This window comes from Phormidesmis priestleyi BC1401 (genome assembly GCF_001650195.1).
GTDB classification, from domain to species: Bacteria; Cyanobacteriota; Cyanobacteriia; order Leptolyngbyales; family Leptolyngbyaceae; genus Phormidesmis_A; species Phormidesmis_A priestleyi_B.
In genome coordinates this window covers 1-47,065 of the sequence record NZ_LXYR01000041.1, presented here as the reverse complement: position 1 = coordinate 47,065, position 47,065 = coordinate 1, and the positions used below count along the sequence as shown (strand labels likewise).

At 49.1% G+C, this 47,065-nt stretch carries 43 protein-coding genes and 1 pseudogene; 28 read left to right on the top strand and 16 right to left on the bottom strand.

Translation table 11 applies throughout. The features are described from left to right. The first annotated feature begins 549 nt into the window (after positions 1 to 549). From A8707_RS18835 to A8707_RS18810, 5 genes are all read left to right on the top strand, one after another. On the top strand, positions 550 to 1,116 hold the full coding sequence (locus A8707_RS18835; RefSeq protein ID WP_068818745.1) for a photosystem I assembly protein Ycf4: 567 nt from the start codon (positions 550 to 552) through the stop codon (positions 1,114 to 1,116). A 407-nt stretch (positions 1,117 to 1,523) separates the two neighbouring features. After that, positions 1,524 to 2,261 (top strand): peptidylprolyl isomerase, encoded by a 738-nt coding sequence (locus tag A8707_RS18825; RefSeq protein WP_068818743.1) that lies wholly within the window; start codon positions 1,524 to 1,526, stop codon positions 2,259 to 2,261. 58 nt (positions 2,262 to 2,319) lie between these two features. Continuing rightward, positions 2,320 to 3,456 (top strand): beta-ketoacyl-ACP synthase, encoded by a 1,137-nt coding sequence (locus tag A8707_RS18820; protein WP_068818742.1) that lies wholly within the window; start codon positions 2,320 to 2,322, stop codon positions 3,454 to 3,456. A gap of 39 nt (positions 3,457 to 3,495) precedes the next feature. Beyond that, on the top strand, positions 3,496 to 5,037 hold the full coding sequence (locus tag A8707_RS18815; RefSeq protein ID WP_068818741.1) for an NAD(P)/FAD-dependent oxidoreductase: 1,542 nt from the start codon (positions 3,496 to 3,498) through the stop codon (positions 5,035 to 5,037). 27 nt (positions 5,038 to 5,064) lie between these two features. Then, complete coding sequence (locus tag A8707_RS18810) at positions 5,065 to 5,889, top strand: SirB1 family protein (protein ID WP_068818740.1); 825 nt, start codon at positions 5,065 to 5,067, stop codon at positions 5,887 to 5,889. A gap of 2 nt (positions 5,890 to 5,891) precedes the next feature. On the opposite strand, the gene A8707_RS18805 is transcribed toward A8707_RS18810, so the two are convergent. Continuing rightward, the gene (locus A8707_RS18805; RefSeq protein ID WP_068818739.1) at positions 5,892 to 6,347 is read right to left on the bottom strand and encodes an SRPBCC family protein; all 456 of its coding nucleotides are present in this window, start codon (positions 6,345 to 6,347) and stop codon (positions 5,892 to 5,894) included. 452 nt (positions 6,348 to 6,799) lie between these two features. Here A8707_RS18805 and A8707_RS18800 point away from each other — a divergent pair, with 452 nt between their 5' ends. Beyond that, positions 6,800 to 8,476 carry a mechanosensitive ion channel gene (locus tag A8707_RS18800; RefSeq protein ID WP_068818738.1) on the top strand — a complete coding sequence of 559 codons (1,677 nt, stop codon included), beginning with the start codon at positions 6,800 to 6,802 and terminating at the stop codon, positions 8,474 to 8,476. 357 nt (positions 8,477 to 8,833) lie between these two features. Here the strand turns inward: A8707_RS18800 and A8707_RS18795 are convergent, their stop codons facing one another. From A8707_RS18795 to A8707_RS18780, 4 genes are all read right to left on the bottom strand, one after another. Then, positions 8,834 to 10,333 carry a GTP-binding protein gene (locus A8707_RS18795; protein ID WP_068818737.1) on the bottom strand — a complete coding sequence of 500 codons (1,500 nt, stop codon included), beginning with the start codon at positions 10,331 to 10,333 and terminating at the stop codon, positions 8,834 to 8,836. Between the two features lie 71 nt (positions 10,334 to 10,404). Next, complete coding sequence (rpsU, locus tag A8707_RS18790) at positions 10,405 to 10,611, bottom strand: 30S ribosomal protein S21 (protein ID WP_462686398.1); 207 nt, start codon at positions 10,609 to 10,611, stop codon at positions 10,405 to 10,407. A gap of 259 nt (positions 10,612 to 10,870) precedes the next feature. Next, positions 10,871 to 12,178, bottom strand: coding sequence for a hypothetical protein (locus A8707_RS18785; protein ID WP_068818736.1), 1,308 nt, complete (start codon positions 12,176 to 12,178; stop codon positions 10,871 to 10,873). A 508-nt stretch (positions 12,179 to 12,686) separates the two neighbouring features. Beyond that, on the bottom strand, positions 12,687 to 14,957 hold the full coding sequence (locus A8707_RS18780; RefSeq protein ID WP_068818735.1) for a RelA/SpoT family protein: 2,271 nt from the start codon (positions 14,955 to 14,957) through the stop codon (positions 12,687 to 12,689). 448 nt (positions 14,958 to 15,405) lie between these two features. Between A8707_RS18780 and A8707_RS18775 the strand changes: the two genes are divergently transcribed. Together A8707_RS18775 and A8707_RS28380 are read left to right on the top strand one after the other, a co-directional pair. Then, complete coding sequence (locus A8707_RS18775) at positions 15,406 to 16,053, top strand: acetoacetate decarboxylase family protein (RefSeq protein WP_068818734.1); 648 nt, start codon at positions 15,406 to 15,408, stop codon at positions 16,051 to 16,053. Positions 16,054 to 16,295: 242 nt separating this feature from the next. After that, positions 16,296 to 16,472 (top strand): hypothetical protein, encoded by a 177-nt coding sequence (locus A8707_RS28380; RefSeq protein ID WP_156518717.1) that lies wholly within the window; start codon positions 16,296 to 16,298, stop codon positions 16,470 to 16,472. Positions 16,473 to 16,481: 9 nt separating this feature from the next. On the opposite strand, the gene A8707_RS18770 is transcribed toward A8707_RS28380, so the two are convergent. The 4 genes from A8707_RS18770 to A8707_RS18755 all read right to left on the bottom strand — a co-directional run bounded on the left by A8707_RS18770 (position 16,482) and on the right by A8707_RS18755 (position 20,448). Next, positions 16,482 to 16,736, bottom strand: a complete 255-nt coding sequence (locus tag A8707_RS18770; RefSeq protein ID WP_082906429.1) for a DUF2584 family protein — start codon at positions 16,734 to 16,736, stop codon at positions 16,482 to 16,484. A 231-nt stretch (positions 16,737 to 16,967) separates the two neighbouring features. Beyond that, a complete protein-coding gene (locus tag A8707_RS18765; protein WP_068818732.1) occupies positions 16,968 to 17,879 on the bottom strand; it encodes a succinate--CoA ligase subunit alpha in 912 nt (303 codons plus the stop codon). Positions 17,880 to 18,252: 373 nt separating this feature from the next. Next, positions 18,253 to 19,482, bottom strand: a complete 1,230-nt coding sequence (locus A8707_RS18760; RefSeq protein ID WP_068818731.1) for a succinate--CoA ligase subunit beta — start codon at positions 19,480 to 19,482, stop codon at positions 18,253 to 18,255. A 54-nt stretch (positions 19,483 to 19,536) separates the two neighbouring features. Then, positions 19,537 to 20,448 (bottom strand): SDR family NAD(P)-dependent oxidoreductase, encoded by a 912-nt coding sequence (locus A8707_RS18755; protein ID WP_068818730.1) that lies wholly within the window; start codon positions 20,446 to 20,448, stop codon positions 19,537 to 19,539. A gap of 309 nt (positions 20,449 to 20,757) precedes the next feature. On the opposite strand from A8707_RS18755, the gene A8707_RS18750 reads away from it, so the two are divergent. The 11 genes from A8707_RS18750 (at position 20,758) to A8707_RS18700 (ending at position 31,400) form a co-directional block, all read left to right on the top strand. Continuing rightward, positions 20,758 to 21,354 (top strand): sigma-70 family RNA polymerase sigma factor, encoded by a 597-nt coding sequence (locus A8707_RS18750; RefSeq protein WP_331711729.1) that lies wholly within the window; start codon positions 20,758 to 20,760, stop codon positions 21,352 to 21,354. After that, on the top strand, positions 21,351 to 21,686 hold the full coding sequence (locus A8707_RS18745; protein WP_068818729.1) for a hypothetical protein: 336 nt from the start codon (positions 21,351 to 21,353) through the stop codon (positions 21,684 to 21,686). The genes A8707_RS18750 and A8707_RS18745 overlap by 4 nt, the downstream gene beginning before the upstream one ends. After that, positions 21,679 to 22,287 (top strand): Spy/CpxP family protein refolding chaperone, encoded by a 609-nt coding sequence (locus A8707_RS28370; RefSeq protein WP_068818728.1) that lies wholly within the window; start codon positions 21,679 to 21,681, stop codon positions 22,285 to 22,287. Before A8707_RS18745 ends, A8707_RS28370 begins: the two co-directional genes overlap by 8 nt. A gap of 143 nt (positions 22,288 to 22,430) precedes the next feature. Further along, a complete protein-coding gene (locus tag A8707_RS18735) occupies positions 22,431 to 23,063 on the top strand; it encodes a YqiA/YcfP family alpha/beta fold hydrolase (protein WP_068818727.1) in 633 nt (210 codons plus the stop codon). A gap of 386 nt (positions 23,064 to 23,449) precedes the next feature. Next, the gene (locus A8707_RS18730) at positions 23,450 to 23,899 is read left to right on the top strand and encodes a CAAD domain-containing protein (RefSeq protein WP_068818726.1); all 450 of its coding nucleotides are present in this window, start codon (positions 23,450 to 23,452) and stop codon (positions 23,897 to 23,899) included. Positions 23,900 to 24,175: 276 nt separating this feature from the next. Further along, positions 24,176 to 24,841, top strand: coding sequence for an HAD-IA family hydrolase (locus A8707_RS18725; RefSeq protein ID WP_068818725.1), 666 nt, complete (start codon positions 24,176 to 24,178; stop codon positions 24,839 to 24,841). A 309-nt stretch (positions 24,842 to 25,150) separates the two neighbouring features. Then, positions 25,151 to 26,302: a transaldolase gene (gene tal / locus A8707_RS18720; RefSeq protein ID WP_068818724.1), complete on the top strand. Its 1,152-nt coding sequence runs from the start codon at positions 25,151 to 25,153 to the stop codon at positions 26,300 to 26,302. A gap of 71 nt (positions 26,303 to 26,373) precedes the next feature. Further along, positions 26,374 to 27,903, top strand: coding sequence for a glucose-6-phosphate dehydrogenase (zwf, locus tag A8707_RS18715; RefSeq protein WP_068818723.1), 1,530 nt, complete (start codon positions 26,374 to 26,376; stop codon positions 27,901 to 27,903). 25 nt (positions 27,904 to 27,928) lie between these two features. Continuing rightward, entirely contained in the window at positions 27,929 to 29,308 is a 1,380-nt protein-coding gene (gene opcA / locus A8707_RS18710; protein WP_068818747.1) for a glucose-6-phosphate dehydrogenase assembly protein OpcA, read from the top strand. Between the two features lie 38 nt (positions 29,309 to 29,346). Then, the gene (locus tag A8707_RS18705) at positions 29,347 to 30,402 is read left to right on the top strand and encodes a hypothetical protein (RefSeq protein ID WP_156518713.1); all 1,056 of its coding nucleotides are present in this window, start codon (positions 29,347 to 29,349) and stop codon (positions 30,400 to 30,402) included. Positions 30,403 to 30,485: 83 nt separating this feature from the next. Beyond that, entirely contained in the window at positions 30,486 to 31,400 is a 915-nt protein-coding gene (locus A8707_RS18700; RefSeq protein ID WP_156518711.1) for a TIGR04168 family protein, read from the top strand. Positions 31,401 to 31,566: 166 nt separating this feature from the next. On the opposite strand, the gene A8707_RS18695 is transcribed toward A8707_RS18700, so the two are convergent. From A8707_RS18695 to A8707_RS18675, 5 genes are all read right to left on the bottom strand, one after another. Continuing rightward, entirely contained in the window at positions 31,567 to 32,295 is a 729-nt protein-coding gene (locus A8707_RS18695) for a phycocyanobilin:ferredoxin oxidoreductase (protein ID WP_068818721.1), read from the bottom strand. Positions 32,296 to 32,528: 233 nt separating this feature from the next. Continuing rightward, positions 32,529 to 33,596 (bottom strand): dipeptide epimerase, encoded by a 1,068-nt coding sequence (locus A8707_RS18690; protein ID WP_068818720.1) that lies wholly within the window; start codon positions 33,594 to 33,596, stop codon positions 32,529 to 32,531. A gap of 152 nt (positions 33,597 to 33,748) precedes the next feature. After that, complete coding sequence (locus tag A8707_RS18685; RefSeq protein ID WP_068818719.1) at positions 33,749 to 34,477, bottom strand: Bax inhibitor-1/YccA family protein; 729 nt, start codon at positions 34,475 to 34,477, stop codon at positions 33,749 to 33,751. Between the two features lie 118 nt (positions 34,478 to 34,595). Further along, the gene (gene hisA, locus A8707_RS18680; protein WP_068818718.1) at positions 34,596 to 35,369 is read right to left on the bottom strand and encodes a 1-(5-phosphoribosyl)-5-[(5-phosphoribosylamino)methylideneamino]imidazole-4-carboxamide isomerase; all 774 of its coding nucleotides are present in this window, start codon (positions 35,367 to 35,369) and stop codon (positions 34,596 to 34,598) included. 151 nt (positions 35,370 to 35,520) lie between these two features. Then, positions 35,521 to 35,727: a DUF2283 domain-containing protein gene (locus A8707_RS18675; protein ID WP_068818717.1), complete on the bottom strand. Its 207-nt coding sequence runs from the start codon at positions 35,725 to 35,727 to the stop codon at positions 35,521 to 35,523. A 394-nt stretch (positions 35,728 to 36,121) separates the two neighbouring features. Between A8707_RS18675 and A8707_RS18670 the strand changes: the two genes are divergently transcribed. From A8707_RS18670 to A8707_RS28365, 5 genes and pseudogenes are all read left to right on the top strand, one after another. Further along, positions 36,122 to 37,207: a DUF1611 domain-containing protein gene (locus A8707_RS18670; RefSeq protein ID WP_068818716.1), complete on the top strand. Its 1,086-nt coding sequence runs from the start codon at positions 36,122 to 36,124 to the stop codon at positions 37,205 to 37,207. A gap of 42 nt (positions 37,208 to 37,249) precedes the next feature. Beyond that, positions 37,250 to 38,382, top strand: a pseudogene (locus A8707_RS18665) (ISAs1 family transposase). 296 nt (positions 38,383 to 38,678) lie between these two features. Beyond that, positions 38,679 to 39,293: a hypothetical protein gene (locus A8707_RS18660; RefSeq protein WP_068818715.1), complete on the top strand. Its 615-nt coding sequence runs from the start codon at positions 38,679 to 38,681 to the stop codon at positions 39,291 to 39,293. 107 nt (positions 39,294 to 39,400) lie between these two features. After that, positions 39,401 to 39,787, top strand: coding sequence for a hypothetical protein (locus A8707_RS18655; protein ID WP_068818714.1), 387 nt, complete (start codon positions 39,401 to 39,403; stop codon positions 39,785 to 39,787). Between the two features lie 152 nt (positions 39,788 to 39,939). Continuing rightward, positions 39,940 to 40,146 carry a hypothetical protein gene (locus A8707_RS28365; RefSeq protein ID WP_156518709.1) on the top strand — a complete coding sequence of 69 codons (207 nt, stop codon included), beginning with the start codon at positions 39,940 to 39,942 and terminating at the stop codon, positions 40,144 to 40,146. Between the two features lie 115 nt (positions 40,147 to 40,261). Here A8707_RS28365 and A8707_RS18645 read toward each other — a convergent pair whose 3' ends face one another. Next, positions 40,262 to 41,203: an alpha/beta fold hydrolase gene (locus A8707_RS18645; protein WP_068818712.1), complete on the bottom strand. Its 942-nt coding sequence runs from the start codon at positions 41,201 to 41,203 to the stop codon at positions 40,262 to 40,264. Between the two features lie 311 nt (positions 41,204 to 41,514). Between A8707_RS18645 and infC the strand changes: the two genes are divergently transcribed. After that, the gene (gene infC, locus A8707_RS18640; RefSeq protein ID WP_068818711.1) at positions 41,515 to 42,051 is read left to right on the top strand and encodes a translation initiation factor IF-3; all 537 of its coding nucleotides are present in this window, start codon (positions 41,515 to 41,517) and stop codon (positions 42,049 to 42,051) included. Between the two features lie 91 nt (positions 42,052 to 42,142). Here infC and A8707_RS18635 read toward each other — a convergent pair whose 3' ends face one another. Next, positions 42,143 to 42,544 (bottom strand): hypothetical protein, encoded by a 402-nt coding sequence (locus A8707_RS18635; RefSeq protein ID WP_156518707.1) that lies wholly within the window; start codon positions 42,542 to 42,544, stop codon positions 42,143 to 42,145. Between the two features lie 363 nt (positions 42,545 to 42,907). Here A8707_RS18635 and A8707_RS18630 point away from each other — a divergent pair, with 363 nt between their 5' ends. From A8707_RS18630 to A8707_RS27010, 3 genes are all read left to right on the top strand, one after another. Further along, positions 42,908 to 45,952 carry a HEAT repeat domain-containing protein gene (locus tag A8707_RS18630; protein ID WP_068818709.1) on the top strand — a complete coding sequence of 1,015 codons (3,045 nt, stop codon included), beginning with the start codon at positions 42,908 to 42,910 and terminating at the stop codon, positions 45,950 to 45,952. A gap of 100 nt (positions 45,953 to 46,052) precedes the next feature. Further along, on the top strand, positions 46,053 to 46,553 hold the full coding sequence (locus A8707_RS18625) for a cyclic nucleotide-binding domain-containing protein (RefSeq protein WP_068818708.1): 501 nt from the start codon (positions 46,053 to 46,055) through the stop codon (positions 46,551 to 46,553). A 47-nt stretch (positions 46,554 to 46,600) separates the two neighbouring features. Then, the gene (locus tag A8707_RS27010) at positions 46,601 to 47,026 is read left to right on the top strand and encodes a competence protein CoiA (protein ID WP_074382529.1); all 426 of its coding nucleotides are present in this window, start codon (positions 46,601 to 46,603) and stop codon (positions 47,024 to 47,026) included. Positions 47,027 to 47,065: the final 39 nt, after the last annotated feature.

Sequence of the window (47,065 nt, the reverse complement as noted above, 5' to 3'; positions counted from 1 at the left end):
GCCCAGACCAGCCGATAAAGACGAAGCGATCGCGTTTCAACCAGTCATCGAGAGCGTCAAATACGCCTCTCGTGGGTTGAGCGCGTCCAACTGCAATGGTCATAAGTTAAACCCTTCAGATTTACTAAAAGTGCAGGTTCTCTAGAGTGAACGTGTTTATATGTCTATTTATAATATGAGAAATTAGAATTTTTACAAAGCGAAACGTACCGTCTCAGCTAACTTTTTATAGATTTTTGGCAAATTCTCTGGACCCAGCATAGATTTCGTCGTTTATGAGGAAATTATGCGTTTCTGAGATTTCTTTTTTCTACTGAGTAGTTTTGCTTACCAAACGTCATAAAGCGTCACTTAAGGTCACGATCGGGCAAAGTGTCGTTTAGTAACACCCCTGCTAATAGACAACCGAGGAACGTAATATATTAGTCTAGGGTTGATTGGGCACAATTTAAGATTTCTGACGTTCTGGTTTCTAGACGCGCTGCTTGAAGTTTGCTAGGTTTGTCGATCGAGTTCCTACATTGTAATTTCTTAGGGTCTGGTGATTTCATGACTGCACAGACAGCCTCCATCGATAGTCTTATTCTGCGCCAGCAGATTTTAGGATCGAGACGGTTTAGCAATTATTGGTGGGCGAGTGTGGTCTCGATCGGGGGGACAGGGTTTTTGCTGGCATCGATTTCTAGCTATACCAAGACCAATTTTCTCCCGTTTGCCGATCCAACAAAGCTGATTTTTGTCCCTCAAGGGTTGGTGATGGGGTTTTATGGCGTTGCAGCGCTGCTGTTAGCCACTTATCTTTGGCTTAGCGTTGTGTGGGATTTAGGCGGCGGATACAACGAGTTTAATAAGCAGACGGGTCAGATGAAGATTTTTCGCTGGGGATTTCCTGGTAAGAATCGCAAGATCGAGTTGGACTGTCAATTGAGTGATGTTCAGGCGGTCAAAGCGATTTTGAGAGAAGGAGTTAACCCGCGGCGATCGCTCTATCTGCGAGTCAAGGGAATGCGGGATATTCCTCTAACGCGGGTGGGTCAGCCCTTATCGCTATCCGAGCTAGAGAATGAGGCAGCATCACTCGCCAGGTTTTTGAGTGTACCTCTAGAGGGGCTGTAGTCAGTCTGAGCGTTCAACGGTTCTGTGAAGACGTGATTCTAAAGTTCGACTGACGAAACTTAGAATTGCGTCTTTTTCACTGAGAAAGCATTAGACCTCTTGCAAAAGTCCCTGCCCTCACCCTAAATCCCTCTCCCACAATTGGGAAAGGGACTTTGAAATCTGGCTCCCCTTTTCCCAAGCTTTGGAGAAGGGGTTGGGGGATGAGGGAATCTTCAGACTTTTGCAAGAAATTTAATACATTTTGTGTCACTTTCCTTAAGTGAGATAGGCGTTCAAACTTATGGGACTGCCAAAAAGTGAGTTGTGCAGGAATTGGTTCTGCGATTTGTCGGATCTCGAAGCCGTCCATTTGAGCCGAAGGTGCGTAAGATATTAGGTGGCTTTGTTGAAATGGGTAACTAAAAATGCAGACAAAAATCCGAAACTGGCTTCTATCGACATTGGCTGTCGCCATGTTCGCGATCGTGGGGTGTAATCCTCAGCAGGCAGGGTCGGCTCCTACTGCTTCCCCATCTGCTACGGCTTCTGCGTCTGCGACTCCGAGTTCTCAAGCTGCGAATTTGCCTCGGTTAGAGGGCAAAGCGACGGTTGTGATGACGGTGAAGGGTGCTCCGATTACGATCGAGGCCAACGGCACCGATGCCCCCGTTACGTCAGGCAATTTTGTGGATCTGGTTGATCGTAAAGTCTATGACGGCTTGGTGTTTCATCGGGTTGTGCGAGAGCCGCAGCCCTTTGTCGTGCAGGGCGGCGACCCCCAAGGGAAAAATCCTAACTTTCCATTAGAGCAGTTGGGAACGGGTGGTTTCATCGATCCGGCAACGAATCAGATTCGCAATATTCCTTTAGAAATTAAGCCTGACAAAGCAAGTGATTCGATCGTCTATGGCAAAACTTTAGAGGCGAAAAATCCAAAGCTCAAGCACACCCGTGGTGCAGTGGCGATGGCGCGATCGGGGTCTCCTGATTCTGCTTCCTCGCAGTTTTATATTGTTTTGGCTGACCAGCAATCTTTAGACGGCGACTATGCTGTATTTGGCTATGTGACTCAAGGGATGGAAGTTGTCGATAAAATTCAGCAGGGCGATCGGATTGAGTCTGCTAAAGTCACTCAAGGAATTGAAAATCTCAAAAAAGGGTAGGAAGATTTTAGGTTGAGTTTTCAACCGGGAATAAGACTCGAAATTAAACGTTTCAGACATGGCGGTTGTGGTAACGGGCGTTGGACTAGCTTCAGCGCTAGGCAACTTAGAAGATAGCTGGAATAGGTTGGTAGAACAGCGATCGGGCATTCGACTCTACCAACCTTTTTTGGATTTAAAGACAACTCCTTTAGCGCTCATCAATGACCAACCTGCGGAACTGGTGTCACTGACTCAGCGAGTCGTGCTGGAGGCAATTCAAGATGCGGGGCTTTCGCTGCCTTTGCCTGACTGCGGGGTAGTGGTTGGGTCGAGTCGAGGCAATCAGGCTGAGTGGGAAAAGCTGTCTCGACGGTATCGTGAGAATGAGTTAACCTCGTTAAAAAGCTGGTTAGAGACACTGCCAAATCGAGCGGCGATCGCGGCAGCTCACCTTCTTCAAACACAGGCTGCGGTTTTGTCTCCGATGGCAGCGTGCGCGACGGGAATTTGGGCGATCGCCCAAGGCTATGAATTGATTCAAACGGGGCACTGCGAACGGGTGATTGTGGGAGCCATAGAAGCGGCGATCACACCCCTGACGCTGATTGGATTCGATCGGATGGGCGCGTTAGCCAAGACGGGCTGTTATCCATTCGATCGCGATCGTGAAGGATTAGTGCTCGGTGAGGGAGGAGCCATTTTAGTCTTGGAATCCGCAAGGCTGGCAACTCATCGAGGCGCTAAGATCTATGGTCAGATTTTAGGATTTGGATTGACCGCAGATGGTTATCACGTCAGCGCACCGGAGCCAGAGAGTCGAGCCGCGATCTCTGCTGTCCGGCACTGTCTCAAACAAAGCGGACTTTCACCTCAAGACATTGACTACATTCATGCTCACGGAACCTCGACGCAGTTAAACGATCGCAATGAGGCTCACTTAATTCAGCAGTTATTTCCATCTGGTGTGCCTGTGAGTTCAACGAAGGGGGCGACAGGTCACACGATCGGAGCGTCAGGAACGTTGGGTGCCGCGTTTTGTTTGATGGCTTTGCGACATCAAATCTTGCCGCCTTGTGTCGGGCTAAACCAATCAGACTTTGATTTAGATTTTGTAGATAGCCCTCGATCTGCGTCTGTGCAAAACGTTCTCAATTTTAGTTTTGGGTTTGGAGGACAGAACGCCGTAGTTTGCTTCGGTCTGCGAGAGCATTAACAGGGTTAAGCTGGCTAGGAGGATTATCACAAAACTGGCATGACTTTAACCGAACAAATCCTTTCTCAACTTCCGGGCGATGCGCTGGGTGGGTTGCGTCGAACCGATGACCTGTGGCGATCGCTGCGAGAAGACACGTTACCTGTTGCTACGATCGTCCGAGAAAGTGATGGGTGGTTAGAAACCGTTGAGTGGGATGTCGTGATTTGTGGCGGCACATTGGGGATTTTGATCGGCACCGCATTGGTTCAGAAGGGATGGCGCATCGCCTTGCTAGAAAGCAAAACTTTGAAAGGACGGGAGCAAGAGTGGAATATCTCGCGCAAAGAGTTGCAGGTATTTGTTGAGTTAAAGTTGCTGACTGAAGACGAGTTAGAAAAGGCAATCTCTACTGAATTCAATCCGGTTCGCGTCAGCTTTTTGGGCGGCTCTGATGTATTCGCAAAAGATGTTCTCAACATTGGGGTTGACCCCGTTTTTTTGTTAGAAATACTAAAGCAGAAGTTTCTTAAAACGGGTGGCGAGCTATTTGAAGAAACACCATTTGAAGAAGTGACTATTCATCCCAATGGGGTGTGTCTTCAAGGAAGATTTACAGCGCGAATCATGTTGGATGCGATGGGTCACTTTTCGCCTGTGGTGCGACAAGCGAGACACGGACAAAAACCAGATGCAGTTTGTCTAGTTGTGGGCAGTTGTGCAACAGGGTTTCCGGCAAATAATTCTGGTGATTTGATTGTTTCATTTACGCCGTTGCAGCATCAGTGTCAATATTTTTGGGAAGCATTTCCGGCACGAGACGGCAGGACAACCTATCTGTTTACTTATTTGGATGCTCACCCCGATCGCTTTACCTTAGAAACTCTATTTGAAGAGTATTTGCGATTGCTTCCCGACTATCAAAACGTCGAACTTTCTCACCTGCAGTTTCAACGAGCTTTATTTGGATTTTTCCCGTGCTATCGTGACAGTCCGCTGCAATTAAAGTGGGATCGTATCCTGCCAGTTGGTGACAGTAGCGGCAGCCAATCTCCTTTGAGCTTTGGCGGTTTTGGGGCGATGGTGCGTCATTTAGAACGGCTGACAGCAGGCATTGACGAAGCATTAGAAACCGATAGCTTAGATCAAAATGAACTGGGACTGTTGCAGCCTTACCAGCCAAATCTAGCCGTGACCTGGTTGTTTCAACGGGCGATGAGTGCAGGAATCAATCAAACGATCGAGCCAAATCAAATTAATCAACTGCTGGCGATCGTCTTTGATGAAATGCAGCAGCTAGGCGACCCAGTTCTCAAACCCTTCCTTCAGGATGTGGTGCAATTTGTGCCTCTGTTTCAAACTTTAATTAACACAGGAGTTCGCCATCCAGGTATCATTTTTAAGATTATTCCTCAAGTTGGAATCTTGACTTTACTCGATTGGATGAGACACGCAGTTAATTTAGCTGGCTATTCGGTTTTTTATCAGTTGGGGCGACTCTTAGAGCCTTGGGTGAAAAATTTATTGCCCATTCAGCAATATTATTGGCATCGCTGGATTGATGCCTGGAAGTACGGATCGGGCGGAGACTATGAGTCGTAAACATTGATTGTAGATTAGTGATGGCTTATGGATTTTTCATTAGCAAGACAACATTTCTATCAAGAAGTTCAGCAGCCCGATGAACAGATCAATCTGGAGAGAGCAGCCCTTTATATTGCTCAAGAAGAGTATCTAGATCTGGACGTTGATGAATATTTGAATGCTCTGGATATGATGGCAGATGATGTTCGAGAACAGCTTCCGATCGAGTCTTATCCACTCAAGATTCTCAAAACAATTAACCACTATTTGTATGGAAATTTAGGATTTGCTGGCAACACAGAAAATTACTACGATCCTCGCAATAGTTTTCTCAATGATGTCATCGATCGCCGCACTGGAATTCCGATCACGTTGTCGTTAGTGTACTTGGCGATCGCTCAACGATTAGATTTTCCGATGGTCGGCATTGGAATGCCCGGACATTTTTTGATTCGTCCGATTCAGGAAGACATGGACATTTTCGTGGATGCGTTTAGTCAAGGCGAGATTTTGTTTCCTCAAGACTGTCAGGATCGGCTCAATCAGATGTCGGGTCAGTCTGTTGAGATGCAACCCCAGTTTTTAGCCGCCGTCACCTCTCGACAATTTCTAGCCAGAATGTTGACCAATTTGAAGGCAACCTATCTCAATCGCGGCGAAATGGAAAAGGTTTTAGCGGCGATCGAGCGCATTCTCCTCCTATTTCCCGATGCTGCATTTGAGTTACGCGATCGTGGCATTCTCTATTTTCGGATGAATCGCTGGATCGAAGCTCGTCAAGATTTAGAAGCTTATTTAGATGCTTTGCCGATGGCAGACGATCGAGACACGATTCGCAAATTACTAAATCGTATCGGGCAAGCTAACTAAACTCACTTCGCCCCCTGATAAACCGCTTCTGCGACTCGTTTGAGCCGTCGGAGTTGAGCCATCATGTCTGTTCGCGTCCACTGAGCGGCAAACGTGTTGAAGCCAAACTGCACGATCGGATTCGGAATTTCAAACTCAAAGCGATTCACCAATCGAGTCCCTTTCCCTTCGGGGTGACACTCCCAGCGATCGCGCCCCTTAAAAAACCCCTGAAACTCCCAAACCACTAATCCCGGTTCACGTTCTGCAACGACACTCCGCAAAGCAGGCTGCAAAAGAGGGACTTGAATCACAAAACGGCTCAGGCTACCAAGCTCAGTAGACCATTTGCCGATCGGCTCACATCTCAGGGCAGGATTAAGCCAACGGTGCATCAACACTTGATCTGTAAAGCAACGCTCTACGATCGTGGCACTCGCATTAATTTGAATCGACTGCTCAAAAATTTGAGGCGGCATCTTAATGGGGGATCAATAAAATTTAAGAGACGAACCCTTCAACTACGTTAGAAATATGCCCATAGAGCGAAGATTTGGACGCTAGACATCAGTCACCCTGCACCCGAATCCGGGTTCTAGCGATTTCTAAAAGTGGCTAGAAGTCCTGTTCCAAGCAGCAGTCGCGGCTAAAGATCATCGAACCTCTACAGTAGCTCATCAAAACTCTACAGTAGCTCATCAAAACTTCAAAATAGTATTTCGGAAGTCTTTTCTCTTTAGAGAGATGCCTGTACTCTAGATGAGGCGACGATACTTTAGCGCTCCTCACACCCTTTCGCGCGCTCTAGATAGGAACTCGTAAGCTGAATTGTATAAAAACTGACTGCCTTTCGACCTAGCTCTAGACCCCCATCCAATCTAAGATGCATTTGCGATTTCGATCGAGTAAAAAAGAGGTTAATTAGACAACCATGAATCAAGTTTGGCAAAGCTTTATTGAACCGATTGGGGCGCAGATATCCACTCCAATAGCGATCGTGTTGGCACAAAATTCTCCTAACTTAGCCCCGGTCAATGTTTTTCAAGGGATCGATCCCAACAACTTAACCAATATTGTGGCGCGGCTGCTGGGCACACTAGCTATTCTACTGATTGGCTGGTTGATCGCGGGGATCGTTTCTAAAGTGGTTCGGAGTCTGCTCAAGCGTACGGATGTTGACAACCGTCTAGCAGCGATGATTTCGGGTGGACGCACTCAATCAGATCTTAAAGTCGAGAACCTGATTGCCGCCGTGATCTTTTGGATCATCATGATTCTGGCGGTAGTAGCAGCCTTAAATGCGCTCAACCTACAGACCGTCTCGACTCCGCTCAACGCGTTCCTTAACCAAATCTTTGGTTTTTTGCCTCGCCTCGGTTCTGCGGCAGTCTTAATTGCGATCGCTTGGGTCATTGCAACGGTGGTGAAAGCGATCGTGGTTCGCACGGCTCAATCGTTTTCACTTGATGAGCGCCTAGCAGAGCAGTCTCCTACTGATCCGATGTCTCCCGCTCCGTTTTTACTGAGTGAAACGCTCGGCAGCGCGCTGTACTGGTTTGTTTTTCTGTTCTTCCTGCCCCTAGTCTTGGGCGTTCTCGACTTGCAGGGTCCGCTTCAGCCTGTGCAAAACTTGCTGGATCAGATTTTGGGTGCTCTCCCCAACATTTTGAAAGCGGTTTTGATCGGCGTAGTAGGCTGGTTTGTGGCGCGGATTGTGCGGGGCATTGTCACAAATCTGCTGTCTGCAACCGGAGCCGATCAGATTGGAGCCAAATTTGGGTTAAGCCGATCGACGGGCGGACAGTCGCTCTCGTGGTTGATTGGCACGGTCGTCTATGTCCTGATCTTGATCCCCACAGCAACGGCAGCGCTGGATGCCTTGGCAATTCCTGCCATTTCAAATCCGGCGACTTCGATGCTCAATCAGATTCTCAGTGCCTTACCCAAAATCTTTACAGCCGCGCTGATTTTGGCGATCGCGTATGTGATTGCAAAATTTGTTGCTGATTTAGTGACAAATCTCTTGTCGGGCATCGGGTTTAACAACGTTTTTCAGTGGTTAGGTCTTCCGTCTCCGACTCCCCAAGTGCCCTATAGCTCAGAGTTTCAGACGGGTGAGACGCTACGTGATCCGACGTTGACCGATCTGACGATCTCGAAGCCAACAATTCGCACTCCGTCAGAAATTGTCGGCGTGGTCGTGTTGGTGGGCATCATGCTGGTGGCAACTGTTGCCGCGATCGATGTGCTGCAATTTGAGGCGCTGAGACAAATCGTAGCAGGCTTGCTCGTCGTCTTCGGTCGGATTTTGGTTGGGCTAGTGGTCTTTGCGGTTGGCTTATATCTTGCAAACCTTGCCTATAGTCTGATCAACAGTTCTGGGAGCCGTCAGGCAAATCTGCTCGGTCAAACGGCACGCGTTTCGATCATTGCGCTAGTGGCAGCGATGGCACTTCAGCAAATGGGGATCGCTCCGAATATTGTCAACCTGGCGTTTGGTTTGCTGTTGGGCGCGATCGCGGTGGCGATCGCGCTGTCGTTTGGTTTGGGCGGTCGTGAAGTTGCGGCTGAACAACTGCGCGAATGGCTCCAAGAATTCAAACGTTAGAATTCTCTAGATTTCAAATAAAAAAGGTGCGTTGCTGACTGTGACGCACCTTTTTTGTGGCTTGAATGCTCTTCGTTGGAAAAGAGACGTTCCACCGAAACGCCTCTACGGGTGTTGGGTGAATCTGTGGTCGATCGTGTTAATAGATCAATTTGACATAGCAATCCTGAATCAGTTGTAAACTCGGTCTGCCCTCCTCACGAAGTGGGGCAAGCCCTCACCAGCCCTTCTCCCTAAGGAAAAGGGAGCCAGAGAGTCAAAGTCCCTCTCCTTGGGGAGAGGGATTTAGGGTGAGGGCAGACTCTCTGCATCTCACAAGTTAATTAGGATTGCTATCTGAGTTGGCGGTAGCACAATCTAGCTTTCGTTTTTCACAGCCGCTTTTCGACTGTTGAAATCGAGTTTGGCACGCAGTTCGTCTTTGATGCGGTTAAGAATCGATGCCTCATCTAAAGACGATAAAATGCGCGTGACGACAGCTTTAGGTCCGTCGGGTCCCCAAGATGCGCCGTTTGCGAGATAGGCTTTGGTCACTTGTCCAATCCCGTAAGACGAAATGCCTGCGACTCCAGCTTGAGTCAACGCAACCGAAAGGTAGGGGACAAGTGACATTCCGCCTGTTGCAGGAGCCGCTAAACCGAGCAAACTTTTGAGAGAGCCGAGTCCTAGATTTGCCAGCAGTTCGCTCGCTGTGATGCCGCCCATCGCGATCGCGATCTTTTTCAACAGCCCGATCGCACCCTGCTGCGTCATGCTAATTCCATACAGTTTTGACAGAGTGAGAATCATCGCCACATCGATCGCGGCACTGCTAAGAATATCTAATACCGTGATCGGATTGATCGCGATCGCCACCGCTTTAGTCATCACCCCGTTCCAAATAATCCGATTGGCGGTCTGTTCTCGAATCGCCATTTTGCGCTGCACCAATTGCTCATTCACATCGTCGGCGTAAAGCATCGTGTTCAGCGCCACTAGCGATTTTCCTTCTCGGTGCAAGACCTCTAGGATTTTTAGCTTCAGGTCTTCTACCTGCGGCTCTCCGGTGCTTAACTGCACTGACGTGCGACCATCGGGACGCTTCACTGCCCTGGCAATCAAGGGAGACGCTGCTGCCATCACAATTTCGTCAGGCGAGAGCAATTCTTTAACCCGCTCATCTCGAATTTTTTGGTAAATGCTCACTCGATCGGCATCTGGATATTGATCGATTTTGTTCAGCACCAAAATAATCGGCTTTCCAACTTCTCGCAGTTCTGAAAGCGCCTGAAACTCAACCTTTGTCATATCGCCAGAAATGATGAACAGCAGCAGGTCTACGTGTTTTGCCACCTGCCGCGCCAGCGCTTCCCGCGCTTCTCCATCGACTTCATCAATGCCGGGAGTGTCGATCAGTTCGATGTGAGACTCATTGATGCTAGGGAGCGAGACCCGCAGAATGGAACGATCGCTGCCCTCGATTGCTTCGCGGGTCAAACTCCAATTTGCTGACTGCTGAATCTGAGTCACCCCATGAATCGGACCCGTTTCAAAAACCTTTTCTCCTAAAAGAGAGTTTAATATTGACGACTTGCCTCGCCCCACCATGCCAAACGCTGCGATGTGCACCACTAGCCGATCCAGCTTATCAAGCATGGTTTCTAGCCCGTTAATTTCTGGCTCTAGCCCCGATCGCTCTTGAGGAGTCAGGTCTAGGTTTTCGACGAGATCGCGCAGGGCTGTCTGAGCTTGCTTATAGTTCAGTTCTGCCTGAATCTCATCAAAGCCGAGAATGGCTTCGTCTAAACCTTGACTAAATGCCGTTTGGAGCGGTGTTGCAGAAGACAAATCGCCGGAATCTGCGGTTGAGTTAGACATCGGTTTTGAGGATTGTTCAGCTAAGACAAGAGCGATATCAGCAGACGAGCTAAGCGACCTAGACTGCCAGCCTATCCTCGTTTGATCCTAACAGCCGTTTTAGCGATCGTGCCGAGTCCGCCGAGCAGTGATTTGCTTGCGCTTACGTTTCTCGATCGGAGTTTCAAAGTGGCGGCGAGACTCGCATCTGTTAAAGTCCCTGCTTTTGAGACTTGCCGCTTAAAACGACGTGGCGCTGATTCAATACTTTCGTTTTCACTTAAGAGCACTTGAGTCATTGTTCAAAGTGTTTCTCAAACTCATCGTTAAACAGTATAAATTGTAGACAAGTTAGACGGCACGATCGATGAGTGCCACCTTTTGAACGGTCTACAGCACTATCTTAAACGGAGCTTTTAAGATGTAAACCAGCAAAGCAAAGCCAGATTTAAAGAACTTATCTTTGACTTGCGATCGCTCAAAAACCTTGTGATGCTGGCTAAACGAAGTGGAAGGAAGCGACTCCTCCGAAATTATGCCGTTATCCTTCGACAAGCCCTAAGCGAGCTGATTGACGAAACAAAGATTGAGCGTGCTAAAGTTTGCGCTGAGGGCAATGTGCAAGTTTTCCATTGCGGCAATCAGCCAGTGCACGCAATTGCGGGCGTGAGACTCATAGTGGCTGAATAAGATCGAAAACCGTTTTTCTAAATAGGGCTTGACTTTGCGGCACAGCAACACAATCTTGAGCAACAGGCTCGTTGTCAACGTCGGACCTAGATTTGAGAGCAGATCTACAAAGACAAAATGTTGAGGCTGCTGTGGGCTTTCGACTACTAAGAAGTTCAGCAACTGACTACACGTTCTGACAATCAGAAAATCATTTAGCGGCTGAAAGTTGCTTTCAGGTAACGTGTTTTCTAGTTGAGCATAAAGCTGGTTGTTGAACTGCCGCTTGCCATATTCAGACTCGATCGACGCAGTAATATATTGATAAAGATCGTCTTTAAATGCCTTAAATGATTTCGTGTCGCTCGTGTGGTTTAGAAAGCGTTGGGCGATATCTCGATGAGTATAAGCTCCCTCAATTTTGCCTGCAAACTGCTGCAACGCCAGTCGCAGATCACGATCGTCAAGCAACGTCGGGTTTTTGACGGGTGTGATCAGCCGGGCAGGGACGTGAGCGGGAATGATAATTGAAGGTGTAGCGGCTTCACGAACCCCAAACAATCGCCGGACTTGATAAGTCACATATTGGGACAGGTCAATTTCATATTGTCTCTGCACCTGAGTTTGAATTTGTCGAATCGACTCCTGGTGCTCATCGGGGCTGCCTTCACTCACCAGACAGTGCTCATAGAGATAGGGATAGCGGCGGATTAGCGTTCCTAACGGAGACGTTTCTGCGCTGTGAGTTTCGGCTCCTTGAACCATCAGTTGAGACAATCGGCGCAGTGTCAGATATTGCTCAGTCTCAAGAAATTGTTTGACGAGTTCTCGCAGTTGCTTGACGACGCGAGTGCGGGCATATTCTATCACTGGACGGGTGGGCGACGATGACAGCAGCGCAACTAGCTCAACGATCGCCGTCTGTGAGTGAGGTCGAGCTTGCCAACGGTTAATCAAAATGTGGCAGCAGCGATTTAGAACGAACTTAAATTCGTGAGCTGCAATTTTTGAGGCAACGATTTTATCGAGATCTGAGAGAACTTGAGGATCGTAGCTAGTTCCCTCAATGAAAAGCGATCGAAAGCGCTCAATCAACTGCTGGGGTGACTCGCATTGCACTCGATCGAGAAAATGATCATAGAGCCTTTGCTCTTCCTGAACGATTTCGCGGTTGCGATAAGTGGTCCATGTGCTCATCGGGTGGAGATCCTATACGTAAATATTGGAATTTGCCGACGCTGCTCTCACCGATTTCAGGAGTTCATTGAAAGATAAAGGTTTAAATGATGAGTTGCACATACACATAAATTCTGGGTGGATACACGGTCTCAGGTCAATAGAGGCTATGGATGCTGTTAATCCTAACTGAGCAAATGAGCTTCTAGGTGTAACTGGAGTCACTTAATCAAAACTAAATATAGTCGCCTCGCTCAGCTTAATCGTAGCTTCACGTTTTCTCTAGCGAATCCGTAAATTTCGTGATCGACAGAGTTATCTCCCTCAGTCTTTCCACCACATCGTGATTTTAACTAGGACGACGGTCGCTCAAGTTACTTTCAGCACATTGTAGTCTGAATTAGATGACACGTAGTTTTTAATACAAAATGTACAACTGATATTCCACAATCACCACCCGAATCCGGGAGATTTGTGGAAACTGGGATAGCGATCGTGCTGAAAGGTAGCTACCGAACCGTAGGAAAGGCTACTCTTCGACCTGATTGATCCGGCGTAGATTTAATACATCCGTCATCTTTCTAACTTGGGCAAAGGTGTGCTCTAATTGGGCGTGGTCACAGATATCGATTCCTAAATCAATGACAGCGGTTTGATCGGGGAAGGTTTTGACCTGAGCATTGCGGACGTTGATGGTGTTATCGGTGAGGCGAGACAGAATATCTTTGAGCACTCCCACTCGATCGATGACATCAATCTGAATGCAAACCGGATAGGTTTGGGGTCGTCCGCCACTTCGATTGGTGGGGTTCCAGCTTACAGGAACTAAGCGATCACCATCCACGGGTTCTAAATTGCTACAGCCTTGACGGTGAATTGAAATGCCGCGATTGCTTCGAGTCACGACTCCAATAATGGCTTCACCTGGGACGGGAGTACAGCAACCCGCGAGGTGATAAAGCAAGCCTTCGACCCCCGCGATCGGTGACTTACTAGAAGTCGCAGGCGGTAACGATCGCAGCGTCGGAGCGGAGGACAATAAAAGTTGGGGATCAGCCGAAATGCTGTCAGCGTTAGAGATTTTGACGAGCGTCGGCTGGGTAACTGCTTCTCGAATGCGGTTGAGAGCCAGGTTGAGAGTCATTTCTCCATAGCCAACAGCAGCCAGCAGATCTTCAACGCTGTGATAGTTACAGCGTTCGGCAGCAGCTAGCATGGGCGCGGATTTGAGCAGCGCTTCAAAGCCATTTTTGCCCAATTCTTTCTCTAACATTTCTCGTCCGCGCGAGATGTTTTCGTCTCGGTGCGATCGCTTATACCATTGCCGAATTCGATTGCGGGCGCTAGAGGTGACGACAAAATTGAGCCAATCTAAGCTGGGGTGAGAATTCTTTTGAATAATAATCTCTACGATGTCGCCGTGGTGCAGCGTCGTGTCGAGCGTGACCATGCGCCCGTTGACTTTGGCACCTGCACAGTGATTGCCGACTTCGGTGTGAATGCGGTAAGCAAAATCAACAGGAGTCGATCGTGAGCTAAGAGAGACGACTTCTCCGCGTGGCGTAAAGACAAAGACATCGCCGTCAAACAGATTGTCTTTGATGCTCTCCAAATATTCTTGAGCATCTTTGAGATCGGTTTGCCAGTCGAGTAACTGCCGCAGCCAGGTAAATTTTTCATCGGTGGTCGTCATTTGCTGAGTGCTAGAACTGCCTGCTTCTTTATATTTCCAGTGAGCGGCAATTCCATATTCAGCGACGTGGTGCATCTCTAGAGTCCGAATCTGGACTTCTAGAGGGCGACCCGTGTTGCGAATGACGATCGTGTGCAGTGACTGATAGCGATTTGATTTAGGAAGCCCAATGTAGTCTTTAAAGCGCCCAGGAATAGGACGAAACATATCGTGAACGACGGCTAAGGCGCGATAGCATTCATCATTTGTGTTGACAATGATCCGAATCGCCGCGACATCATAGATTTGCTCATAGTCTTTCTGCTGTCGCTGCATTTTTTGATAAATGCCATATAAGTGCTTGGGGCGACCGCTCACCTCAACGCAATGCACCCCTAATTGAGTCATTCGCTCTCTAAACGTTTGAGCGATTTGGACAAGTTGGCTTTCACGATCGCCCCGCTTTTCTGCCACCAGTTGCTTAATTTCTTGATAAGCATCGGTTTCAAGATACTTAAAGGCGAGGTCTTCTAGCTCCCATTTGAGGTTGCCAATGCCTAAACGGTTGGCGAGAGGGGCGAAGATTTCTCTGGTTTCAAGGGCGATGCGACGACGCTTTTCGTCAGGCAGATGCTCTAGCGTTCGCATATTATGGAGACGATCGGCAAGCTTGACCACAATCACGCGAATGTCTTGCGCCATTGCCAAAAACATGCGGCGAAAGTTTTCTGCCTGGCGCTCGGTTTTGCTCGAAAAGTTAAACTTAGAGAGTTTGGTGACTCCTTCAACCAGACAGCGCACCTCAAGTCCAAACCGCGCCCCGATCTCCTCGGCGGTGACATCAGTGTCTTCAACTACGTCATGCAAAAAGCCTGCTGCTATCATGGTGCTGCTGCCCCCCAAATCGCGCAACAACCCCGAAACCGCTATCGGATGGGCGATATAGGGTTCTCCTGACGCACGATATTGCCCTTCGTGAAGTCGATAGGCAAACTCAAATGCTCGACAAACTAGATCATTATCTTTAACCGCATCGAGATTTTCTGAATGCGATCGCTCGACCAAGCATTCACGTAGCCAATCAGGAAGCGTAATATCCTTAGTAGAAATGGAAACTGCTGCGTTCATGCTGTCTAGCTCGGAGGGTGGGCGGGGCAGGCACTGAGATAACGAATGATTTTAATCCAATCATGTGTTTTCGTATACCAATCGCTAAATGAATAAGCGACAGGTCTAGCAGAGACACAGGCTGCTAGACAACAGGATTGATAAAATTTGTGATATCGCGAGTCTCTAAGACTAATCACAGCCTAGAGAAACCTGACCGATATCATACTAAAGACTGAGATTTTTAATCAACCTTAGGGTGGTTAGAAATACATTTATGCTTATTCTATCAATGGGAGCAGGGTTCTTAACACGAATTCTGGAGGGTAAGCCGAATATCGACACGTGAGAATCACGGACTGGTTTTTGAATTGCTCGGAGATTAAGTTGGAATTTCTGCCCCTCTGATGAGGGCACGATCGGGCTTCTCGTCTAGCTTAAGTTCATCAACTTTTAGGGAACTGATGAGATGAGCTATCCTCAAGCACCCTGGACACTGAAGGGGTTTGCGTTTCAAACGCTGCATTTAATTGACATCGCGACCGCATCGCCGTTTATTCCGCCAGAGTTGGCGATCGTATCGGCTGCCCCTGGCAAAACCCTGGGAGGGGTTTATCTCGCGCAATATGGGGCTGGCTCTAGTCTGGAATATAACGAGTTAATTGTGGTGGCTGGCGTTGTGAGACGAGAGCAAACGATCGGGGCTTGGGTGTCTCATATTTATGTAGACAATCCCGATTCGGTGGCGGGCGGTCGAGAGATTTGGGGAATGCCCAAGGAACTCGCTACGTTTGACTGGCAGGTAGGAGCGCAGCGAGTCGTGGTTCAGCAGGACGATCGGGTGCTGTGTTCGTTGAGTTCTAGCTGGCGGGTGAGCCTTTTGAGGCAGACGATTACTTTTCCAGCCTACAGTTTGTTAAATTCTGACTTTCTGCGATTTGATGCGACGGCTTCGGCTAACTTTGGTTTAATTGGAGCCGAATTAGAGGTTCCCAATACCTCTCCGTTTGAAAGATTGATAGATACGGTGCCGATTTCTGCATTTGGTGCAGACTCGTTAGAGCTAAGAGTTGATGCGCCGAAGGTCGTTGCTCAAAGAGTTTCAGATATTCCCTAAGCGATTTGCGTAACAATAGAATCCTCTGCTACCGTCATCCGCAGGTTTCGCTTAACCTACTAAATCTGTGACGAGGGCTAAGCGAAGTCGAAGCTCGATCGGTTAAGACTCAATTAAACGGCATTTTCTCAAGCGATCGTAGGCTCTCCTAGCCATTTTTCCAGGGGGTGATCTGCCCATTCTTCTGATGCTGATTACTTTGAGACTGCGGCATTCTAAAGCGGATGAGTCTTGGGGTAAGCATGATAACTCCTTCTTATAGTCCCAGTGTGTTGCTGGACTTTTCTAATCAATTAGCAGACACCGTAGAGCGATCGGCGCGATCGGTCGTTGCGGTGAATGCCCGTCGCAAGAGGTCTTTAACCGGAGTCCACTGGCGATCGGGAATCATCGTTACGGCAGATCACACGGTGCTGTAAGCAGCTCGGTTATTTCAGTGCAAAGAAATGCTCGTAGATGCGTTCGATGCGAAACTCTAGAACCGTCTGTTGATTTGCCCAAGTTAACTGGATGATCACCACATTTGCATGGGCGCGCCAAGCATCATCCACAAGCTGAAGCGGAACGTCGATCGGAAAAATGCGGTACCCTGACTTTTGCGCTTTGTGAACTGCATTGAGTTTCAACGGTGATGGAAACTCAACACCATTCAGCTTCACAATGCTATTCACTTGACAAGGCATTCCCATAGATCACCGTAGATTTGCAACTGCGAATTTTGCGAATAGTAACCTCTGTCGGCGTTGCTGAATGCAAGTATGAACTGCCCTCCTCACGAATTGAGGTAAGAGTTTTGTCCACTTCTCCTCAAGAAGAAGGGAGCTAAAGATCTTGTCCCCTTTCCTTCAGGGAGAGGGCTAGGGTGAGGGTCAATCTGGAAATTCATGCATCAATTCAGCAACGCCTCTCTGTCTTCACCCGGCTGATCGCTGGGCGGATGTTTTGATTAGCTCATTTACCAGTGTAGGGATCTCAGACGGACGATCGGCAACCGGAATTTTGGCGCGCTTAAACGCATTGACTTTGCTGTCGGCACTGCCAACATCAGGACCGAAATCGGCGATTTGTGAATCAATAATGGCTCCTGCGTGTCCCATTCGCCTGCCTCTCGGAGCACTTCGCCCTGCAATATAGGCAACCACAGGCTTGTCGATCGCCTCCTCAATATAGTGGGCTGCTGCTTCCTCGCTGTCTCCGCCAATCTCACCGACCAAGACGATTACCTCAGTTCGGTCGTCTTCGTCAAGAATCTGTAACCACTGAGGAAATGAGGAGCCAACGATCATGTCGCCACCCACGCTCACCCCGATCGATTGTCCTAATCCTGCCTGAGTAAGTGTCCAAGCGACTTCATAAGTCAACGTGCCGCTGCGACTAATCAACCCCACTGACCCAGGAGTATAGAGGTTGGGAGGATGAATGCCCAACAAAATTTGCCCTGGCACAATAATTCCAGGACTGTTAGGTCCGACTAGCAGTGTCTCGGTCGCTTCGGCTTTGCGGATCAGGTGCACCATATCTAAAGGCGGAATGCCCTGACTGATCAAAATCACCTGCCGAATGCCTGCGGCGATCGCTTCTAATGCCGCATCTAGGGCAGCATAAGGCGGGGTGCAAATGACCGCTGCATCCACAGATCCGATGAGCGGAAGCGCCTGCTCTAACATATCAAAAACGGGAATTCCCTTCAGTGTTTGCCCCCCAAAACCAGGACTGATGCCAGCGACCACCTGCGTTCCATACTCCTTCATGAGCGGCGCACACGTCACCCCCAGCGGCTCCATAATACCTTGCACGATCACTTTGCTAGTGGGAGTAAAAATCATAGAGGTTTAAGAGGTAGCTGCTCAAAGAGATCGACGATCGACCAATAAGTCAAAATGTTTGGGGACAAAAAAAGCAACCTGCAAGGACTGACTATAAACGTTCAGCCATAGAGGTGCAAGACAGGAGAATTTCAGGGCGTAGGGTTGAAGTGCCGGAGTTTCTAAGGATTGGAGGAGCAAAACGGTCTTGTTTGCTAAAGCGGCAGAAAAGGAGGTAGTGATTGGTAGCATGGAGGATACAAAATTATAGTTCTGCTGAGTCAACTACAAAATGGGAGATTCCGCCCAATCTCTTAACCACCACTCAAAACTAGATGAGAAGGTCCGTAAAAATACGGGACAGTCTATAAATTAAGAAACAGTTAATAGTTGGTTAAGTCGGTTTTTTGGTCTGCTTTGTGAAGCTCACCGCTTGAGAAACCGCGATCTCTAAGTCATCAATTATCAAGGCTTGAGTCGTCGATAATCGTTCTTTTGCCTCTGCTAGATGAGAGCCAACCAGTCTAACGACCAGTTGAGGATTGCGAGCCACTCGACTGACCAGACCGTCCTCTCTAGCTTCGCTAATGCTTCGCACCTTACGACTTTGGTGTTGCAGAAAGCGCACGATCGCATCCGCAATCTGCTCACATGACACCGTTCCACTCACCAAATTGATCAATACCACCCTCACCTGCTTGTTTTGCGCGATCGCTTCTAGCCCATTTTCTAGCCGTTCACCCAGAATGTCAGGCATACAACTATAGTGAGTTTCGCTGCCAATGTCCAAGAAGTTGGCGGGCTTGCCTCCTGATTGGCAGACGAGATCCATCGTTGCCATCGTCAGCCCTGCACCGTTGCACAGAATCCCAATTTGCCCATCGGAGTTTAAAGTAGAAACTACTTCTGGTGAACGGGCAGTTTGTGGAGTCAACTTATCTAGAGCATGAAGTGGATCGGCGGGTGCTTTTGGGTTGAGTGCGGCGAGGGCAGGATGACGAGCCAGGGCATCGTCGTTGACAGTTACTTTGCCATCAAGTGCCATCACTTCCCCCGTCGGGCTGACTCCGAGAGGGTTGATCTCCACCAGATCAAGATCATTGTCGAGAAACAGCCGATACATTTTTTCGACGATCGCGCTGACTGAGTTGATCAGTGCTCCCTGCAATCCCATTTTCAGCATCAAGCGACGGGCAAAGAATGGCGAGAACTCTTGATCGACAACCACGTATTTCATTTCGTCGATCGCCGCTCGCACATCGATGCCACCTTTTAAAGAACCCAACAGCACAGGTCTGCGAATCGATCGATTGAGCGCAACTGCCAAATAGAGTTCTTGCTGCACGTCATATTTTGCTTCTGCCAGCAGCACTTTTGGATATTCGCCCATAATCGGCAAATTGAAGATGGTTTGAGCCGCCGCCACCGCATCGATCGTATTTTCAGCAAACCGAACTCCGCCCACGCGTCCTCGTCCGCCCATGTAGACCTGAGACTTGAGCACGATCGGATAAGGTAACTCTAAGCCCTTGAGATCTCTGGGACGATCGATGCGCTGCGATGGCAAAACAGGAATGCCCATTTCACGGAAAAGCTCTTTTGCCTGATATTCGAGTAAGTCCATTGTGGTGAGTCTTAGTTGAAGAATGAATGAAAAACAAGATTGAAATTGATGGCTCTACTTATCCTTCCTTGTCTGCCAGTCTTTTGCGACAAGATCGATGCCATAAAATCGCTGCCAAAACTGATCTACCAGACGGGTGGGCAAAACTTTGGTCATCATGAACAGTAGAAAATCACCACTGGTTGCCGCAACATAGCGAGGGCGAGGGTTTCGGGCGGTCATGGCTTTGAGAATCACGACTGCCACCTGTTCAGAAGTCCAGGCTCGGCTGCTGGTTTGCTTTTCTAGACCTTCTAACTTTTTAAAGGCAACCCGATAAGGAGAGTGTTCAGGATCGTGAATGGTGCGATCGACTTCTTTGTCTACCACGTCAAAAAACTCGGTGCTGACCGGACCTGGCTCAATTACGCTCACCCGAATGTTAAACGGCATTAGCTCTTGTCTTAGAGAATCGCTCACTGCCTCCAATGCAAACTTAGAGGCACTATATAACCCCCCAAGCGGGAAGGCAATTTTGCCAGCAAGGGAACTGACGTTAATAATTCTGCCGCCCCCTTGATCTCGCATGATAGGGATCAGTGCCTGAATTAAGGCGATCGCGCCTAATACATTCACCTGCAACTGTCGCTGAACGGCATCTGGGGGAATTAGCTCGATCGGACCCATTTGCCCATAGCCTGCGTTGTTGACCAAAATATCAACGCGACCGAAGCGATCGAGGGCTTTCTTGGCAAGCGACTGCACCTGTTCGACTTGCGCCATATCGGTCGGCACGGTTAGCACTTCTGCCCCGGCTTTGCTGCACAGATCGGCAACGTGAGCAAGTTTCTCGACATTTCGAGCCGCCAAAATTAGGCGAATGCCAAGGTAGCGATCGGCTAAGAATTTTGCCAGACCCGCCCCGATTCCAGCAGAGGCACCTGTAATTAAAATAACTTGCTTAGATAAGGGATAGGTTTGCGACATAGCTCCAAGGTCGATCGAGATCAATCAAATAATTATCATCAATATTAGGGAGGCGTATCCCTACTCTTTCGTCATTTGTTATTGACTCTTGAGAGTGAACCCTTTCGATCGTCACTCAGTCTAAAGAGTAGATCTCTGGCGCGAATGCTAGAACGCCCTCATCCCCCAGCCCTTCTCCCAAGTTTGGGAGAAGGGGAGCCAGTTTCAAAGTCCCTCTCTCAAGTTTGGGAGAGGGATTTAGGGTGAGGGCTGATTCATGCAGGAGGTCTAGTATATAACTTACCAATCCAGTGGAGGAACGATCCACAGGTGTTAGCAGCAACGATCGATGTGATAGCGAAAGACTCGTCTACTAGCAGCCAGTTTGAGGAGTCGGATCAAGACCTGGTGCGTCGCTGTGTGAAGGGTGATTCTCAAAGCTTTCGCTGCCTTTATCAACGGCATCAGAGCCGAGTTAGAGCGATTCTCTACCAGCTTTGCGATCCAACAACGTTGGATGATTTGGTGCAGGAAGTTTTTCTGCGAGCGTGGAAAGGGTTACCCAAATTTCGGCAATCTGCCCAATTTTCGACTTGGCTCTACCGCATTGCCTGGAACGTCGCCTCTGATCAGCGACAAATCGCGGCTAAGGGGCGATCGCGTCTCGAAGCGTTGACTCATCAATCTCCGACTCACCAAGACGCGCCCGATCTCATGCACTTACACTATCAAGATTTAGTGCAGCGAGGGCTAAAGAACCTCAGCTTTGACCACCGCAGCATTCTGGTTTTACACGATCTAGAAAGCGTCCCGCAGAAGGAAATTGCCGAAATTTTAGAGATTCCGGTGGGCACGGTGAAATCTCGTTTGTTTCATGCCCGTGCCGCAATGAGACAATTTCTCTATCAAGAGGGAGTCCAATTATGAGTCCGTTTTCTGACGATGATCAGGATTTAGTTGAGTTTTTGCGCGAGCATCGATCGCCGTCACCTCCTCCTGCTGTGGGATTAGAGAACGCAGTTATGAGGGCGATCGCGACTCCCAAGGTGCAGTCTAGCCCGCGTCGATGGAATCGTTGGATTGCTGCGCCTGCGATCGCTGCCAGCTTAATCACCGCCGTTCTTAGCTATCGTGCTTTGGTGCCGCCTCAACCGAGCGCGGGAGACGTTGCAACGCTAGAGGCATTCATCGAGACTAACTGGAATAACACCGTTTCTAACCGTTCAGACACCGAGTTGATCTCAATAAACGATGAATGATCACCCTTCTCGCTCTCTTTTCAAGTCTCCGATGATTCGTCGGGTAGCGGCGATCGCGGCTCTGCTAGTGGCTCTGGGAGGGGGGGCGATCGCGCTCAAAAGTAATTATCAGGCAGATGCCAAAATCGAACCGTCTTTAGGTGCGATCGATCCCGCAGCTCAATCGCCTACACCTCTACGGCGAGGTATGGGATGGCTGAGAGATCTCAACCTCACCGCTGATCAGATGCAGAAAATTCAGGCAATTCGTCGTCAGTCTAAAGGGCAGATTGACCGTCAGCATCAAGCGATTCAGCAGGCACAGCAGGAACTACAGTCGCTGATGATCAGTGATGCCCCCGTCGCCCAAATTCGTGAGAAATATCGTCAAGTCAAAACATTGCGTGAACAGTTGGCAGATACGCAGTTTGATAGTCTTTTAGAGACGCGACAGGTGTTGAACGCTGACCAGCGGCGCAAGCTTGTCGATCGAATGCAGCGCCGCAGAACCCCTAATGGTAGAGAGCCGCGATCGTCAGTGCCGCAATCATGGGGATCACGATCGGAAGCGCCACCAAAAGCGCCCGTCCGTCAAGACGAAGAGACTGACCCTCTGACTTAAGTAGAAAGATCAGAGCCGCAGTGCCCATCACAACCCAGATGCCACCAAAAATAAAAAAGACCGTATAGGCTGCGTTGCCCATGTAAATTTCCTCTAAAAATACGTTTGTGTCATCATACAAAGCCTGAGTTATACAGATGTGAATGACCGTTTACATCTATCTGCATGGGTTTGCATCGGGTCCACGATCGCGTAAAGCACAAGACTTGCACGATCGCTTCACCGCCCTAGATCTCACGCTCCACATTCCTGATCTTAACCAAAATGACTTTACTCATCTGACCCTGACTCGTCAGATCCAGCAGGTGTGTGCTGAAATGCCAGCCGATCAGCCTGTTACGATTATCGGCTCCAGTCTAGGAGGATTGACCGCCGCTTGGATCGCAGAGCAACGTCCTCAAGTTGAGCGGTTAGTCTTGCTTGCTCCTGCGTTTGGGCTTCTCGTTCACTGGCTGCCCAAACTGGGAGAAAAACAGTTACAGCGATGGCAGTCTGGGCAGCCTCTCCTGGTTTATCACTATGCGGCAGAACGATTATTGCCCTTAAGTTATCAATTCGTAGCGGACTGTGTTCACTATGATCAAACACGATTGCAAAGACCCGTTCCCACTTTAATCTTGCATGGCATTGATGACGATGTGATCCCCATTCAAGCCAGCCGAGACTATACAACACTACGTCCCTGGATAGAGTTGGTCGAGCTTAGTAGTGATCATTCTTTAGTAGATGTGAACGACTTAATTTGGGAGTCGATAACTCAATTTTTGAAGTTATAAAAGCGTTGGGAACGATCGGAGCCAAACGATTCCTAATGGGTTCAGATCGGTAGTATGAATACAAATCTTTGTAGTTTAAGGGTGTTACTTCAGCTCGCTCTTAAACTTAAATCAAGAATCAGGAGCGCTGATCACTCTAACGAAACTTGCGTCTAAAGAAATACTCGCTGATATTTAACGATCGTGCTAGACAGCCCTCTCCAAAAAGCGTGATTTATTGAGAGCGATCAGTTGTAGTAATTCTCTATCTTGCAAGAGATAAGTTTAGGGTTTGAGTCTAGTATGTTTGGAAGATAGCGAAGTTCGCTCCTAGATTCTGTTATTGTCCGATCGCTGGTTTCCCTTCCAGCCCTTCTGACCCAATTGTCGTTCTCAAGGAATTTATTATGGTAGAACCTGAATTGAGACAAGTGGAATATTCCACCAGTGACGCTCCTAACGTAGTGATCGAGCCAAGTAGCTCCAGCCTCAAACTCGATCAAGCGCGCACGTTGGCTCCCCTCTCGGCTGGCGAAGGCAACGAGCAGTGGCGAGAAGTGGGTGAAAAAGCCTATAGTTTTCTGGCATTACTTCCCGAATATTTGGGGCGATTCTTTGCTGAATATCGCAAGCCGCTCGTGACCTTGGGCTTAATTTTTGGCTCGATCGTGTCGGTTAAACTCACGTTGGCTCTGTTAGGCGCAATCAACGATGTTCCTCTGCTAGAGCCAACGTTTGAGCTAGTTGGGCTGGTCTACACGGTTTGGTTTGTCTATCGCTATTTGCTCAAAGCGTCTAACCGTCAAGAGTTGGGTCAAGAGTTTGACAAGCTCAAGTCTCAGGTTGTTGGTAGGTAACGCGATGTGCAACTAATTTGCCCTCCTCACGAAGTGGGGCAAGCCCTCGTAACCCTTCTCCTTGCGGAGAAGGGTTTTCGGACATTTCTGGTTCCCTCTCCTGCAGGAGAGAGCTAGGGTGAGGGCAGTCTTTGCAGGAATCTCAGGAAAGCCGCACAGTGCGTTAAATAGAGACCGTTTATTTTTGTCTTAAACACGCTGCCCAAGGGAGTTACTTTTGGGCAGTTGTTGTACTCTAAACAGGGAGTTTGAGTTGTTTGATTTTGGCAGGAGTCTGTGAGCGTAATTTTGTTTGACTTTGATGGCACGATCGCTGACAGCATCGATGTAGCCGTCACAATCATTAATCGGTTGGCAGAAGATTTTGGCTACAAACGGCTAGATTTAGACGAGATCAGGCGGTTGCAAAACCTTAGCTCTAGAGAAATCGTCAAGCAATCAGAAGTCTCGATCTTCGCGCTGCCGTTTTTAGTGCGTCGCTTTCGGGCAGAGTTAAACCGCGAAATTGAGAGTTTGCAACTCATTCCTGGCATGAGAGAGGCGCTGCTCACGCTAAAGCAACAGGGCGATCGGTTGGGCATCGTCTCATCTAACTCCGAGGAGAATGTGCGAGTTTTTCTCAACGCTCAGGGCTTAGAGTCTATTTTTGACTGGGTTGCGTCGAGTCCCAAGATTTTTGGCAAAAGTCGAGTTATTAAGCGCCTGATCCGACAAAATCGCCTTGATCCCCAAACCGTTTTTTATGTCGGCGACGAAACGAGAGATATCGAAGCCGCAAAAAAAAGCCGAGCGCGCTCGATCGCCGTGAGTTGGGGCTTTAACTCAAGGCAGGTTTTGGCGACCCACGAGCCAGACTTTTTGATTCAGCATCCCAAAGAATTTGCAGCGATCGTTCATCGAGATACAGAACCCAAAGTGTTTCCTGTGATACATAATTCTTGAGCGTTTCTATAGTTCCCATTAAAGGAGACCCCGTTCTTAAAATGCCTTCCTAAGATAGAAGTAAGGACACTTAGGCATTCGTACTCTACAGACAATGCTGAGTGACCAAAACCAGGGAGGATGAAGAACGGTCAAAGATTGTCAACTGCTTGAGCGCGATCGAGGGCACAATCGCGACTGCAAAACTCCCTCCTGTCACCGTTTAGAGCAGCTACACCGCTTTTCTTCTGATGCCCAAGTGGTCAAAACGTTTGGCGTTTGAACTGAGTTTCAAATCAACCTAAATTACCTCATAGGAGCAAATTCACAATGACAGCAACCAACCATCTGTTAGAAATCAAAGACTACGGTCAAAGCATCTGGATGGACAATTTGAACCGTGATTTGATTCAGTCAGGCGAACTCAAGCGGATGATCGACACCGATGGTTTGCGAGGCATTACGTCAAATCCAGCAATCTTTGAAAAAGCGATCGTCGGCAACAAAATTTACGACGAAGACATTGAAGCGGGGATCAGAGCTGGAAAACCACTGATGGATATTTACGAATCTCTGGTATTTAAAGACATTCGCGATGCGTGCGACATCTTTTTGCCCGTCTACGAAGAGTCTGGTGGACTCGATGGCTACATCAGCATCGAAGTGCCGCCGACAATCTCTGAGAATACTGAATCTACGATCGCAGAAGCGCGTCGCTATTACAAAGAGATTGGTCGCCCCAACGTGATGATCAAGATTCCGGGAACGCCAGAAGGATTGCCCGCTGTTGAGCAAGTGATTGCAGACGGAATTAACGTTAACGTGACGCTGCTATTCTCAGTGCAAAGCTATATCAACACGGCTTGGGCGTATGTTCGGGGTTTAGAAGCGCGAGTCGCCAAGGGTGAAGACATTAGCAAAATTGCCTCCGTCGCAAGCTTCTTCTTAAGCCGGATTGATAGCAACATCGACGATCGCATCGACGCAATCCTTGCCAAAGGGACAGACCAACTCGCTCAAGAGGCAAAGCTGAGAGCGATTAAAGGCAAAGTCGCGATCGCCAGTGCCAAAGTTGCTTACCAAGAATATAAAAAAGTGATTGGGCACGATCGCTGGTTAGCGCTCAAAGAAAAAGGGGCGAACGTGCAGCGGCTTTTATGGGCGAGCACAGGCACCAAAAACCCCGACTACAGCGATGTCATGTATGTTGATGAATTGGTCGGTGCTGATACAGTCAACACGCTGCCACCTGCTACGATCAAGGCTTGCGAAGACCACTGCAACGTCGATAGCCGCATCGAGACGGATGTTGAAGAGGCATACAACCTGATCAACAGTCTTAAAGATCCCGATGTGAATATCAACCTCGCCGAAGTCATGCAAGAGCTTCTTACGGACGGCATCGACAAATTTATCAAGCCGTTTGAGTCTCTGATGAGTTCACTACAAGAAAAGATCGATCGTCTCGCAACCGTCAAATAAAAATATTACGGAGGGGTGAACAAACCGCTCTCATCCCTCCTTGATCCCTCATCCTTCATTCCGCCCCGCCTATGGTTACTTTGCTCGAAAATCCTCTCCGCGTTGGGCTACAGCAGCAGCGAATGCCCGAACCCAACATCATCGTGTTTTTTGGTGCGTCTGGAGACTTGACCAAACGCAAACTGGTTCCGGCGCTTTATCACCTCAAGCGAGAGCGACGACTGCCCCCTGAGTTGACGATCGTCGGTGTTGCCCGTCGCCCCTGGAGTGACGACTACTTCCGCGAACAGATGCGCGAGGGCGTTGACCAGTTTTCAGATGGTGTCGGATCAGAAGCCGCCTGGGAAGACTTCGCGAAGGGCTTGTTTTACTGTCCGGGTGACATTGACAACCCTGAAAGCTATCAAACGCTAAAGACGCTGCTTGCCGAGCTAGATGAGAAACGCGGCACGAGAGGGAATCGAGTTTTTTATCTTGCAGTTGCCCCTAACTTCTTCCCCGAAGCGATTCGTCAACTGGGAGCCTCTGAGATGCTTAAAGATCCTCAGAAGACTCGATTGGTGATTGAGAAGCCATTTGGACGCGATTTAAGCTCGGCTCAACAGCTTAATCGGGTGGTTACCCAAGTCTGCAAAGAAGAACAGGTCTATCGAATTGATCACTACCTGGGCAAAGAAACCGTTCAAAACTTACTGGTGTTTCGCTTTGCCAATGCCATTTTTGAGCCATTGTGGAATCGTCAATTTGTCGATCACGTCCAAATCACAGTGGCAGAAACCGTTGGCGTTGAAGACCGCGCTGGCTACTATGAATCGGCTGGGGCACTGCGCGACATGGTGCAAAACCACCTGATGCAGCTATTTTGCTTGACCGCAATGGAGCCACCCAATGCTCTAGACGCAGACAGCATTCGCACCGAAAAGGTGAAAGTGATTCAGGCGACGCGGCTAGCCGATGTGAATCATTTAGAAAATTCGGCAATTCGGGGGCAATATTCAGCCGGGTGGATGAAGGGCAAACAAGTTCCCGGCTACCGCGTTGAGCCAGGAGTAAACCCCAACTCGACGACCCCGACCTACGTCGCCATGAAGTTTGTGGTTGATAACTGGCGTTGGCAAGGCGTTCCTTTTTATCTGCGAACGGGCAAACGACTGCCTAAAAAAGTGTCAGAGATCTCGATCCAATTCCGCGAAGTGCCGTATCTAATTTTTCAATCGGCTGCCCAGCAAGCCAACACCAACGTGTTGACGATGCGAATTCAGCCCAACGAAGGAATCGCAATGCGGTTTGAGGTCAAAATGCCTGGGGCAGATCTGCGATCGCGCTCCGTCGAAATGGACTTCAGCTATGGCAGTTCATTCGGCGTGACCGGGGGCGAGGCATACGATCGTCTCTTGCTCGACTGCATGATGGGCGACCAAACCTTGTTCACTCGCTCCGATGAAGTCGAAGCGGCGTGGCGAGTCGTCACCCCGGCTCTCAACGTCTGGGAGTCGCCTACCGACCCTGCCACGATTCCCCAATATGAAGCAGGCACCTGGGAACCCTCAGAAGCTGAACTGCTGATCAATCGAGATGGTCGTCGTTGGCGAAGACTATAACCTTCATCCCTCATCCTTCATTTATATGGCTATTCAATCCCCTTCCCTAGTTCCGTTACAATCGTTGCAAGCACCTAAAGATGTCTCCCTGAGCGAGATTGAAGCGGAGCTTGCTAAAATTTGGCAAAGCTATAGTGCTGCGAGCGACGATGGCACAACCCTCTCTGCAACGAGAGCCGCAACCTTTACGCTGGTCGTCTATGAGCCAGAAGAAACTCAGCAACTGCTGGCTGCGTTGAGATTTTACACTGGACCGATCGACGGCATTGGTGGACCTCGCACCGAAGCTGCCATTCGTGCCGCTCAAGCCAATTTAGGGATGAGACTTGACGGTAAAGCGAGTCCGGCTTTATTAGAGAAACTGCGAGAGGCGGTCGCGAAACAAAAAGGCGCGATCGCGACCGATACAGGAAACGGCTCGTCGAGCTATGCGTTGGACGCAGCAGGTGCCGGGATTGCCGACGCGATCGCTACTCAAAACCCCTGCCGCATCATTTCTCTCTTTCCGGTTGCTGGAGACGATGAAGGGGTGACGGCTCAAGTGTCTGCCTATTGCCCAATTAATAAGCGCAGCCGCAATTCTCTGGTGTGTGGTGAATACATCATGCTCAAGGGCACAGAGCGCGCATTAGAACGAGTCGCTACGATGGTGTCTTCACTCGTAATGGGTGAGTTGCCCAGCATTCTCTGGTGGAAAGCAACGCCCAGCACCGATCAAGACTTGTTCGATCGGCTGTCTAAAACCTGCACGGCTGTAGCAGTTGACTCCAGTTATTTCATGACCGACCCCGAAGGCGATTTGCTGAAGGTGGCGCACCTGATTCAATCTCAAGTGCAGGTGTCTGATCTCAACTGGCGACGACTCGCCGCTTGGCAAGAATTAACCGCAGAGGCATTTGACGCACCAGAGCGCAGAGCCGCCATTCGTGAAGTCGATCGAGTTGTAATCGACTATGAAAAAGGCAACTCGACGCAAGCGCTAATGTTTTTAGGCTGGTTAGCGAGTCGATTAGGCTGGGAGCCTGTGTCTCGATCGAAAGAAGATGACATTTATGAGCTTCAGCGCATTCATTTAACGGCGGCTGACGGGCGAGAAATCGAAGCCGAACTGGCGGCGATTCCAACAGGCGACACGGGTGAAGTCACGGGAGATTTGGTGAGCTTGAAGCTGACTTCGACAAATCTTGATGCCGATTGCTGCACGGTTCTCTGCTCTGAAACGACAGGCTGTATGCGAATGGAGGCAGGAGGAGGTGCCCAGACGTGCCGCATTAATCAGGTGACTCCTCTTGATGATCAGAAAGCTGAAACGCTTTTAGGTGAGCAGCTACAGCGTTTAGGTCAAGATGTGTTGTTTGAAGAAAGCTTGGCAATAACTGCGAAAATTTTGGCGATCGCCGTTTAGACTTTTTGGGGATGGGCGGTTTTGATCAATAGTCGTGATTGCAAAATTGTTGGAGACGTTCCACCGGAACGTCTCCACGGGTTTGTGGGATCGAACCGTCGATCGCAGTCGTGAATTTGGCAAACACCCGCTATCCTGGAAAAGAATCTTTATCACGCGCGGTTAATGAGCCTATGGTCGGATCGGTCAAGCAAATTTCACAACAGCTTGTTGTCTTAAACCAGCAGGTTGCTGATATGGGCGAAGAGTTTTATAAAACCTACGCTCATTATTTGACTGCGTTGGGGCAAGCGATTCGACAGCAGTTAATTTTGTCGTGCTATCACGTCTGCACTGAGAGCTATCCGCAGCAGTTTTTGCAGTTGTCGATGGGTCAGCGCCAGCAGTTTCAGCAGTCGGTGCGAGATTTGGCAAACCAGGCTCAAAAAGAACTACTCGCTCAACTCCAGCCGATCGACGATCAAGATCTGATCGAGGAAGACTCTGATACAGACGATGCAGATGAGGAGAACTTTGACGAAGACTCCGAGGATGAAGAGTTTGAGCGAGATCCTGCTTCAGAGAGTCAGCAAAACGAACTCGAATTTCTATTGTCGGCTCCTTCATTTAACAAACCTGCCCAATCTCTGACCCCGCTAGATCAGTTGGCTCGATGGCAAGAAAGTTTGGAGAAAGCGATCGCCAAAAAACTTCAGACGACTTCTCACGCGGCTAACCTGCTGCTACAGCAATCAGAAATTTTGCCCAAACGTCTACCAGAGCCAGTCCTAAAAGCATCTGTAAGTGTGGAAGGCAGTGACCCGATCGCCGGAAATGCAAATCTTTTGAAACTGCTCGTCGAAGCCAGCGGTGAAAGGTCGTCTAAGCAGGGCAAGTCTCAAGAATCGGGTGAATCGCTGCTGCATTTAGTGGCGATTCATCTGCGCCTGTCTGAGATCGAGTTCAACGACACAACCACGATGGCAGAGCGTAACAAGCTCCGAGATCTTAAAAAACGATTTCAGACATTGGGACGGGATTATCAGAAAAAACAGCGAGAACGAGCGATCGCTGAGGCACAAGATGCGTGGCGATCGACGTGGAGCCATGATTAACCCGCGTCTCTTTCTTAAGGGACTGACCAAAACCGTCGCTCCTTGCCTATCCTAAAGAAGAATAAAGAAAGGAAATCTGCATAGTGGCTAGTCAGGGAATCAAAATCGCGGTGGTCGGAGACATCCATGATCTGTGGGATCACGAGGATGAAGCCGCGTTGAAAGCGCTGGGAGTCAACTTAGTCTTGCTGGTCGGAGACTTTGGCAACGAATCGGTAGAAGTCGTGCGATCGATTGCTCAAATGGATCTCCCGAAAGCTGCGATTCTCGGCAATCACGATGCCTGGTATAACGCCACTGATTGGGGTATCAAGCAATGCCCTTACGATCGCGCCAAAGAAGACCGCGTACAGCAGCAAATCGATTTGTTAGGCGACGCAAATGTCGGGTATGGCAAGCTTGACTTTCCAGAGTTGCGGCTAAGTGTGGTGGGCAGTCGTCCGTTTAGCTGGGGTGGCTCTGTCTGGAAGAACGGCAAATTCTATCGCGATCGCTGCGGGGTGAATAACTTTGACGAATCGGTTGATCGCATCGTCGCGGCTGCAAACACGGCGGCTTACGAAACCGTAATTTTTGTAGGACACAACGGTCCAACAGGGTTAGGCGATTTGCCCGAAGACCCCTGTGGAAAAGACTGGCAGCCGATCGGCGGTGATCACGGCGATCCTGATTTTGAAGACGCGATCGCTAGGACTCGGCTGTTAGGCAAAACCATCCCGCTCGTCACCTTTGGACATATGCACCACACGCTGCGACACACTAAACAGCAGCTTCGCCGAGCCATTCACACTAGCCCTGAAGGGACGGCTTATTTAAATGCGGCTCGTGTGCCTCGGATTATTCAAAATGAGGGCGATCGCATCAGAAACTTCTCGCTCGTGACGCTGCAATCCGGCAAAGTGTCAGACGCATCGATCGTGTGGGTGAATGAAGCGTTCAAAATTGTGTCTGAGACAGTGCTTTATCGCGCTCAATCGGTTGCGGAATCGATCGCATGAGACCCAATTTCGGCGTTGCTGAATGCAGGATACGAATGACCCTCACCCCCAACCCCTCTCCCCAGGGAGAAGGGAGCCGGAACTCTTGTCCCCTCTCCCAAAAGGAGAGGGCTAGGGTGAGGGCAAAATCTGTGCTTCGTAGATCGATTCAGCAACGCCCCAATTCTTAAATCGTGTCAAATAAGACGGTCGTCATGTAGCGTTCAGCCCACGCGTCACCAAAGGCTTTTTCTAAGACTCGACGAGTTTTGTCGTTTTGCTGCTGACGATCGCAATAATAGCGCTGTCTAGCTAAGATTTCTGCCTCGCGCTCTGGGGTGGGTTGCGTCGCGATTGCTCTCTGGCAGTGCAGTTCTAAATAGCTCTCAACTTGGGACAAAAACATTGCCTCTTCTGCCCCGTTGCTCGGACGCACAAATAGACAAAAGCTAGAAAAAATATCGCCCCATTCTGGAAGCTCACGACGCTGAGTGAAATTGACTTCGGGCAGCGCCGATAAACCCGTTTGATAATCAGCAGGAAGCGTGCGATCGTCACTCATCGGAGAGAGATCGGCGATCGCCATCCCGATTTGTCCCCGTCCGCTCACGAGATCAGCGCCAAACATCGGCAAGGCATAGTCCGATCGCGGAAACATCACGCAGTGGAGAATATCTAACGTTGTCCCGACTTTGGCAAGCTCCATATGAAGTTTGCGAAACTGGGGAGTCTGATAACAGCGATTTTCAATGATTAGTTTTTCACCTTCCATGCGCCCCTCAACATAGCCCAGATCATCCGGCAGATAGTAGGGTGAAAGGTCTAAATAACGGTGCCAGATCGCTTCTATCTTGTCGGCTAAACTGCGAATGAGTGGGTGCTGCTGCTCACGTAAAGAAGGAGTTGAGAGGGGCATATTAGGGAGAAGAAGTTTGGATGTTGAGATTTAGATGGGCGACCAGGCAAACCCTTTTAAAGGATATCAGCTTAGGATTGTGGATTAGCTAACTTCGGGAATTATACAAGCCGGATTCACCCTCATCCCCTAACCCCTTCTCCCCAGGGAGAAAGGGAACTAGACGTTTGCTCCCTCTCCTTAGGGAGAGGGTTGGGGTGAGGGCGAATTCGGTTTTATTGAATCCAGAATCCTTAGTTTCTAAATCTGACTCCTAACCCCGGTTGGTTGTTGGGTACCACTCGCCCATTTTCAAACCCCGCCCCCACAAACGGATCATCCAGCAGATTCAAATGGCTGTCCAAATCTAAGTGGTCGGCTAAGGGTGACAGATGCGCCAACGCTGTATTTAACAGAGAACTGTCCGAATAGCAACCAAACATTATCTTCAGCCCAAACGCCCTTGCGGTATGAATCATCCGCAACGCTTCCGTCAAGCCGCCCGATTTGAGAAGTTTGATATTGATGCCGTGAACCCGATCGATGAGCAGCGGAATATCTCGACTCGTAAAACAACTTTCATCGACAAAAATCGGCAAGGGAGACTGATAGTAAAGCTTTGCGAGGTCGGCTTCTTGACCTTTAGGCAAGGGTTGCTCGATATAAGTCACTCCCTGATCTGCCAGCCAAAACGCCATCTTCAGTGCCGTGTCCACACTCCAACCTCCATTGGCATCAACGCTAATCTGCGAAATGTGAGGGGCAGCTTCTTTAACTGCTAGCAGCATGGCTTTATCGGCTGCAATGCCATCAGGGTTGCCCAGCTTGACTTTCAGCGCTTGAATCTCTTGAAGGGGGGCAGCGATCGTGCCTTTGCCTAACCAATTCAACACGCGCTGCTTGGCATCTTGCGGCGAACTAATGCCGATCGTCACCGAGGTCGGCACAATTCGTTCGCGCTCTAACCCCCACAGTTGCCATAGAGGAAGATTTGCCCGTTTGCCCACCCAATCATGAAGCGCCAGATCCAAAGCGGCACAGGCAGCCGAAGGAAGTCGGGTTTCTGCCATTAGGCGATCGATGCGCTGCCGCTCTAGCGGGTTTAAAGCTCGGAGGAGGGGCGCGATCGCCTGTAGAGAACGAGCGATCTCGTCGGTTGTTTGGGGCTGTCCTCCTACTGAAAACGGCGAGGCTTCTCCCCAGCCTTCAATGCCGTCGTGCTCGATTCTGACCCAGATGTTAGTGGTTTGAGCGGTAGTGCCACGGCTGATCGTAAGGGCGAACCGTTTATGCACTGTAAAGGTCTGAATCTGAATCTGCATACCCTTGTGAACACTAGACTAGATGCTTATTCTAAAGGACAGCTTGTGATAATTTCAGGACTATTGGTTTTCTGTCGAGAAAACTATAATAAAAAAGAGACGTAAACCTTACGTCTCCTTAAACAGATTATTCAACAAGTTAAGAATCAGAACTAATCACGACTGTTGATTGCAATCAAGAATCTCAGAATAAACACAAACAAATTGATGTAGGTCAAATACATCGACAGAGCAGCAGGAATGTATTGATCATCGCGGTAAGTGCGAGGAAGAACAAAGAAATCAACAACTGCCGCCCCGACAAACAGCAATACGCCAATGCCAGAGATAGCGACTTCTAGGAAACTGGGTGTATAAATCCCAAACACTCGCAGCAATAGCTGACCGATCAAAACCACAAACAGTGCAATTAACCCAAGCTGTACGGTTTTGGTTAACGCCATGCCGTTTTTCTCAGACAGATTAGATCCGATCGACCTGGCTGCAATAAACGTCACGCCACAGCCGAGTGCGGCAAATCCAACTCCGTTGATGCCAACGCCTTGGGTTTGCAGTGCTAAAAACACAATCCCGCTCAAGGTGTAGCCTGACAGCAAGCTATAGGTCGCCAGCAGAGGCAGCGCAACGCCGTTGTTGCCTTTTTGAGCCACATTAGAGGCAACGAAAAACAAAATCAACTCTAAAATCACTGCCCCAATAAACGTAGGCATAAAGATCTGAGGGTTGTTGGTAATCACCTGCAAGCCGCCAAAAGTGCCAACTGCGGTCAATACAAGCCCACCACCTAGCAAGGGTAAAGCGTTGGCAATGACGTTTGAGCCGATGATCGACTGACTTTTTGCATCCCGGATTGCCTGCCGGAAGTTACTGGTATTACTCATGCGGTTTCTTTTGCCTGTGACGAAATGTATGCTGTCCCTTCATTTTCCTTCGGTTTTTAGAAATCGGCTAGAAACTGGTGAAAAAATATGGGCTGTGGGTTTGGAGACGATCGGACCATCAAGCAAACGCTGACGAACCTAAATCAGGCGGTACATCTTGCCAGCGACCCTGACCCACCGCCCGAATCGCTTCTTTGAGCGACACATCTCCGGTATAAAGGGCACGACCGACGATCGCTCCGGTGACTCCCTGCGATTCGAGTGACAATAGGCTTAATAGATCAGTGACCGAACTCACGCCCCCAGACGCAATGATGGGAATTGAAACCACGGAGGCTAATTCGCGCAGTGCCTCTAAGTTGGGACCTTGCAATGTGCCGTCACGATGAATGTCAGTGTAAATAATCGCAGCCGCGCCTAGTTGTGCCATCCGTTCTGCTAGTTCAGTCGCGAGAACTTCTGACGTTTCTAGCCAGCCTTGGGTCGCGACTCGTCCGTTTCGAGCGTCAATGCCGACGATGATTTGCTGGGGAAACTCGCTGCACAGTTGGGCAACCAATTCGGGGTTCTTGACGGCAACCGTGCCTAAAATGGCGCGATCGACTCCCGTTGACAACAGATCGGCGACACTTTGACGATCGCGCAAGCCTCCTCCCACCTGCACCGGAATCTTAAGCGCACGCACGATCGCTGCAATTGCCTCTAAATTCACCGGATGTCCGGCTTTGGCTCCGTCTAAATCGACTAAATGCAGTCGGGTTGCGCCTTCGCTAGCCCACTGCTGCGCCATCGCGACGGGATCTTCGTTGAAGACCTCGGCTCGGTCATAGTCGCCTTGATAGAGGCGGACACACTTGCCATTCAGCAGGTCGATCGCGGGAATTACTTCCATAAGATTTCTGTTCCTTCGTGGAGTAGAGAGAGCAAATCTTATTGTCGGTGATGCGATCGCAGATTGATCAACAGAAAGCGCTGTCGTATGAAGTGATAGGTTTGCCAGTTGAGATGACACCATTGCAGGTTTTTTCTCGCCCCGCGCATTCTCAAGCCGCTTGTCCCGCAATCACATGCTCTAACTGAAGTGGATTATTCACCTGCTTCGATGCGTTGAAAATTTCCAGTCCTACCAGATTTCCTGCCGCATCATAATCTAGAATTGCACCGGAACGGTCTTCGTGGCTCTCCTCAATCTCTGCTTCAGAGAGCATAATCATTAGAGTATCTACTTCTGGGTCATAAATGACTTTCATTCCAACCTCCAATATCGAGAAATCTGGTTTGTTTTATAGACAGTCATGACGATTGCAGGTTGTGTCCGTTCGGAGACAACGACTCTTAGCAGATAGGTTTTCCCATTCTCGAATAGGAGTTGAGACTGATAGATGCGTGTGCCATCGTCTTGCTCAATTACTTGTTGAGGACTTCATAACACAGAATTGAATCGCTCAATGGGAATCCTACGCCGCTCTGGTTGTGCTTCTGCATGTTTAGAAATGTAGAAACTCACTTGCAGAAAACGAATGGGATGGGAATTTATTGTAGAGCCAAAAATGAAACCAAGCGTCTCAAAGATGCACACGATCGCTCCTCTAACCCCTTCGAGCGCAGACAGAAGCAGAAGCCATTGACCAGCAGATTGAAACCATGCTCACGTTAGACTCTCGAATCGCAGTTCTCCTACACGAAGGAATTCGCGGCACGCAAGGCAAAACCGGACTTGCCCTACTGCGCTATCGACCTGACACGATCGCGGTCGTCATCGATCATCAATGCGCCGGAGAATTTCTCTCGACTCTTACCGGAACGTCTTGTAATGCCCCGATCGTCGCGTCTGTCTCCGAAGCGCTCGCCTATCAGCCCAATGTACTCGCGATTGGCATTGCCCCTTCTGGAGGAGCGTTACCCGATGCCTGGTTAACCGAACTCGAGCAAGCCACTGCCGCTGGGCTGTCTATTATGAATGGGCTTCACACGCAGATGTCAGCCATTCCCCAACTCAGAGAGCGTCTGCGAGCAGGACAGTGGATTTGGGATATTCGTCAAGAACCCGCAGGGCTAAAAGTGGGAAGTGGTGCCGCTCGATCGCTCTCCTGTCTGCGAGTTCTTACGGTGGGCACCGATATGGGCGTAGGAAAAATGGCGACGACGTTAGAACTCGATCGAGTGGCTCAAAAACGAGGGATGCGATCGAAATTTCTGGGCACAGGTCAGGCAGGCATCATGATTGCCGGAGATGGCATTCCGCTAGACGCAATTCGGATTGATTTTGCCGCAGGTGCAGTCGAGCAACTCGTCATGCGCTACGGACAGGATCATGAGGTTTTGTTGATTGAAGGACAGGGTTCGCTGATGAATCCGGCTTCAACCGCAACGTTGCCTCTCATTCGGGGCAGCCAGCCCACTCATTTAATCCTCGTGCATCGAGCGGGACAGACGCACATTCGCACCTTTCCCGATGTGCCGATTCCGTCGCTGCAAAAGGTGATTCACGTCTACGAAACGGTGGCTGCTGCCGGAGGGTCATTCGCGCCGACACCTGTAGTTGGCGTTGCCCTGAATACCGCTCATTTGGATGAAGACGCTGCCAGAACTGCGATCGCTCATGCCCATCAAGAAACCGGACTTCCCTGCACCGATCCGGTTCGGTTTGGGGCTGATCTGCTGCTAGATAGCATTCTCTCCCCGATCAACAAACCCAGGGTAATCGCATCTAAATTGGAAATAAAGTAAAGATGAGATACTGAAGCAGTCCATCCCACGCGATTGATTGTCATGTTGCCTGAAACTCATCCATGCGCTCAACTACTCACTCATTTTGCGACCGTTGAAGACCCACGCATCGAGCGCACAAAGGAACACTTATTGCTGAATATGATCGCCATTACAATTTGTGCGGTGATTTGTGGAGCTGATAGCTGGGTAGAGATAGAAAACTATGGCAATGCCAAGCGAGAGTGGCTAGAGCAGTTTTTAGCTTTGCCGAATGGAATACCGTCACATGATACGTTTGGGCGAGTCTTTGCCCGCATCAAACCCGAACAATTGCAAGCGAGTTTCCTCAATTGGATCGAAGCCGTGAGTCAGGTGACCCAAGGACAAATCATCGCAATTGATGGTAAAACCCTACGCCATTCCTACAACTCCAGTGAGAGCAAAGCTGCAATTCATATGGTGAGTGCTTGGGCAACTGCGAATCGACTGGTATTGGGACAGCGCAAAGTTGATGATAAATCGAATGAGATTACGGTGATTCCAGCGTTGTTAAACGTGCTGACAATCGAGGGATGCATTGTCACAATTGATGCTATGGGTTGCCAAAAAAAATTGCTCAACAAATTGTAGAGCAACAAGCAGATTACGTATTGGCACTTAAAGGTAATCAAGGCAACTTGCACGAAGATGTAGTGCAAGTGTTTGAGCACGCTCGTCGCATCAACTTTGCAGGGCTTGAGCATGACTTTTGCCAGAATCTGTCCAGTAACCACGGACGCATGGAAATCCGATGGCATTGGGTGCTGGGACAAGTGGAACATTTAGTCGATGCACAGCAATGGGCGGGATTTGCTCGGATTGGACTCGTCGAATCCGAACGACGGCTCCAAGGCAAAACCACGATTGAGCAACGCTACTACATCCTAAGTTGGGAAAGTTCTGCCGCTCAACTTGCCGATGCCGTACGCTCTCATTGGCAGGTTGAGAACTGTTTGCATTGGGTGTTGGATGTTGCCTTTAGAGAGGATGAATGCCGTATTCGCAAAGACCACGCACCTGAAAATATGGCATTGATGCGCCACATTGCACTCAATCTGCTGAATCAGGACAAGACAGCGAAGGGTGGCGTGAAAGCCAAACGGCTTAAAGCAGGTTGGGACAATGCCTACCTCCTCAAACTCCTTGCTCAATAAGATGTGAATGCCCTACTGCTGAATGTTATTTTTGTAACAAAGTTAGTATAGATGCTAAACTCAGGGAAAAATTTGGAATTTCTCTGTGAAGTTAAGTTATCTAATCAGTGCATCGGTTGGGATTGGGCTGGCTCTCTCGTTGTCTATGTCACAGCGAATACTTAGCGCTCAGATAAACAGGATCTTCTTTGGAGTAAAGGCTGTAACTCCGAATGTCGCTACCTATAGAGGAGCATTTGCCATTCTCTCTAACGGTCAAGAGGATCTAACATAACATCGACCTAACGAACCGAGGGTTGAACAAAGAAATCTGGTTGACATTAGATGATGGTAAAGATCCGGAGGCTCAATGCTGGGTAGAGGCAGGTCAAACAAGAGCATCCATCCTCAACGACAGCCCCGTGGCTAACGATCCAAATAGTCCTGTCACTTACAATCCACAATATAAGTCGCATTCAGGGCACTTTGTGGGTGTGGCATACGTCAATACTTATCTCTACAACGAATTTCGAGCTATTCCCATTGGCACTCAAAATCCAACTGGTGAACATAGCTATCAAATTCAGCCCGTAGCAACGGGAAGCAGCAATTGGGAAGTCAGAATCGATGGGCAATCAGTTTACACAACAGCCGCTTTTCGCTGCATAGATAGAAACGTCAAGATTTACTACCCAACCTCATCAAGCAGGATTGATGCTGGGTTGGAGATCAAAGACAGTAGTGTCTCTTTTAGGAGCGGTACGATGATCCGCAACTTGAAATATCTCGACACAAGCAATACCTGGCGACCTATCAATCAAACCAATGTCATTAGCATCGACTCTAACCCGATTACTGGCAATGCTTCTGTGGCAAATGGGAGATCAACCTTCTCTTCAACGCCTGATGCTCGTGTTACCTTTACTCGCTAAATTCAGTCATGAAACCTATCAACTTACTCATTGCCGCCACTGCTTTCGCAATCACTCTAGGTATTGCATCGCTTCATAGTACTAATGCCCAAGGGAGCGGGAGTACTATGGAACCAACAAGCCCGACTACGCCCGTCCAGACCGCTTCAACCGTTCGTAAAGCGAATAAGTATCTTAAACCAAATCAGCTAAAGCGGCTAGAAGAGGAAACAGATCGTGCGGTCGGTCGTGGGAAAATCAAAAGCCGCAAATTGAGCGATTGGAAAACTTTCACTCAAGAGAAATTTAACCCTGGTGAAAAGCTTTATGGCATTGATCCAGACCGACAAATCTTTCAAGTCGAATCCACTCAAGATCAAGTCGAAGTTAAGTCTGGAATCATTTACAAGAATGCAACTGTTAATCAGGCAATCGATGCAGAAACTGGAGATCTTCTCTATGTGATTGTCACGGCTCCGATTCCTGGTGTCACGCCCAACTCACCCGCCAAATAACGATGATTGACCTAGCATTGAACGCGATACTAATAGCTTGTACTCCTATCCCTCAAGCTAAATTAATCCCCCTTGATCAAATATCGAGACCAGGACCTCCTTCAGCAGAAGAAAGCGAAGTCGAACGAAGAGCGACCACGTGGGGAGAACTGATGCGGACAGACGCAAAACGTCAACTCTCCAGTCTGAAGCTTAACCTCAAGCCAGAACACATTGTCTACATCATGAAGATGCGAGCAGTATGGGACAGTGATTTTCGAGAGGAAAATGGACTCCTTTATCCAACTTCCAAAAAGATATCATTCTACTATTGGGTGTTTGATGCTGAGACGGGCAAAACGATTGCTCAGTACAAGTAGGTCAAGAAAAGTAAAGCCTCTTATATGCCTGAGGTGGTATGGGCATCTTGCTTATGTATGACTCCGAACGCGGGCAAGATAGATTGTTTCGCTCATTAAAGAGCACACTCTATCTTCAATTAGATGCAATCGCCCTATCAACAAACCCCCTTCCATTAGGTAGCGATGCAATCCAGTTTAAAATCTCTGGGTTGACTTGCTCAGGCGCTTCATCGTGCAGACAGTGACCCGCATTCTCAATCTCGACGACTTTTAGATTGGGACTGTAACCACCAAACTGAGTCGCCAAACTTGGCGGAATCATCCGATCGTTCTTACCCCACAGCAACAGCATCGGAATCTGCAATTCGGGTAGCGTCTTCTTCACACTGGGACCAAATTTAGGAGCCATGATCGCTCGAAAAATTGCACAAAATGCCCGTGCCGATCCCCGATCTTCAGTCGCTCCCAGCAAAATCTCAACCAACTCATCCGTCACCGCATCAGAGTTTGCATAAGCCAGCGATGCCCAGCGCTTCACCCCTCCTGGCTTCCGCACTAGCTGAAACAGCAGATTCAGCACCAGAGGCGATGCCACCCAACTTTTAATCGTCGCCACCACCGGACGCAGCGGCTCAGGAATCATCTCTTCTTCGATCGAGGGATCAGGCAAATTAAGCATCACCAACCCGCACACCATATCCGGGTGAGATGCCGCCGCCGCCATGCAGACCAGAGACCCGATTGAGTTGCCAATCAGCACGATCGGCTTGTTTACAAATGTCTTCCAAAAATCATAAACCTGCTCAACCCAGAGCGCGACATTGTAGGGCGCGATCGCTTTTTCTGATGCCCCAAAGCCCAACATATCGATCGCATAAACCGTGTGATGCTCACCCAAAACAGATAGATTTTGTCGCCAATGCCCGATCGATGCCCCAAACCCGTGCAGCAACATCAGCGGAGGATTCTCTCCAGCCCGACCCGATCGAATGTAGGTATATCGAGTCTGCCACCCGCGCCACACCCAATCTCGCTGACTCCCGACCCGCTGCCGCCAATGTAAAGAGGTTGTCACGATTTCCTCAGCGCTTCAGTTTCCCATCTTTGCCCTCATTCTAGGAGGTTTGACAGGCGTTTAGAGCAGACCGTTTTGTATCGATTGGTTGCCCGTCCCCACTCTGGTCTCCCATCGGTTAGAATTTAAGTTAAGAACTAGAGAGAAATTAGACCAGAGTGAGTAGAATGTCGGATACAGTTCTCACCGTAAACCGATATTGACCTCTGCATCAACGGCTAACCCCGGTCTGTTTTGATTTGCTATTGGTCTGATTTTATCGGCTGACTGCTTCTCTTCGTTGTTAACCTTACCCTCCACAATAATAATTAATGGCGCCTCTGATTGAGAAAAGACCTAACCGAGACATTCCCGTTATCAATGAACGCATTCGTTTCCCTACCGTCAGAGTGATTGGCTCAGACGGCTCACAGCTAGGAATCATGTCTTCTCGTGAAGCGATGCAACTTGCCGACGAGAAGGAACTCGACCTGGTTTTGGTCAGTGACAAAGCCGATCCCCCCGTGTGCAAAATCGTAGACTACGGGAAACACAAGTTTGAGCAAGAGAAAAAAGCAAAAGAAGCTAAGAAAAAGCAGCACACTGTAGACGTGAAAGAAGTGAAGATGCGCTACAAAATTGAGGAGCACGACTACAATGTGCGAATCAATCAAGCAGAGCGTTTCTTAAAAGCTGGCGATAAGGTAAAAGCCACGATTATGTTTCGGGGTCGCGAGATCCAGCACAGCGATTTGGCAGAAGAGTTGCTCAAACGCATGGCAACCGATTTGCAAGAAATTGCCGAAGTGCAGCAAGCTCCTAAAAAAGAAGGGCGCAACATGATGATGCTGATGGCTCCCAAGAAGTAAGCCGATTTCGCTATTTTTTAGAAAATGAAAAGGGTATTGGAGAGGTGAAAACTCCGATACCTTTTTTGTTCAGAGCGATCGTTCGGGAAAACTACTGAAAAGCATCAATCCGCTTTCCTTTCACGTCTCCTAGCCACTTCCCACCCAAGACGCACTTGCCCCAAGAGCCTGTATCGCAGCAGGTAGAGTAGGTTCGCATCCGAACAGGTTTGCTTTTGGTGAAGCTTTTACAGGGATTGGAAGCGCTAGACGTGTACATCCAAACCAGATCTGCCGCGTCGGTCACTAATGCGCCTGTGTAGGCTGCTTTGTAGTCCCAGTAAGGGCGACTGCGGCTGCTTATGAACTTGCTGATATCTCCACTTTTGAGAACTTTCGGATGTGTTGCGCCGTTGATTGCCTGACAGCTTTTAACTTTGATTGGCGTGATCGTGCCATCTGCAAGATTCACACAGTCAGCAATGGCAGACCCCGGCACAAGAATCGTAACCAAGGCGAACAGAACGCTTTTAGATAACATTTTCTCAGGAGCATTTCCTTACCGCGGACGAACGCAATGAATAGGAGTTCCTTATTCGCTTGGGCTAGGCAAACTAGAGCGTTAACCAACGGGGAGCGATCGTGTAGGATTCGTGAACCTTTATAAGGTTGCCTCCGAGTTTGGCGCAAGAATTTCGCTCGGTTTGGGAATCTTATCAAGGAATATGTGGCGATCGCCCCGTAAAACTGCGGTGCCATCTCTAAAAGACCTCCAGAATTCTCCTAAGATTCTCACACCGGGTTCGCCGCATACTGAGGTTGTCTGTAAAGTCTTAACAGGGACGCGTCGAAAACACGGTACGGGACACAACGCTTCATGGAATTGATCGATCAACATGCTGCCAGAAATGGAATCGGACGGAAGCTCTTGCGATGGATTAACCTTCGCCCCGAAGAGAGTAAACGAACGTTCGTGATGTTTACGTTTTACACGATTACCTCGATCGGGCTGATGTGGCTAGAAGCCAGCGCAGTTGGGCTATTTTTAGAACAGTTTGGGGCAGATGCTCTACCCAAAATCTACATCGCCAGTTCTGTGATCAGCGTCGGCTTGGGGTTCCTCTATTCCTGGATGCAGCGATTTTTGCCTCTGCGACGCGTCATCGTTTTGATCGCGCTGCTGATGACACTGCCCCTGATCCTATTTTATTGCGGGCTGAGTTTCCCAGAGGTGACGCTGATCAGTGGAGTTGCTGTTTTCAAAACGACCGTGCTGCTGCTGCGGCTGTGGCTAGAAGCGATCTATGTGCTGAATGATCTCAACACCTCGATCGTGGCAAACCAATTATTTAACATCCGAGAGATCAAGCGAACCTATCCCCTGATCAGTAGCGGGGTGCTGCTAGCAGATATCATCAGTGGCTTTTCGCTGCCGATCGTCCTTACCCTGCTGCCTCGATCTCAGGGCTTGCCCACGGTCATCCTGTTCTCGTTTTGCATGATGATCTTGGGAGCTGTGGTTTTATCTTATTTAAGTCAAACCTATCGGCAATCGTTTCCCGATCGTCGTCGTCAAGAGCGGCAATCAGATGCCATCCTCAGCCGAGTGAGAGGCGAAATGAAGGACTATGTGAGGCTGCTGATCCTCTTTTTTGTGATGGCGCAGGTGATATTGCTGTTAGTCGATTTCCAGTTTCTCAGCCTGCTAGAACAACAGCCTGGATATGCAGCCCAAGGCGACAAGATTGCCAGTTTTCTCTCGGTTCTCAACGGCGTGTTAGGCATCTGTGAGCTAGCTGGGCAGTGGATGTTTTCGAGTCGAGTGATTGAGCGGGTCGGCGTGTTTAATACGGTGATGGCGCTGCCGATCGTGATTATTGTGCTGACGATCGGACTCGTCGTTTGCAGTGTTGTTACTAAAGGATGGATTTTGCTCTTTTGGGGTTTAGTCATCCGCAAGTTTCTCTACGAATTGCTGCACTACACGCTATTTGCGAGCATCAGTCCTGTTTTATTTCAGCCCATTCCAGAAATGCTTAGGGGCGGTCTACAAGCTAAAGTGCGGGGCGTTGCAGAGCCTCTTGCGACCGGAGGGGCAGGAGTTGCGCTGCTGCTGATGGTCTATTTTCAAAAGGGCAACGGGGTTGGGGTGCTAAACTTCACCATTTTTGCGGTGGTGATTGTGCTGGGGCTGTTTTGGCTGTGGACGATTCACCGCTTGAAGAAAGATTATCTGGGCTTGCTCGTATTTGATGCAGGGCGCGGCAAGCTCAGTGGCTCTGACATCGATCTGCGAGAACTGAGGAGAGCCGTCATTGAGTCGTTAGAGAAGCCCGGAGCGGAAGCCGATAAGCGATCGTGCATTGAGCTTCTCAGTCAAATCGATCTCAAAAACGTGGGCGAGGTGCTGTCTCCATTGCTTGACAAACTTCCACCTAGTTTGCAGCAAAAAAGCTTAGAAGTGATGCTCAACTATCCCAACTCGGCTTATTTGGGGGATGTGCGGACGTTGATTGCTCAAAAGCCGACTCCTGAAGTGATGGCAGTTGCGCTGCGCTATGTTTGGCTGACGGATGCAGACCCTGATATGCGGCAACTGCAATCCTATCTGCCTCCAAACATAGACCCGGTTATTCGCGGCACGGCGGCTTCGTTAATGCTGCGTCGCGGTACGCCTACACAGAAGGCAGAAGCGACCAATTCTCTCAGATTGATGCTGACCCACCAACAGCGACAAGAGCGAGTGATGGGCTGTCGTGCGCTGGGTGAAGCGCTATATCTACAGGCATTACGGCTCTATATCCCCAATCTGTTGCAAGACCGATCGCTGCAAGTCAGATGCGCGGTGTTGGAGGCGATCGGAGCCACTCGACTCGAAGAATATTATCCGTCGCTGCTGCGGGGTTTGGGCTATAAATCTACACGAGACGCGGCGCAAAAAGCCTTGGTGAAGCTCGAAAATGAAGCCCTGCCGATGTTAGTAAGATTGGCGGAAGATATGCACCAGTCAGATTTAGTTCGCAGCTATGCCTGGAGCGCGATCGGGCAAATTAGCACACCCGAAGCCATTGACTTGCTGATTTCTCGCTTAAAGACCTCGTGGGGAGAGACGCGTCGTAACATTCTGCGAATTTTGCTCAAGATTCCTCAAGAGCGAGGCATTGAGGCTGTGCTCGATCGGCTGGGTCGGCGGGGCGTTGAGCAACTAATTGACCAAGAGATTATGTTGATTGGTCAAGTCTACGCCGCCTTGGTGGATCTCGCGCCAGGGCGAGCTCAAGGACAGGAAGCGGATTTTCTGCGACGAGCGCTGCGCGATATGCCAACGGATGCCATTGAGCGGTTATTTCTCCTGATGAAGTTTCTCTACGATTTGGGGACGATTCAGGTTGCCTCGTTTAACTTGCAGTCAGGATCGCTCTCTAATCAGGCGCAAGGCTTAGAGATTTTAGACAACACTCTCGATATTCCGTCGAAACAAGCGCTGCTGGCTCTGCTCGATCGCACCCTCGATCGTGAAAAGCTGCAAAGTTTATCGGGCTTAGTCCCCTATGAGCCGATGAACCCAGACGATCGAGTGCGTCATCTGCTAGATTTGCGTCACTTCTTATCAGATTGGTCGCTGGCGTGTTGTTTTCACCTGGCGCGGCATTCTCGCTGTCGGCTCACCAGCGATCAGATTTTGTCTAGCCTCAATCATCCGCGAGGCTTTGTCCGCGAGGCGGTGCTCTCTTATCTACAACTTGCATCGCCCAGTGCTCTAGCCAGAATTTTACCGATGCTGCAAAATGATCCCGATCGGCTTGTTTTGGTGCAAGTTAAGCAAATGCTCGAAACGTTGAGGCTTGAGCAAGTTTCGTTTTCGCGTCTCGATTTAGAGGATGATGACATCCCCAGCACGGGAGAATTGAGACCCATGTAGCGATCGCAGCAACAGCCCGTAAAATTTGGGAGAGATCTTTGACTCACCAAAATCAGTCTTCAATCAGGTTCTTGCCTGCGATGTCCGTCCATAACCCGCTATGCTAAACAGCTTTGAACGATTATTACTGGTGCGAGGAGTCCCCATTTTTCAGGAACTTCGGGATGACTTTTTGGTGAGATTAGCATCGATTATGGACGAACACTCGTTTAACTCTAAAGAGGTCATCTTCACTCAGGGGCAAGAAGGACGATCGCTCTATGTGGTGGCAGCAGGACAGGTGCGGGTGCATATTGGCGACCAAGACTTGGTTCTGTTAAAGAAAGGTGAATTTTTTGGGGAGATGTCACTTTTTGACGCAGAGCCACGATCTGCAACCGTGACGGCTTTAGAAGCCTGTGATTGTTTGGTGTTGACTCAACAACAACTCTACGAAGCGATCGACGAAACTCCAGAAATCGCGCTCAATATCATTCGCATTCTCTCCCGGCGGATTCGCGAGATCAACGTCAAACTCAACGTCAAAGACAACGATCTGGTGAATCTTAAAGTCAAACTGGAGCAAGAAAGACAAGTAGTGCCGCGATCTCAAAGAAGTTAATGGACTTGCGCCAGAAAAGTATTAAGTAGGTACCGCAATTAACGTTTGTGAAATATTCAATTTTTGATGGAGAAAGAGTTGCTCCGTTTCCTAAAGGAAAGGGAATTTGTCCTGTATGCGCTAGCCCTACTCAAGTTAAATGTGGAAAACGAAAGATATGGCACTGGGCACACGAATCTCTACAGCATTGCGATAGGTGGTGGGAAAACGAGACAGAATGGCATAGAGCTTGGAAATCGTTGTATCCGGAGGAATGGCAAGAAGTCGTTCACTTTGACGAAGTAACCCAAGAAAGGCACATTTCAGATGTGCGAACTGATAAAAATCTCTTCGTTGAATTTCAAAACTCCCCCATGAGTGAAGAGGAGCTAGCATCTCGCGAGAGATTTTATAAAAACTTGATTTGGGTAGTTAACAATAGTTCGGACAGTTTTTGCGGTCAGACGTGGACAGAAAAGCTATCCATCAGCTAGGGTGCAGATTAGAAACAAAGCGCACCGGATGGATAGCCA

What these genes read in the sequence shown, in the direction of transcription:
- A8707_RS18835 (WP_068818745.1), top strand. Translation starts at nt 550, where the DNA reads ATGACTGCACAGACAGCCTCCATCGATAGTCTTATTCTGCGCCAGCAG.
- A8707_RS18825 (WP_068818743.1), top strand. Translation starts at nt 1,524, where the DNA reads ATGCAGACAAAAATCCGAAACTGGCTTCTATCGACATTGGCTGTCGCC.
- A8707_RS18820 (WP_068818742.1), top strand. Translation starts at nt 2,320, where the DNA reads ATGGCGGTTGTGGTAACGGGCGTTGGACTAGCTTCAGCGCTAGGCAAC.
- A8707_RS18815 (WP_068818741.1), top strand. Translation starts at nt 3,496, where the DNA reads ATGACTTTAACCGAACAAATCCTTTCTCAACTTCCGGGCGATGCGCTG.
- A8707_RS18810 (WP_068818740.1), top strand. Translation starts at nt 5,065, where the DNA reads ATGGATTTTTCATTAGCAAGACAACATTTCTATCAAGAAGTTCAGCAG.
- A8707_RS18805 (WP_068818739.1), bottom strand. Translation starts at nt 6,347, where the DNA reads ATGCCGCCTCAAATTTTTGAGCAGTCGATTCAAATTAATGCGAGTGCC.
- A8707_RS18800 (WP_068818738.1), top strand. Translation starts at nt 6,800, where the DNA reads ATGAATCAAGTTTGGCAAAGCTTTATTGAACCGATTGGGGCGCAGATA.
- A8707_RS18795 (WP_068818737.1), bottom strand. Translation starts at nt 10,333, where the DNA reads ATGTCTAACTCAACCGCAGATTCCGGCGATTTGTCTTCTGCAACACCG.
- rpsU (WP_462686398.1), bottom strand. Translation starts at nt 10,611, where the DNA reads ATGACTCAAGTGCTCTTAAGTGAAAACGAAAGTATTGAATCAGCGCCA.
- A8707_RS18785 (WP_068818736.1), bottom strand. Translation starts at nt 12,178, where the DNA reads ATGAGCACATGGACCACTTATCGCAACCGCGAAATCGTTCAGGAAGAG.
- A8707_RS18780 (WP_068818735.1), bottom strand. Translation starts at nt 14,957, where the DNA reads ATGAACGCAGCAGTTTCCATTTCTACTAAGGATATTACGCTTCCTGAT.
- A8707_RS18775 (WP_068818734.1), top strand. Translation starts at nt 15,406, where the DNA reads ATGAGCTATCCTCAAGCACCCTGGACACTGAAGGGGTTTGCGTTTCAA.
- A8707_RS28380 (WP_156518717.1), top strand. Translation starts at nt 16,296, where the DNA reads ATGATAACTCCTTCTTATAGTCCCAGTGTGTTGCTGGACTTTTCTAAT.
- A8707_RS18770 (WP_082906429.1), bottom strand. Translation starts at nt 16,736, where the DNA reads ATGCCTTGTCAAGTGAATAGCATTGTGAAGCTGAATGGTGTTGAGTTT.
- A8707_RS18765 (WP_068818732.1), bottom strand. Translation starts at nt 17,879, where the DNA reads ATGATTTTTACTCCCACTAGCAAAGTGATCGTGCAAGGTATTATGGAG.
- A8707_RS18760 (WP_068818731.1), bottom strand. Translation starts at nt 19,482, where the DNA reads ATGGACTTACTCGAATATCAGGCAAAAGAGCTTTTCCGTGAAATGGGC.
- A8707_RS18755 (WP_068818730.1), bottom strand. Translation starts at nt 20,448, where the DNA reads ATGTCGCAAACCTATCCCTTATCTAAGCAAGTTATTTTAATTACAGGT.
- A8707_RS18745 (WP_068818729.1), top strand. Translation starts at nt 21,351, where the DNA reads ATGAGTCCGTTTTCTGACGATGATCAGGATTTAGTTGAGTTTTTGCGC.
- A8707_RS28370 (WP_068818728.1), top strand. Translation starts at nt 21,679, where the DNA reads ATGAATGATCACCCTTCTCGCTCTCTTTTCAAGTCTCCGATGATTCGT.
- A8707_RS18735 (WP_068818727.1), top strand. Translation starts at nt 22,431, where the DNA reads ATGACCGTTTACATCTATCTGCATGGGTTTGCATCGGGTCCACGATCG.
- A8707_RS18730 (WP_068818726.1), top strand. Translation starts at nt 23,450, where the DNA reads ATGGTAGAACCTGAATTGAGACAAGTGGAATATTCCACCAGTGACGCT.
- tal (WP_068818724.1), top strand. Translation starts at nt 25,151, where the DNA reads ATGACAGCAACCAACCATCTGTTAGAAATCAAAGACTACGGTCAAAGC.
- zwf (WP_068818723.1), top strand. Translation starts at nt 26,374, where the DNA reads ATGGTTACTTTGCTCGAAAATCCTCTCCGCGTTGGGCTACAGCAGCAG.
- opcA (WP_068818747.1), top strand. Translation starts at nt 27,929, where the DNA reads ATGGCTATTCAATCCCCTTCCCTAGTTCCGTTACAATCGTTGCAAGCA.
- A8707_RS18695 (WP_068818721.1), bottom strand. Translation starts at nt 32,295, where the DNA reads ATGCCCCTCTCAACTCCTTCTTTACGTGAGCAGCAGCACCCACTCATT.
- A8707_RS18690 (WP_068818720.1), bottom strand. Translation starts at nt 33,596, where the DNA reads ATGCAGATTCAGATTCAGACCTTTACAGTGCATAAACGGTTCGCCCTT.
- A8707_RS18685 (WP_068818719.1), bottom strand. Translation starts at nt 34,477, where the DNA reads ATGAGTAATACCAGTAACTTCCGGCAGGCAATCCGGGATGCAAAAAGT.
- hisA (WP_068818718.1), bottom strand. Translation starts at nt 35,369, where the DNA reads ATGGAAGTAATTCCCGCGATCGACCTGCTGAATGGCAAGTGTGTCCGC.
- A8707_RS18675 (WP_068818717.1), bottom strand. Translation starts at nt 35,727, where the DNA reads ATGAAAGTCATTTATGACCCAGAAGTAGATACTCTAATGATTATGCTC.
- A8707_RS18670 (WP_068818716.1), top strand. Translation starts at nt 36,122, where the DNA reads ATGCTCACGTTAGACTCTCGAATCGCAGTTCTCCTACACGAAGGAATT.
- A8707_RS18655 (WP_068818714.1), top strand. Translation starts at nt 39,401, where the DNA reads ATGGAACCAACAAGCCCGACTACGCCCGTCCAGACCGCTTCAACCGTT.
- A8707_RS28365 (WP_156518709.1), top strand. Translation starts at nt 39,940, where the DNA reads ATGCGGACAGACGCAAAACGTCAACTCTCCAGTCTGAAGCTTAACCTC.
- infC (WP_068818711.1), top strand. Translation starts at nt 41,515, where the DNA reads ATGGCGCCTCTGATTGAGAAAAGACCTAACCGAGACATTCCCGTTATC.
- A8707_RS18630 (WP_068818709.1), top strand. Translation starts at nt 42,908, where the DNA reads ATGGAATTGATCGATCAACATGCTGCCAGAAATGGAATCGGACGGAAG.
- A8707_RS18625 (WP_068818708.1), top strand. Translation starts at nt 46,053, where the DNA reads ATGCTAAACAGCTTTGAACGATTATTACTGGTGCGAGGAGTCCCCATT.